This window comes from Nocardia aurantiaca (assembly GCF_009708175.1).
Lineage (GTDB): Bacteria > Actinomycetota > Actinomycetes > Mycobacteriales > Mycobacteriaceae > Nocardia > Nocardia aurantiaca.
On record NZ_WMBB01000009.1, the window covers coordinates 285081 to 341750 of the forward strand.

The following is a 56670-nucleotide window of genomic DNA, read 5'->3' on the forward strand; positions in this document are numbered from 1 at the left end:
CGTCGAGTTGGTAGAACAGCTCCCCGAGGCGGGTGCCGTCCGGGCGATACGGGGGGAATCGCCGCACGATCTCGTGGACCGCCGGTGGTGCGTGCTCGATGGCCCAGCGGACCTCGGCGTCGCCGATGTGAGAGTCGTTGCCCGCTGCCAGTTCGCGGGCCTGGGCTTGATGAACCGCTGGACCGAGCAAGTGCCCGGACTGGTGCGTTGTGCCTACAGCGTGGGTGAAGGGGGCCGCGGCGGCGAGGTTCGCCGCACGTGCGGCGGCGCTGGCGACCTGATCGTCGACTTCGTGGGCTGCTGCGAAGGCGGCCCAGGCGAGGGAGCGCAGGCGGGCCGTGCGCGTGCCCTTCAGTGCGAATACCCGGGCCGCCTCGATGGCTGCGCGTGGCCGGGTGTCGAATGGCGCTTTCGCCTCGAACAGTGATAAACCGCGTTCGGCGCATTCGGCGGCCCACTGGGTCACGAGCCGGCGATCCTCGTCACTCAGCGCTACCTCGTTCGGTTCCAGATCGTCGCGAGATGCCAAATTCTCCGCCCCCAGCCCTGAACTGTGCCGTGGTCGCGGTTCCACTTCAACGGTATCGCGCGGCGGGGTGGAGTGAGAATGGTGCGGCTTGTGCACAAGCAGACGAACACGCTCCGAGCATGATCGGCGGCAACGGTGGACCCTGGTTGATGACCGACCGCAGCTGCCCGAACCGTCGGGCTCGACCGGTTGCGACCCCATTGGCACGGCAGGCTGTCCGAGCACCGTGATATCGCCGATTCGACGCGCTCGCTGCGCGGCCCACCGCATTGTCGACGATCGGATGAGCCCGCATAAGTCATTGCAGTACTTGCGATCTCGTTGGCCGCTGGTCGGCCGTGGTCGAACGACGGGCCGTCGAGGTTTGTCCCCGGCTCCGTCGTTGGGGTGCGAACGTCACCGCATCCGATGACCTTGGGATCTGCCGCGTATCGGCCCTCGAGCGCGAGAGTGGCCTGTACGAGAGTCTGCTGTAGCAGTGGTCGCCCTGACCGGGTGTGACAGATGCGGACGCTGCGGCTGCGGGAAAGGTGCACGCTATGACGGAGCTGAGCCCGTTGGACGCGGGATTCATGGAAATAGAGAACGCGGACCGGCACATAAGCCTGGGTATCGGAGCGGTAGCGATCATCGAGGGCCCGGCGCCGACGCGTGAGAGTTTCCGGGCCGGTCTCGATCGTGGCTTGGAGGTACACGGGCGGCTTCGTCAGCGAGTGCACCGGTCCCGTTTCGACCTTGCCACTCCCCTCTGGGAGGACGACCCGAATTTCGATCTGGCGCACCACGTCCGATGGACGTCGTTACCCAAGCCCGGTGATGAGCAAGCGCTGCGTGAGTTGGTCGCCACCGAACTCGCCGAGCAATTCGATCGCGACCACCCGCTGTGGGATGTCGTCGTGGTCGAGAATCTCGGCGGTGGCCGCTGGGCGATGATCGTTCGGGCTCACCACAGCGTGGTCGATGGAATCTCCGGGCTCGCACTGTTCGAGAGTTTTTGCGACCCGGGTGCCGACGGCCAAGGTGCTAGGCACGAAATGCGTTCGCGCGCAGGGATGTTCGGTACAGCGGCCGGTGCGCTGCGGCTACTGTGGACCGTGCCCCGAATCGCCGCAGATGCGGTGCGCGTGCTGACGCCGGTGATCTACGCGGCGGTCGCGCCGGCCTCGGACTCCTCGCTGAACGGACCCATCGGGCGGCAGCGCCGCTACGCGGTGGCCCGGACCAGCCTCCCGCAAGCGCGCGAAATCGCTGCGGCCTTCGAGGTGACGGTCAACGATGTCGCGGTTGCCGCCATTGCGGCCGCTTATCGCCGGTTGCTGCAGGCGCGGGGCGAGAAACCCACGCCCGACAAGCTGCGCATGATGGTGCCCGTGTCGATGCGGGCCGACGATGCGAAATACGTTCCCGATAATCGTGTTTCGGCAATTATCGTCCAGCTGCCGATCGAGTTCGAGCATCCGGTCGAACGTCTGAACGCGGTCCATGAACGTATTGCGCGCCATCGGCTGCGGGGCGAGGCGGAGGCCGAGAAGTCGCTGCTCGAACTCGCCGAGTGGCTGCCGTACGGCGTGGTGGCGTGGGTCTTCCGCACGGCATCGCGCTTCCCGCAGCGCGGTGTCGGCGTGCTGGCCACGAATATCCCCGGGCCCCCGCACCGGTTGACGCTGGGCGGCCGGAAGGTTCTGGAGATCTGGCCCTGCATCCCCATCGCCATGCGGGTGCGCACGACTGTGGCCGTTCTCAGCTATACCGATCAGCTGACATTCGGGATCACCGGCGACTATGACACCAACCCTGACATCGACGAGATTGCGTCGGGCATCGCGACAGAGGTCGCGGTACTGCTGGCCCACGCACGCGGGCGACCGGCGTAACCGGTGCGTTCCCGCCACTGCGCTGAGGGCAGAGCGCGCCAGTTTCGAGGCCGGGAATTCACGCGTGCCTTCACCCGTCACGGATCGGCCGGATCGGTGGGCGGTGTCGGCGGGATACACCGCGACGGAGTTTTTTCGCGCTGTTGCCGAAGAATGTCCCCGACCGCCGATCCCGGTGCAGCCGTGAGGCATTGCGTAGCGCGATCGTCACCTGGATCGAGCGGAGCTACCGTCGCCGCCGGCGTCGAACCGCCGTTGTCCGTTCGACGCCCGGTCGAATACGGGACCATCACGACCCCGCCGGCCGGTCGTGCCGCATGACAAGATCCGTCACCTGATCGTGCGGCAGTCCCGGCGGCGGGACGCTTTGGTGGGTGACTCCCGGCGCTGCCCTGCCGTCACCTGACCTTGGTCGCCGACGGGGTGGTGGTCGGCACGTCGATCACATCAGGGAGCTCGCCGCCGCCGAGGACGGGCACGGAGGTCGCCGGAGCAGGCGGGGTCAAAGGGCTGCTGCGGTGGCTGCCGCAGCCTGCGACCGCGGCCGCCGCCACCGCGACCGCCACCAGAGTGATCAAGTGCTTGGGCACGTATCAAACCTTTCGAGGGGGGATCACCAATTCTGACGTATCCGCACGCCACCGCTGCCCTGAAGATCAACTTCGGCACGGGTGGTCGGCTGTCATGGCACGGCTGGTGAGTTCGAAGACCCCCGACGGCTCGCTCGGAAGGCGGCCTGTCCTGGCGCGATCCGGCAGTCCCGGCCGACTCTCGCTTGCTCGGTCCTCATTGGGTCGAATGGGATTCGATCAGGTTGGTGCCAATCGCCACCTCTAGTGAATCGATTATGCATCGATATGGGGTTACCATGGGATCATGGCTGCCACTATCGTGCTGTTCACCCGGGATCTGCGTGTTCACGACAACCCGGCGCTGACAGCGGCATGCCGAGAAGCCGACCAGGTCGTGCCGATGTTCGTGCTGGATGCGGATCTCCTGGCCCGGGTGGGACGCGCGCCCAACCGGTTGCGCTTCTTGTCGTCGGCGCTGCGTGAACTCGACGACGAGCTCGAGGGCCGAGGCGGCCGGCTGGTCGTGCGTCACGGCCGGGTTGCGGACGAGATCCAGCGAACAGTGGTCGAGGTGGGCGCGGATACGGTCCATATCGCGACCGATGTCACTCATTACGGTCGTCGGCGGGAGCGGATATTGCGCGAACGCCTTTCGGCTATCGGATGCTCCCTGCGCGGGCACGGCGGTTCGATCACCGCGGTGGAACCCGGCGCGGTACGACCGGATACCGGGCGCGGACACTACGCGGTCTTCACGCCGTACTTCCGCCGCTGGCTCGATACCCCGATGCGGCGGCCCCTGACGCCGCCGGTCACCGTGAGGGTGCCGGACGTGGCGAGTGAGCCGATTCCCGACGCGGCCGATTTCGGCTCCGGCTCGCCGCAGTTGGCCGTCGGCGGTGAGACGACCGGACGGAAACTGCTCGAATGGTGGCTGTCGGGGCCGGTGACGCAGTACGCCCAGGACAAGGACGTGCCCGCCGCCGACGGAACCTCGGGTCTATCTCCCTACCTGCATTTCGGCTGTCTGTCTGCGGCCGAGGTCGTTTCCCGCACCGATGCGAGCGATCCCGGTGGGCTGGCGTTCATCCGGCAGCTCGCCTGGCGCGACTTCTACCATCAGGTGCTGGCGGACGAGCCCCGGGCCGCATTCGCCGATTACAAGCCCGCGCTGCGGCCCTGGCGTTCGGATTCTCACGCGGTGGCGGCCTGGCGATCGGGGCTCACCGGATATCCGATGGTCGATGCCGGCATGCGGCAGCTGCTCCTGCAAGGCTGGATGCCTGGTCGTGCCCGCTTGATCGCCGCGAGCTTCCTGGTCAAGACACTCCGTGTGGACTGGCGCATCGGGGCCGAGCACTTCGAGCGGTGGCTGGTCGACGCGGATATCGCCAACAATCGGCTGAACTGGCAGTGGATGGCGGGCACCGGCACGGATACCCACTCCAGCCGGGTGCTCAACCCGCTGCGCCAAGCCGAGCGTTTCGACCCGCACGGCGAGTATGTGCGGCGCTGGCTGCCCGAACTGGCCCACGTGCCCGGCGCGGAAATCCACCGGCCCTGGCGCGCCGGTGTGCCGGCGAAGGACTATCCGCCACCGATCGTCGAATTCAACGGCATGTGAACGCGATCCGACGAGTGAGGTTCAGCTCGCCGGCCCGACCGCCATGGCGTGGCCGATGCCCGAATTCGCATCGGTGGCCTCTGCGTGGCGCCGTGTAGCGAATCCGGTGGCGGGAGTGTCCAGGACCCTGCTGCGTATCGGGAATCCGAGTCTGTCGCCGAGGACGGCGGTGCGGTCGAGCAGGTGCCGGGGAGGGGCGCATGTCGGTGCGGTCTGCGGGGTCGGTTCGAACTGGCTGGTCTGGTGGGCCCGATCACTCGTGCATCGTTTATGCATCGATTATATGGTAGCGTCGAGACCATGAGCCCGACCATCATCCGATGGGCTCGCTCGAACGCCGGAGGAGAAGATGAAGATGAATACGACTCCACGCCGGGGGTTCGCTCACGCGGTCTACGCCCTCGCGGCGGTGATCCCGGTCGCCGGGACGATCGAGGCGGCCGGAATCGACGCTTGTCCGTTCCTCACCCCGCCGGTCACCGGCGACTTAGACGGGATCGTGCCGCTGTGCGCGCGCTGACGGGTAGTGCCGCACGCCGGGTCGCGGTGATCGGCGGTGGCGTCTCCGGGCTCACCGCGGCATGGGTACTGGCTCGTGACTGCGAAGTGGTTCTGTACGAGGCGGATTCGCGGCTGGGTGGTCATGCGCACACCCATGAGGCGGCCGCCAGGGCCGACGCGGTGAGCGATCGGCTCGGAATGGATTCGGAATTCATCGTGCACAACGACCGCACGTATTCCACGTTGCTGCGGCTGTTCGGTGAGTTGGGGATTCGCACACAGGATTCCGACATGTCGATGTCCGTGCGCTGTGATGGCTGCGGGCTGGAGTACGCCGGTGCGAAAGGCATGCGCGGGTTGTTCCCGGAGCCGGGGGCGCTGCGCTGTATGGCGTATCTGCGCATGCTCAGGGAGATCACTCGCTTCCATCGGCTGGCGCGTGCTGAACTCGCCGGTGCTGGAGATGAACTGCGCACGCTGGGAGAGTTCCTGCGCGCGGCCGCGTTCTCTCCTTATTTCGAAGCGCATTTCATGGTGCCGCTGGTGGCTGCGGTGTGGTCCTGTGCCCCGCGACTGGCGCTCGAGTACCCCGCGCGCTATCTGTTCATGTTTCTCGAACACCACGGCATGCTCACCGCGTTGGGTTCGCCGACCTGGCACACGGTATGCGGGGGCTCCTCGACCTATGTGCGGGCGGTCTCGGACCGCCTGCACGAGGTTCGCTCGGGTGTGCCGGTGCGGGCGGTGTATCGGGCGTCGCGGACGGTCGCGGTGCGCGACGACGCTGATGATGTCGACTTCTTCGACGCCGCGGTCATCGCCACCCATCCCGATCAGGCGCTGCGGCTGCTGGATGCGCCCACGCTGAGGGAGTCCGCGATCCTGGGCGCACTGCCGTATTCGGAGAACCGGACTGTCCTGCACACCGACGATTCCGTGCTGCCGCGCAGCACCGGAGCGCGGGCCTCGTGGAACTATCGGCTGCCCGATTGCGCTGCCGCGCCCGACCGGGTGCTGGTCAGTTATGACCTCACCCGTCTGCAGCGGCCGGCCCGCACGGCGGAGCGTCGCTTCCTGGTCACGCTGGATGACGGCGACCGGGTGGACCGTGACGCTGTGCTGGCCACCATGACCTACGAACATCCGCAGTACACAACGGAATCCATGGCTGCGCGGCGACGGCTACCGGAGATCGGCGACCATACGGTCGCGTTCGCGGGCGCCTACCACGGATGGGGATTCCACGAAGACGGCGCGCTGTCGGGCCTGCGCGCCGCCGAACGAGTCGGCGGGCAATGGTGTACACGGCAGCCCGTATCGGCGATCGCGGAGAGGTCGCCGGCATGATCCGAGCGCGACTGGCGCACACCGTCATTCGGCATAGCCGGTTCGAATCGGTCCGCCATGTCTTCGGCTACCGTGGCTACCCCGGCTACAGTCGGCTGGTCGATGTCGACGACCTCCCCATGCCGCCTCGGTTGGTGCGTCCCTTCAGCGGCTTCGCCATGGGAGACCGTCTCGGCGATCCGGCCGCCGCGCTGCGCAGGAACGTCGATGCCTGTCTCGCCGAGGCGGGCATCGCTCTGCACGGTGGTCGGATCCTGACGCTCGGCAACGCCCGGGAGCATGCGAAAACCCTTGCGGTGACGTGTGGTTGGGGATTGCCGTGCGCGATGAGCGCCGTGAACGAAGCCCATCGCAACGACCGGCCGTGGACGCGGCGACACTACGATGCTGCGGCCTGACGAGCACGACCCGCAGGTGGTGACCGAGTACACCGTCGGGGCGGTGGCGCGGTTGCTCGGTGTTCCGGTGGCCACATTGCGCAGCTGGAATCGGCGCTACGGCATCGGTCCACGGCACCATGTACCCGGGCGGCACCGTTACTACACCCGCGGCGATCTCACCGTCGTGATCCGGATGATGGAGCTGGTGCGAGCCGGTGCGACGCCCGCCAGCGCCGCGCAGGCCGCGCGGATCGTGCTCGAACCCGCGCCCGTACTCGGGGATTTCGGGGCGGTGCTCGACGCCGCCGAACGCATGGATGTCCCCGCGCTGGTGGCGCTGGTGTCCGGGCATCTGACGCACCACGGCGTATGCGATACGTGGAATCGGGTGTGCCGACCGGCTTTCGAAGTCGTCGTCGAGCGCCAGGCCGCCGGGCAGGGATACATCGACGTCGAACATCTCTTGTCGTGGGCGGTGACCACGAGCCTGTACCGGAGCGTGCCGGTGCTGGTCGGCCCAGAGCGCGAACTTCGCGTGCTTCTGGCCTGTACCGAGGGTGAGCAGCATACGCTACCGCTGGAGGTGCTGCGTGCGGCTCTGGCCGAACGCCGGTGCCCCGCACTGCTGCTCGGCGCGAACCTGCCCGCGGGCGCGCTGGCCGATGCGCTGCAAAGACGGACCCGTCGGTGCGCGGTGGTGCTGTGGGCGCAGGCCGCGCGGACCGCGACCCTCGAGCCGATAGCCGCCGCCGAGCACCACGGGGCTGCGGTCATGCTGGCGGGCCCGGGATGGCAGCAGACCGAATATACCTGTGGGAGAAGCCATCTCGGATCGTTGGCGGAAGCGCTCACCAAGATTTCGGCGGTGGCTTCCTAGCGCGACCCGAACCGCTCGACCGCCTCGGCGAGGCTCGCGATCCGGATCGCGTGATCGGGCAGGATCAGGTTGTCCCAACCCGGTCCTCCGAGGTACACGCGGGCACCGGCCTCGGCGCAGGTTCGCACGGCGGAGGTGAGCGCGGTCGATTCCTGCTGCGACCAGAGCATCACCGTGGCGGGCGTGGGAATCCGGCCGAGCGTATCGCGCAGAGCCGTGGTCGGAACGTCGGGGCCGAGCATCTGTGCGCCGATGCCGCGTTCCGCGAGTGCGGCACGCAACGTCTCCAGCGGCAGGGAATGAGTTTCCCCGCTGGTGCAGGCCAGGACCAAGGTCGCCGGTTGGTCGGACAGGACCGGCGGGACGGTGCGGTGCAGCGCCGACACGATGCACCACGACAGCAGATGCTCGACGTCCACGCATCCCTCACCGCCGAGTTGGCGGGCGACGATATCGGCGAAAGCCGGACGGCACAGCCGATTCCAGGTCTCCGCAACACCGTAGTTCTGCAGGTGTGTTTCCAGCAGCGAATACACGGTGCGGCTGTCGAGTGCGAACGCCGCCGACAGCAGCGTGTCGATATCGCCGAGCGCGACCGCTGGCCCGCGTGCCGCGGCTGACGCCGCGGCGGGCGTCGCTCCGCCTCGAATGAGTTCGAGCATCCGGTCGAGCAGTGCCAGGTCGGCCTCGGTGTAGAGCCGGTGGCGGCCCGGACGATCCTGTCGGGGGCCGATGCCGTAGCGGCGGTTCCAACTGCGCAGCGTCGCGGTCGGAATGCCGAGTCGTTCGGCCGCTGTGCGGACGGTGTAACCAGCCTCGTCGGTGGCGGCAGTCGAACGGTGCGGCATGAGGTCATTGTGCCCGGATCAGAGTCGCAGTGGCACATGCCCGACCCGGCGAGTGGCACGCGCCACTGTGAGCGAACTCCGAAGCTTCGCTCACCCGAGAGCTCAGGGCCGGTCCAGAGGGTGGCGAATTCACATGTGTGCCGGTGTTGTGCTCGCAACGTGGCGTGTCGGAACCACGCACCGGATCGCGGTGAGCGAATCCGAGTGACCGAATGGTCCGGCGGCCGGCTCGCCGCGCCGATCAGTCGTGTACGTGGAGGGACAGCGTTCGGCCGAGCACGTGCCGCAACGCGAAATCCAGGTCGGGCGTGCGGAATCGGTGTCCCGCCGCGGTGAGCCGGTCCGGGTGCACGCGCTGATTGGCAGCCGCCAGTTCCTGGAAACCCTCGGCACCCAGCAGCAATCGCGGCGCGAACTCGGGGATGGGCAAGATCGCCGGTCGACGCACCACCCGGGCCAGGGTCGCGGTGTAGTCGGCGTTTCGCACCGGTGTCGGCGCCACGGCGTTGACGGGACCGGTGAGCGTCTCGTCCCACAGCGCCCGGCGGTAAATGTCGAGCAGATCGTCGATGCCGATCCAGGACAGCCATTGCCGTCCGTCACCGATCCGGCCGCCCAGGCCTGCCGAGAACAGCGGCCGGAGCAGGCGCAGCGTGCCGCCTCGGGGCGATTGCACGATGCCGGTGCGGATGGTGGCCACCCGGATCCGGTCCGCCGCGGTCAGCGCGGCAGCCTCCCAGTCCGACACCACGTCGGCCAGGAAACCGCTTCCGCGCGAGCTGTTTTCGGTCAGTATCTCCTCGCCCCGGTCTCCGCCGTAGTAGCCGATCGCGGAGGCGCTGACGAAAACTCGCGCACCTGATCGAGCCGCCAGTTCGGCCAGCCGGCGCGTCGGCTCTATTCGGCTGTCGAGGACGTCTCTCTTGTGGGCGGCGGTGAATCGTCCCGCGATCGACGCACCCGCGAGATGAACGACACCATCGACGCCTGCCAGCAGGTCTTCCGCGGGCGCGGCCGGATCCCATTGCCGCTCATCGGGTGCGGAAGGCGGACGCCTGACCAATCGGATGACCGTCATGCCGCCGGTGCTCAGAAACGCGCTCAGCGCGGACCCGATCAGACCGGAGGCTCCGGTCACCGCCACGGTCGACGGACCACGCCCGTGGGCCTCCTGATGCGCGGCGAGGTCACCCGCCAACTGTCGTGACCGATACGCGAACATCGAACGCAAGGCCGCAGCGGGTACCGGCGTGTCGACCCGGTCCAGCACCTGGGTGATCCGTTCGCCGACGGCCTGGAATTCGTGAGCATGGGTCCACGGCAACAGCTTCGATGGCGCGGCGGACATGCTGTCGCCCACGGCCTCATCGACGAATCTCCGTGGCGGATCGTATTCAGCGGCCAGGTGCTGCGCGATCCATCGCAGCCCGGCCGGCAGGGCGAGTTCCGCCCGGCCGTGCGACAACGAGGTGGCTTCGGAGACAAGCCGGACGGGCGACCACGGGGGACTCAGGCGTGTGAACGCGCCGGGTCGCTGGAACCAGGCGAAGACCTCGTCTCGCGGTGCGGTGATGACACTCGACCACTCGATGCCCACCCCAAGCACTGTAGTCCAGGGCACTGGAGGGCGCGGCGTACCCGTCCAGTGGCCTCGCCACTTGTCGACGGCCGCTGCGGCGGCGCGACATCGATATCCGGGTGCCACAGCGGTCAAGTTCTTCCGTGGCCACGCGACCGCCGGTCGCTGAGCGCGACGCGCCGCCGCGGCCGGGCAACCTCGCCGTATGGTGAGCACCGGCGAATTGCGCCGGGAGCAGCCCGATGGAACCGGTGCCAGACGTGGACGGCTCGCCGCTCGTGTGGTCCGATCGCCACGGGAAGAGTCCATCCGGACTCACGCCGCCACCGTGAGGTGGGGGCTGGCGGAGTCGGTGCTCATCGACGAGTGCTGAGAGGTAACGGCGGTACGTGCAGTGATGGGTGTGAGTGGTGGTGCCCTGGTGAGGTGGCTGCCGGGCCTCGGGCAGTTCCGGGGTTACCGGGGTGGTTGGTTGCGGGCCGACACGATCGCCGGTGTGACGGTGGCCGCCTATCTGGTTCCGCAGGTGATGGCGTATGCGACCGTGGCCGGGCTGGCCCCGATCGTGGGGTTGTGGGCGGCGCTCGGCCCACTGGCGGTGTATGTGGTGCTGGGGACGTCTCGGCAGCTGTCGGTGGGCCCGGAATCGACGACCGCGCTCATGACCGCGGTGACGCTGGCGCCCTTGGCGTCCGGCGATCCGGCACGGTATGCAGCGCTCGCTGCGGCATTGGCGCTCCTGGTCGGGGTGTGCTGCACGGTCGGCGCGGTGGCGCGGTTGGGTGTGCTGGGCGATCTGCTGTCGAAGCCGGTGCTGGTCGGCTACCTGGCCGGGACGGCGGGGATCATGATCGTGGGGCAACTCGGCCGGATCAGCAGGGTGAGTGTGGAGGGCGAGGGCATATTCGATCAGCTGTGCTCGTTCGCAGCGCATCTCGGCGAATGGCACTGGCCGACAGCGTTCTTGGCCGCGGGCACCCTGACATTGTTGTTGTTCTCGGCGTGGAAGACGCCGCGGCTGCCGGGGCCGCTGATGGCGGTGCTGGGAGCCGCGGCGGTGGTGACGGTGTTCTCGCTGCGGGAGCACGGGATTCGAGTGGTCGGCGAGATCCCGTCCGGTCTGTCGGTCCTCCGGGTGCCACACGTCGCGGCATCGGATCTGGGCAGGCTGCTGCTGCCCGCGGTCGGCATCGCCCTGGTGGGATTCTCCGACATGGTGCTGGTCGCGCGGGCCTTCGCGGCGCGGCACGGCACCACGGTGGACGCGAACCGAGAGCTGCTGGCGATGGGCGCGACGAATCTGGCCGCCGGTGTCTCACAAGGCTTTCCGGTCAGCTGCAGTGGTAGCCGGACGACCATCGCCGACACGGCCGGCGCGCGTACCCAGTTGTACGCGGTGGCGGCATTGGCGACCGTGCTGGCTGTATTGTTGTGGGCTCGACGTGTGTTGGCCGCGTTTCCGGACGCCGCCCTGGGGGCGTTGGTGGTCTACGCGGCGCTGCGACTGATCGACCTCGCGGAATTCCGCCGACTGTCACGATTCCGCCGCAGCGAGCTGGTGCTGGCGCTGAGCACGGCGGCGGCGGTGCTCGCCGCCGGCGTGCTCTACGGCATCCTGATCGCCATCGGCCTGTCGATCCTGGATCTGCTGCGCCGGATCGCCCGCGCCCACGACGCGATTCAGGGCTTCGTGCCCGATCTGGCAGGCATGCACGACATCGACGACTACCCGGAGGCGAAACTCGTTCCCGGACTGGTGGTGTACCGCTACGACGCGCCGCTGTGCTTCGCCAACGCCGAGGATTTCCGCCGTCGCGCGCTGGCCGCAATCGATGCCTCGGCGGCAGGGGGTCACCCGGTGCGCTGGTTCGTGCTCAATGCCGAGGCGAATGTCGAGGTCGACCTCACCGCCCTCGACGCCGTCGAACAACTTCGCACCGAATTGGATTCCCGTGGAATAGTTTTCGCGATGGCCAGGGTCAAACAGGATCTGCTGACCGCGCTGGACGCCGCCGGAATGATCGACCGAATCGGCGCCGACCGGCTGTTCCCCACCCTGCCGACGGCACTGGAAGCATACCGTCGGGAGACCCGCGATTCGGGACCGGGATAACGGTGCCCGACACCCTGAACCGGGTCGGGCACCGTGCGGCGCGTCGGCGATATGGGTCGGTGTTCGACCACCTCCTGGCGGCGCTACCCCATAGGCGAATCGAGGTGCGGCATCGGGTTGCTAGCCGTTGAGGAGTCGGCGAATCCAGTTGTCTCGGTTGGTGTTCTGGTGGCCCGGGCACCACTGATCGGCGGGTACGGTGGCCCGCACCTGGGCGACGTGGGCGCCGCAGCCGGACCAGGTGGTCTTGCCGCAGGTGCGGCATCGGGTCGGGTGACACATGGTGTGATCCTTCGGGGTGGTCAGGCCGGGGTTTCGCCGGAGGCGAGGGCGTCGGCGAATTCGCAGAACGCGTCGTAGGCACGCGCGCCGTGGATGGTGGCGGGGCCGCCGTGCATCAGGAAGGTGACGCCGATGGCCTCGGCGGCCTCCTGCTTGGTCGCCCCGGCCCGCGCCGCGGCCTGGCCGTGCGAGGCGATGCACCCGTCGCAGCCCTCGACGACGCCGATGGCGAGCGCGATCAGCTCCTTGGTCTTGCGGTCCAGCGCGCCCGGCGCGAACGCGGCCTTGCTGAGCTCGCCGAACCCCTTGTACACATCGGGGATCGCATGCCGCAGCTCTCGGTGCAGCGGGGACAACTCGTGCAGAACGGCCTTGCCGTGCGGCGAGGCGTGCGTGACATCCGTCGGTGCGGACATGGCTACTCCTTCGGGTTGCTACGACGAAGCGCGGTACTGCCGAACATGAGCTCGACACGATCGCCTCGCGGATACCCCACGGGGTATCTGCGTAATACCGTAGCATACCCCCGGGGGTATGTATAGGGACGTTGACCACCCACCTGATGTGGTGCGCTCAGTTCAGTCCGAGGACGACTGCATCCCATCGTGTGATCGATGTCGCGGGTGTTACTCGACGTCACCGTCCCGAAGTCCGCGCCACCCCGGGTGAGCACGGCAGTCCGCCCCATGTCATGAGCCTGAAGGACAGGTACTCGTGCGAGCTCACCTCGCACCTCTCCCGGCCGAACGCGGCCGGTGAGTTTCGGCGTCGGCATTGGCGGCGAAGGGCATAGTGCCTCTCGGCGGGGCCGTTACCCGGTGACAGGTGGGGATCCTCGGTTGATAATCCTTGTGTGGGGGCGGATTTGGTTGGTCTTGCGGTGGCCGGCGTCGGCGTGGTGGGCACGCTCGGAGCGTCCGTGGCGGCCCAGTGGGCGGTGCTGCGAGGCAAACGATTGGATGCCGAGATTCACCGGGAGCAGCATGCCGAGCAGCGGGACGAGGCAGTGAGGCAGCAGGAGCGTGAGCGGAAGCAGGCCGTGTATTCGGAGTTCAATTCCGCCGCTCGCAACTATCGGATGCAGTTGCATCACTGTGTGATGGCGCTGGAACGTGGCGGACCGGCCGAGGTCGATCAGCTGGAGAACGACCGCCGGGTCTATCGCGAGGTGTACGCCCAGGCCCAGATGATCCTGCCTGATGATGTGCTGGTGGTTGCCTCGGAAATCGATCTGTCCCTTGGGAATTCCTATCGCGCTGTCCTCTGCCTGGTCGAATACGCGGACCCGGACGCTGTGGCCCGGTTGCATCGCTGGCTGGACGGCCCGGTTTCGGAGGCTGTGTGGCTGTTGCGGCAGGTGCTTCGCGAGGATCTCGGAGTGACGACTTCGCTCACGGATCCGAGTGTGCGAACGGCGGCTCTCGCGTCGGCTCGGATCGCGCAGTTCGAGGCCGGAGCGGGCGCCTTGAATTGCAGGCTCGGGGGAGATGTCGGGGCGCAATCAATGTAGCGGTGCCGACCAGCGCAGGCGGGTGCCGGTGTCGTCGGGGTTGGGGTGGATGGTGAAGGTGCCGCAGAGGTCTCGAGCGCGGCGGGACAGGTTGGAGAGACCGCTGGGGGTGATGTTGTCGGGGATGCCGGTGCCGTCGTCGCAGACCGTAATGGTGAGGTCGTCGGCTACGTCGACCGAGACGGAGAGCGTGCGGGCGTTGGCGTGGCGGACGGCGTTGCTGACGGCCTCGCGGACAACGGCTTCGGCGTGGTCGGCCAGGATGGGGGTGACGACAGACAGGGGCCCGGAGGCGCGCAGAGATGTGCGCAGGTCGATGTCGGCGGTGTGCTGGGCGATGACCTGTTCGAGGCGTTGACGCAGGCCGGGGGATTGGGCATTGCTGCCGTGCAGGTCGAAGATCGAGGTGCGGATTTCCTGGACCACGTCCTGGAGGTCGTTGACCACGTCGGTCAGGCGTTGGCGGACCTCGGGGGTGCGGGTGCGGGCGATCGTGCCCTGCAGGCTCAGTCCCGCGGCGAACAGCCGCTGGATGACGTGGTCGTGCAGGTCGCGGGCGATGCGGTCGCGGTCGGTGAGGACATCCAGTTCGCGCACACGCTGCTGGGCCTCCGACAGCTGGATGGCGAGGGCGGCCTGTTCGGTGAAAGCCGCTGCCAATTCCAGGATTTCGATGGAGAACGGGGAAGCGGAGATCGGGCGGACGATGACCAGTACGCCGAAGGTGGAGCCCTGGGCATGCAACGGGAGGATCAGGGTGGGGCCGGGTCGGTCGATCGGCTTGCCCAGGTCGATATCGGCGGCGTCGTCGAAGCTGAGTGGCGTGCCCTCGGTGAGCACCTGGCCGATGGCGGTGCCGCTGACGCGGGCGACCGGACTGCTGGGCCCCGCTCCGGGCCCGGACCACCGTGCGATCCGCAGTTCCCGCCGGTTCGCCGCCGAAATACCCGGATCGTCGTCGATGGCCAGGAACGCGCGTTCGGCCTGCGTCAGCGTCCGTGCGTGCTCGACCACGTGGGCCAGCACCGCGTCCGCGGCGGTCCCTGCAAGAAAAGCCGTCGCGGTGTCGCGGGTCGCCTCGATCCACGCCTGGCGGGTACGCGCCGACTCGTACAACCGCGCATTGTCGATGGCGATGCCGGCCGCCGCGGCCAGCGCCTGCACGATCACCTCGTCGTCCTCGGTGAAGGGCAGGCCGTTCCTCTTCTCGGTCAGATACAGGTTGCCGAAGATCTCGTCGCGAATGCGCACCGGCACACCGAGAAACGTGTGCATGGGTGGGTGATTGACCGGGAAGCCAACGGACGCGGCATGACTGGCGAGGTTATCGAGCCGGATCGTCTCGGGCTGGTGGAACAGCAGCCCCAGCACACCGTGCCCGGCGGGAAGATCGCCGATGGACGCCGCGGTGGCCGCGTCGATGCCCTCGTGGACGAATTGGGTGAGATATCCGTCCGCGCCACGCACGCCCAGTGCGCCGTAGCGGGCTTCGACCAGGCTGTTGGCGGTGCGCACGATGGTGCGCAGCGTCTGATCGAGGTCGAGTCCAGCGGTGACCGACAGCATGGCCTCGACGAGACCGTCCATTCGGTCGCGCGCGTCGATGATCTGATCGACCCGGTCCTTGACCTCGGTCAGCAGTTCCCGCAGTCGCAACTGCGACAACGTGCTTCGCACCGAGTACGAATCGCCGGAGGGGGCAGTCATCTGGAGGCATCCTGGGTGTGATGAGGGTGGAGCTGGGGTCGAGCTCGCCCAGTGTATTTGGCAGGTCGGCCGATCTGCCTCCCCGGCGCCGCGCATGCCGTGACCTCGTCCCCGTTATCCTGCGGCCGTCTCCGGGTGGTGCAGCGCGTCCAGGGCCGCGGCGAGCAGCAGGCGCGCTTCGGCGGCAACGGTGTTGAGGGCGGGCTCCGCGAGCGCGGAGACCTGCACCTCGGGATCGGCCGCCTCGATCACGATGCCCGTGTCGTCGCCGCGCAGCACGACTCGGTACGGAACCAGCAGACCGGCCTGGCGATCGGTTGCCAGGGCTTGCGCCGCCAACCGCGGATGGCATACATCGAGGATCAGGTACTCCTCGATGTCCTCGCCGGTCTTCTCGCGCAGCACCTCTCGCAAATCGATTTCGGCGAGGATTCCGAAGCCCTGGCGGCGCAACGACTCTCGCGTTCGCTCGACCGCGTCGGCGAAGGTCGATTCCATATGGGTGGCGATGGCCGGCGCGGGCGCGACCGGCATCCGGATCTCGGTGATCAACTGCCGTGGGTCGCTGACCTCGTCGGGCCCGACGAGATAGGCCTCGGTGGGCGGACCGATCGGTTTGCATCCGGCTTCCCGCACCCACTCGGCGAGGGCGCGGTAGGCCGCATCCAGTTCGTCGTAGCCGCCGCGATGGCAGGTGCGCGCTACCAGCGTAGGCGGTACGACCATCAACTGCGCCCCGGAGGCGGGCCCGAGATTGGGCGCCGGCTCGATCGGCAACCCGAGGTCGACCCGGATGGTGTCTTCGACGGGAAGCTCGTGAGGGAAAGTGATGGTCGGCACTCCCGAAGCGGTCAGTCCGGCGCGCTCGGCCACCTCGGTCATGCGCTCGAGCCCGGCGACGATGGCGTCCCGAAGTCGGTCGGGCTGGATCTCGAGGGGGATCTGCATCACGGTCTGCGGCGCCGTTTCGCACAGACCGATTCGGTATCTCATGACATGCCTCCTAATCGTGGTCGTCTCTTCAGGATCCGGCCGCGGCGGGTTCGGCCACAGAGTCGAACGTCCCGGTGACAGGGGCAGAATCGCAGCGCCGCAAGAGGACCGGGGAGTGGCGGCGGCGGCGACGGATTCGGTTCGCGGGAGCCGAAGTCGGGTGATCGACCGTCGAAGCGGTGTGTCGTCGAGGACCTTAGGCCCTGTCGGATGCGAGCGTTCGATGGTCACATGGAGATTTGCAACACCTAGCGAACCGATGACGGGAGATGACGGCATGAGCGGTTTCCGGGCCGACGAGGCAGCTCGGAGCGTGGTGAACCTGTCTCGGGACGAGTCGATGCGTCTGCTGGCCGGTGTCCCGTTCGGTCGCGTGGTTTTCACTCGCGACGCTCTGCCGGCGATCCGTCCGGTGAACCACATCATCGACTCGGGCGCCGTCATCATCCGCACGCGGCTGACCTCCCGCCTCACCTCGGCGGTCCGCGCCGACACCGACGTGGTGGTCGCGTACGAGGCTGACGACATCGACCCGCACACCCGTATCGGGTGGTCGGTCGTGGTCACGGGCATCGCGCGCACGGTCACCGATCCGGAGCGGCTATCCCGCTACGACGCGCTGGTCCGGCCGTGGATCGACGGGGTCATGGACACCGTCGTGGCCATCGAGCCGACGCTGGTAACCGGAGTTCGCCTGGTCGAGTGCGCATCGATCGGCGTCGACTCGCTATGCTGACCCGGCGTCGACGGGACGGGAAACTGGCTGACAGGCCGGAGGGTGCGGTGCGCTCGCGCTGGTGATCCCGCGGGCCCGCGGCAGCCGTGATCGCAACCGCCCGGCTACCATCCACGCTGCCGTGTGTCGGATGGAGTGCCGATCCGCGACGCCGCCGACACCCGACCGTTCCGGAGAGGACCACCACCATGTGTCAACCGACCCCCTGCGACTGCGGCAAGATCACCTGGGCCGGCTGTGGCGAGCACATCGACCAGGTCAAGGCCGCCGTTCCCGCCGAGCAGTGGTGCGACGGCGAGCACGAGACCGCCGACAACTAGCCGATACCCAGCTCCCGCGACCGTGTTCCCATCGCCTGCGGTCTTTGGGCCTCGAGTCCCATGACCATCGGCCGCAGTGGGGCAGTCCCGCCGATTCCTACCGTGAGGGTGGGCGGTGATCGCCGCCCGGGATCGACACCGCCGGGAGATGGCAATGACTGAGCTGGAATACGAGGACCCGCACCGACTGGTGACCGCGGCGGTAGTCGTGGGCGTGGACGGATCGCCGGGATCGGACATCGCGCTGCGCTGGGCGGCCGACCTGGCGGCGCGCCGCGGTCGGGAATTGCAGATCATCCACGGTCTGGATCTGGTGGGCACCAGCGCCGTATTGGGACCGTACGCGGTGGTGACGCCCGAGGTGATCGACACCGCGCGGGCCCACGGGCAGACGGTGCTTCGAAATGCCCTCGGGTCCGTGCGCGCCGTGCACCCGGGGCTGCGGGCTACGGCGCACCTGTACAACGACTCCGCCGCGGGGCTGCTGATCGACTACAGCGCGCGGGCATACGTCGTGGTGCTCGGTGCGACCGGAAACTCCGGAACGCTGGCGCATCTGGGTTCGACGCTGTTGTCGGTGACCGCGCACGCCAAGGGCAATGTGATCGTGGTGCGCCCGGATCCCGACGCGGACAACACCGTTCGCGACTCGGGTCCCGTCGTGGTCGGCATCGATTGCGGTCCGGTCAGCGAGCCCGCGATAGCCGCCGCGTTCGCCGAGGCCTCGGAGCGCGGCGCGGATCTGGTGGCCGTGCACGTCTGGAGTGATTGGAGCGCGGGCATGTTCGCCGGCGACCATCCGACGCCGGTGCTCGACGATGTCGAGGCCGTCGAGGAGTCGGTGCTGGCCGAGCGGCTCGCCGGGTGGCAGGAGAAGTATCCGGATGTGGCCGTGTCCCGCCGCGTCTACTTCTCCGCCCCCGCGGCGCAGCTGCAGGAATGGTCGAAGCACGCGCAACTGATCGTGGTCGGCAACCGTGGCCGTGGCGGATTCGTGGGCCTGCTGCTCGGCTCGACCGCGCATTCGCTGGTGCAGCATGCGCACAGCCCGGTCATGGTCGTCCACCCCGCCGAGTGACCTTGCGCCCGAACGGCGTTCACCGCGGGGCGGTCCGCCCCGCCGTGATCGGGTAGGCGGCCGGTCCGATCGGCCTTGCCGCGAAGTGTCCGATGGCGGTGGGTGAGATGCAGCCGGAGCGGAAGACCGTAAACCACGAGTATTCCGCCGAGGTGCACCCACCGCCCGGGTGCGCGATGTGACAGGTCAGGTATTTCGACGACACCTGCGGCAGCCTGATCCAGATGGTCACCCGGCCTGGCCCGGGCGTCAGACGCGGGCGCGCTCGCGGGCCAGGGCGCGGTCACGCTGTTCTTCGAAACGTGGGATCTGTATCTTCTCGAGGTTCTCGAGGTAACCGGACAACCGTTCCCGGGCCTGCTCACCCTGCGGGCCGAAGTCGGTGCGGCCGAAGACATCCCACTGCCGTATCACGGGCATCAGCACGTCTTCGTAGTGCTGGCGGAGATCGTAGATCCCGTGCTTGGCCATGAGGACCCCGTGGCGGCGGAAGTTGGGCATGCCGGTGCCGGGCATCCGGAAGTTCTCGACGATCAGATCGATGGCCGTCATGGCCTGGTCGGGAACGAGGTCGAGCGCCGCGCCGCACAGGGTGCGGTAGAAGATCATGTGCAGGTTCTCGTCGAGGGCCAGTCGCTGCATGATGCGGTCGGCGACGGGATCATCGCAGAACTTGGCGGTATTGCGGTGACTGATCCGGGTGGCCAGCTCCTGGAAGCTGACATAGGCCACCGAGTACAGGAAACCGGCGTGCGCGGCCGCGGTGGCCGAATCGACCGGGGCGGCGAAACCGTTGGTCATGTGGGTCATTCGGTCGTTCTCCAGCGCGACCGGATCGACGCCGCGGGTAACGACCAGATAGTCGCGCAGAACCACGCTGTGCCGGTTCTCCTCGGCGGTCCACCGGCCGACCCAGGTTCCCCACGCGCCGTCGCGGGAGAAGTTCTCGGCGATCTCGCGGTGGTAGGACGGCAGATTGTCCTCGGTGAGCAGATTGGTGATCAGCGCGGCCTTCGCCACCTCCGAGAGCCTGGATTGTTCCGGGTCCCAATCGATTCCGCCGAGTTGTGCGAAGTTGCGGCCGTCATCCCAGGGCACGTAGTCGTGGGGGTGCCAATCCTTGAACACCGATAGATGCCGATCCAGCGCCTGCCCGGCGATCGGCTCGAGTTCGACCAGAATCTCACGCTGCGTAAGCTCACGCGCCACGGGTACGGTCCGCCTTTCCCTGTTCGATGAGTGGAGGCCTTGAGGCCACCGCCCACCGTTCCGCTCCGCGCTCGGCGGCGACAGGGCCGAAGGTCCCGACAGGACAGGGACTTCGATCTCGGGATCAGCGAATGGTGAAGAAATCCGCGAGCGGGCGTCGCGGCGTGGAGGTCCACGCCTCGTCATCGGGCGCCTTGCCGATCCGAATCATGATCTGCGGCTTGTACGCCGGATGTGTGAAGTCGGTCAGCAGGTTGCGTCCGTCGGGCAATTCGGTGATGTGAGTGAGAGCACAGGTGGACAGACCGAGTACGGTGCATTCGAGCAGTGCGGCCGACAGCGCCTCCCCGGTGTGCAGCCAGTCGGTGAGAGTGTCGTACTCGGTGCTGAGCACGACCAGCCGGGCATGGTCCTCGGTCGTCTCGGTGCGACGCGCGGAATGCCGGGCGGAGGGGAAGGTCCGTCCGACCGTGACCCGAGCCGCCTCCGCGGCAGAGGGCAACGCGTCGGGCGGGACGCCTTCGGCTGTCCCGGAATGCCCTGCCCACCAGCCGATTTCGGCCTGGTACATCATGTCGTGACGACGCAGGGCGGTAGCCTGCTCGGTGGCGGCGGTGAGCCGTGGGCGCATGCTCTCATCGAGTGCGTTCAGTTCCACGTAGTGCGGGGAACTGAGCATACGCAGACGCGGCAGTACCTGATTCCAGTTCTCGGGCGGTCGCATGGGCAGCCGGTCGGTGTGCCGTGTCTCCATCACGGCGGCACGGGAATAGAGTCCTGGAGGTGGGGAATCCCAACGGCGAAAGCGGACTTCGGCGAGATGGCGCGGTTGCGTCGGATCCGGGGTGCGCACCGTGTCGGTGTGCCAGCCGCGCGCGCCGAAGGCGGTGCGTACATGGTGGAGCATGGCGCCGCAGCTGATGGTCAGCTGCCGGCCGTGCGGGTCGGCCACACCGAGCAGGCGATCGGGGTCGCTGTAGAGATGGAGCACCTCGCCGTCGAGGACCCAGCGCCAGGGCTGGGTATTGTGCACCGACGGGGCGCGTGAGGCTCGCCGCATCGCCTCCAGCAGAGTATGGCGGTCCGGGATCGCGACCGAGGGTGTGTTCATGGCGGTCATGGCTCCAGTGTTCGCGTCGCGAAGAGCAGCTGATACGGGCTTTGCGCCTGCTCGGCAGGGGATTTGGTCCCGGTGCACCGGGCAGGGGATCGGTTCCCCGTGCACCGGGTTCGATCGGTGATCGAAAAGGGCGTTGTGCGCGGCGAGGACCTTCGGCCCTGTTAGCGCCGCGGTGGCCGGTGATGACATGGAGCGTCAACGAACCAGGTCGAACTCGATCACCATCAGGAGGTCGTGCAGCGTGTACGCGAACGAGGTCGCCACCATGCCGGAACCGATCGTCGCGGTGATCGCGGAGGACGCGATCGCTGTGGAAGAGGAGCGGCGAGTTCGCCGCGAGATCACCCGAGTGCTTCGCCGCCACGGCTCGGCGGACGCCGCGCGCGTGCGCCTGACACGCGGATCCCGCTCGGACGGCACCACGCTCACGCAGGTCAACACGTGCGTCGCCGGGACGCCGGTGCGCTGTCAGATCGACGGTCCGGACGGACTCGCTGTGCGCTCGGCCGCCGAACGTCTCGATGGTCAGTTGGATCGCTTGCGGACCCAGGCCGCGCCCCGCTGGGCGCCCGATGCGTCGCGGCCGCCGCTGATCACGGTCGGCGAGGAACGGCCGATCGTTCGGCGCAAGGTCTGCGTGCCGCGCCTGTGCGATCCGGCGACCGCCGTCGCCGCCATGGATGCGCTGGACTATGACGCCCATCTCTTCACCGACCTCGACACCGGCGAGGAGGCCATCGTGTATTGGGCCGGGCCCCTGGGTGTTCGGATGGCGCGCCAGCGTCGGCTGTGCCCGCCCCGCGAGTTCGAACAGCTGCCTCTGACGATCAATCCCCATCCGACGCGCATCCTCACCGAATCGGCGGCGGTCCACCGTCTGTGCGACTACGGCCTGCCGTTCCTCTTCTACACCGACGCCGAGGACGGCCGCGGTCGCCTGCTGTACCGCCGCTACGACGGCGATCTCGGCTTGGTCATCGCCACGTCGGTGCCCCCGGTCACCGACGTGGCCTGATCCCGACCGTGGGAGCGGTACTCGGCGATCTGCTGCCGCTGGCGGTCGGTATGGCCATCTCGCCGATCCCGATCACGCGGGCATCCTGAAGTTGTTGTCGGCCAACGCGGGCCGGGTCGGCCCCGGCTTCGCCCTCGGCTCTTTGATCGGCGTCGTGGTGGTCGCCGATGCGGCGGTGCCGCGGTCGGGCGCTTCAGACGGCCGCGGGAACGGGCAGCCGTCGGCGACGGTGCCCTGGCGCGCGTGTGATGACGGCCGTACCGCTGATCGTGGGCGCGACCATCACCGGCTCGGTCCAGCGGCCCGAATCCGCCGGGGCGGGAACGTATCCGACGAACCGGCCCCGGTTCGAGGTGACGCCTCACGCCCCGGACAGCGGCTGGGCGCCCGCTGCCGTGGCCGCGGGATCGGACGCGGTGGCCTCGGATCCGGAGATGAAGGCGTCGGTCCAGCTCACGGTCAGCTGCTGGAGGGCTGCGACATTCGCGGATCGTGGAAAGCCGCAGGCTAGTTCGCCGACGGCGTCGGAACTCGGCCCCTCGGCGTCGGTGTGGACGCCGGAGGGCAGCCTGACGCCCACGAACGGTCGGTGGAGCAGGGTCTGGAGCGTGTTCGTACCCCCGGCGAAGTTGTTGCACAGGCCCGGCGGTCCGGAGACGGTCAGGATCGGCAGGCCGGTGGGGTCGAGGTCGGTCAGGGCGGTGTCGGTGTTGTTGCCGAGGAAGGACTTCACGGGGTCGAGGAGTACCAGGCCGCGCAGGTCGCGCCAGGTGTCTGGATGGGCGGTACGGAGTCGGTGGGCCACGTATTCGACGGCCTCGGCTCCGGCCGAGTGGCCTATGAAGACGAGCTGTCGCGGCAACGGGGGCGCGTCGCGGCCGGCGGCGGCCGCCGCGGTGGCGAGGCTGCGCGCCAGTGCGCCGATGGGATCGACCGCGGTGGTGAACAATTCGGCCACGTTGTCGAGGAACCGGGTGTTGTCACCCAGGTTCTGCAAGGTGCAGCCCGCGAGATCGACGAAGGGCAGGCTCGGGGCGAAAACGAGATAGCCTGCGTTCGAAAGGGTTTCGGCCAGGGATGCGACGTTCGCGTTGGTGCGGGCGAATCCGTGTTGCAGCCAGACCAGTCCGCGGGGCATGCCCTCGGGCAGGTACCAGTCGGCACTCCGATGCAGGCTCGCGGTGGCGCACCGCAGATCGATCTCTCCTGGCAGCCGGGTGGCGGTAGCGGTGGCCGGGGTGATGGCGATGACCGTGGCGGCGCACAGGGCGGCGAAGGCGATCGGGGCCGAACGACGGAAGGGCATGACGACTCCAGGCTGATCCAGGCGATATCAGTGTGCGCCGCGGCCGAAGAGGACGGCTTCCATGAGCCGGATCACCCACTGCCGCGGATAGATTCGCTCGTTGTCGCCGAAGACGCGACCGTAGTCGACTACCAGCCCGAGGGCGGCGTGGACCAGAATGTGGCCCTCGGCCGGGGTGAGTTCGGTGCGCACCCGGGCCAGCAGGGTCGCCCACTCGGCGACGACGAGGCGTTGCACGACACGAAGTGTCGCGCGCTCGTGGTCGGGGACGTGGCCGAATTCGGCGAAGTAGACGAAGATCAGTTCGGGTTCGTCGAATGCCCCCGTCACGTACATGTCGATGAGCTTGGCGAGTGCCTCGGCGGGACCGGAGGATTCGGCGAGAGTGGGACCGATCACCGCTGACATGCGGTCGGCGGCACGGCGGAAGGCCGCATTGAGCAGGTCGCTCTTGCCGCGGTAGTAGCGGTACACCGTCGAGGCCGAGGGCAGGCCCGCGGCGTTGGCGATGTCCTCGACCGCGACATTCGGGTACCCGTGCTCGTAGAACAGTCGAATCGCCTGTTGCAGTAGCTGTTCGTGTGTGAGGGTCGGCGGCACCTCCACCGCGGGCGGCGCCGCGGGTGGCAGTTCGAGCGTCGGCAGGTCGCACTCCACCAGCGCCCAGCACGCCGAATTCAGCAAGCCGGTGAGGGCTTTCGCACCGAGCGTGATGCGATGGTCACCCAGGCAGCTCACCGTGCTGAGGAGCCCGACGGCGCGCACCCGCCGCTCATGGTCCGACAGCTCCGGGCGGACCTTGCCCAGCAGGCCGCCGATCACGGTGATGGCGGTGGCGAAATGCCGGTCCACCGTCTGCTTGTCGTCGGACTCGAGGTACCGGGATTCCCAGCGCGCCAGCCCGACCGTTGTCCGATTGGCGATGGTGCCCGTGATGATCCCGTCGATGGCGTGGCCGAGCCGTCGGCGGTCGGGCCAGGTCGCGGCCTCCGGTGGCAGGCTCACGGCGGCCACGGTCAGCTCGCCCAGACGCAGTAGCTCGCCAGCGAACAGCGCGTACTTGCTCGGGTAATGCCGGTAGAGCGCCGTGGAGGAGATGCCGAGCCGGGCCGCGATGTCTTCCATACTGACCCGGTGATAACCGAGCGCGGCGAACTCGGCGGCCGACACCGCGGCGATCTGGGCTCGCCGGTTCTTGGGGCGTCGGCGTACCGCCCGCGCATCCGGTTCGGGGGCGGGCATGACGGAGCTCACTGCTGCGGCTGCTGCGCCAGTGGCGAATTCACCTTGTTCACCAACCACCGGTCGCCGGAGCGCTCCAGCCGCATGACCATGGACAGCTGACCGGGCGCGGGCTTGCCCTGGGTGCCCAGGCTGGTGATGGTCTGCCCGATCACCACGATGGCCTCGGCGGAGTCCCGGTCGGCATTGCGGATCGCGCACTGCACATCGGTGGCCTTGGAGACCACTTGGCCCTGGGTGAGGACATCGCGCAGATCCTTGCTGGTGGAGTCGAATTGCTTGCGCCAATCACCGGTCGCGCCGTCGAGCACGGCGGTGAAGTAGGCATCGAGGTTCTTGGCGTCGTAGGAGGCCAGCGCCGGCGCGTACTTGCAGGCCGCGGTCTGGGCCTGTTCCCGGGCGGTGAGCAGCTCCTTGTCGCGAGCGTCGTGCTGGGAAAAGACGATGCTCGACCCGATCGACGCCGCGAGCGCGAGCGCCACCGCGGCCCGCGCCGCGATCCGGCCGCGTTTGCCCAGATCGGGAATCGATACCTGTGAGAGACGCGACTTCATTGCGCGCGCAGTGACTTTCGTACGCTCGGCGGTCGGTGAGGTGGCGCTGGTCCGGTCGTCGGCTGCCGCAGCATCGGCGTTGGCCGCCGTGTCCACCTCGGCGTCGATGAACTCGGTTCCGATCGTCCCGGTCGTCGCGGCGTTCGTCTCTTCGAGGGCCTCGGCCGCGTCCTGCTGGATCATGCTGTCGCTCATGGGAAGTCTTCCTATCGGGGGATGGGCTGGGACATTTCGTTGCCGGAGACCCCCGGCGGTTCGGTCGCCCCGTTGTCGGGCACGTCGGGCCTGGGCGCATCGGCCGAGCCGCGGATCTGCAGTGCTGGATTGGCGGTGACGCAGTAGTTGTAGAGCCGCACCCGGGTATCGGTCTGGATGTCGGTAGGCACCACCGGGATGGTCTCGTAGTCGCAGCTGGGCCGCGGCCACGGATCGACGAGCGTGTTGTATGCCCCGTCGTGGGCCGGCACTCCGAGCGCCTCCGTACCCACCCGCAGGGCGGGGAAGAGCGCGGCAATGGCCGGGGCGCGCAGTGTGGCGGCCTTGGTGATGGATACGAAGTTCGTCACCAGATTGGTGATGGGGTCCTGGGTTTCGGAGATGAACCCGTTGAGGGTGGCCAGTTGGCCGGGTCCCTGCTGGAGCAGTGTGCGCAGTTCTTGGTCGGCCGAGGCGAACTGGTCGAACAGCACGCTGCCCGCCTTGGTCAGGGTGCCCAGATCGGGCTGGGCGTGCTGGGTGGTGCCGGCGATGACCTCGAGGTTCTCGATGAGCCGGCGGGTCTGCGGAAGCAGATCGTCGAGGCCCGACATGGCCCGGCTGATGCCGGAGATCATGTTGCGCAGCCGATCCGGGCCGCCCGCCAGGGCCTTGTCCAGCTCATCGATGATCGTGGTGAGTCGGTCCGGGTTCATGCCGCCGATAAGATCGCTCAGGTTGCTGAACACCGACTGGATCGGTACCGGCACGCTGGTGCGCGCCCGCTCGACCAGCGATCCGTCACGCAGGTAGGGCCCGGTGTCGGAGTCGGGCCGGAAGTCCAGATACTGCTCCCCGGCGGCCGACAGCCGCCCCACCGCGACGACGCCGCCGACGGGAATCCGTGCGCTGTTGTCGATTTCGGCGACCGCGGCCACTCCGTCTCCGGCCACACGCACATCGGTGACCTTGCCGACCCGGCTGCCTCGGAAGGTGACGTCATTGCCGGGCAGCAGCCCGCCCGAGGTCGCCAGCTCGACCGTCACCGAGTAGGTGTGCGGAATCGGGTTGAACCGCAGCACATACCCGCCGATGTAGCCCGACCCGAGGACCAGCACCACGATCAACCCGATATTGGCGATGGCGATGCGATGCCGCACCACCCAGTGCCACAGTGGCGGATTCATCGATCGCCTCCCTGCTGCGATTGCTCGGGCTGCGGGTCCGGTTGCCGCGGCGGGCTGGTGAGTCGGCCGAACACCTTCTCCAGCACCTGCGTCAGGCTGCCGATGAACTGCCCGGCATCGCCGAGTTCCGGCCATCGGCTACCGCTGGGGTCGGTGAGCGCGCCCACACTCAGATACGACACGGTCGCCGCCACGGCCAGCGCGGGCCCACGCAGGCTGGCCATGAGTGACGGAGAGATGTTGTGCAGTCCGTCCAGTGCCTCGGTCAGCTGATCACTGTGCGCGAAGCCGGACATGAGCGCCTGAATGCTGTCGAACAGGCTCACGAAATCCCCGCCGGTGGTGTCGGCGAAGTCGCCGAGCGCGTCGGTGGTGGTGGCCACCTTGGCCAGCAGGTCCACGATCCGCTGATTGTTCTCGGTGAGCAGGGCGATGAGCGCGGGAAAAGTATCGGCCGCCGCGCCGAGTTGCGCCTTGCGCCGGGCCAATTCGTCCGAGAGGGAATTCATCCCGCCCAGCAGCTGGTCGATGTCGCCGGTGCGGGCATTGAGCGCGCCGATGGCGGCGGTCATCTCGGTGATCAGATGCGACAGTTCCGGGGCCCGGCCCGCGAACATGGAGTTCATCTCGCCGGTGATCGTGGCGGCCTGATTGATGCCGCCGCCGTTGAGCAGCAGTGAGATCGACATCATGAGCTGCTCCACCGGCGCGCCTGCCGCGGTGTGGTCGGGACCGATGGTGTCGCCGTCCCGCAGCGGCTCCCCGCCCTCCTGTGCCGAGGGCAGGGTCATGGCCACGAACATGTCGCCGAGCGGAGTCGCCTGGCGCAGTTCGACAGTGGTGCCCTTGGGCAGCCGGATGTCGTCGCGAATGAGCATCTGCACGTCCGCGAGGAAATTGGTGGTCTTGATCTTGGTGACCACGCCGATATCGGTGCCGCCGATCTTGACGTGCGCGTGGTCGGGCAGATTCAGCGCGTCGGCGAAGTCCCCGTGCACGGTGTAGCCGGGCGCGCCCAAACCAGGTTTGGGCATGGGCATGGTATCCACCGTGACCGCGCACCCGGTGGTGGCGAGCAGGGCGGTGGCGGTCAGCAGCCCACCGAAAGCCGTTGTGCGTAGTCTCATTTCAGGTTCGCGATTCCCAGGAGTGCGGCGGTGATACCGAAGTCGGGGCCGAAGTCCTGCACCTTGCCGGTGCGGCAGCCGTCCATCCGCATCTGGATGCGCTCGCAGAAGGTCGACAGGATTTCGCCGTCGAGGATCGACTTGTCCAGCAGGCCGTGCAGGCGCAGCGCCTGATGCTCTTCGCTGGTGGCATTGGCGATGTTCTGGAACAGCAGCGGGCCGACGTCGACGATCTCGGTCAGCCCCCGGGCATTGGCGCGCATCTGATCGGTGATCGACACGAAGCGGGTGAGCGCGCCTGCCAGCTGATCCTTGTTCTGCCCCACCAGGGTCGAGGTATTGGTGACGAAGTCGTCGAGCTGCCGCAGCACCGCGTCGATGCCCGGCGCCTGCTCGCCCATCAGGTTCACCAGCTCGGTGAGCCGCCCGCTGAAATCCCGCACCGTCTGGTCATTGGAGGCGATGACCTGGGTGATGTCATTGAGCTTGATGATCGTGTTGGAGATCTGATCCTTGTTGGCGAGCGTCACCTCGAAGGCCGAGGACAGCTGGTCGAGGGTCTCGCGCAGCCTGTCGCCATTGCCGTTGAGGAGTGGGAACAGCACCCGGCTGGCCATCGGCCCGGTGGTGTCGTCGCCTTTGAGTGCATCGCCGAGCTGGGAGAAGGTGGCGAGGATGCGGTCCAGCTCGACCGGAACCCTGGTGCGCTGCACCGGAATGTACGCGCCGTCGGTGAGGGTCGGGCCGGCTCCGGTGTAGGCCGGAGCCAGCTCCACGTGACGATTCGTGATCAGCTGCGGATTCACCAGCGCCGCAATGGCGTCGGCGGGGATCTTCACGTCCTTGTCCACTGACATGGTGACCTGGACGTAACTGCCCTTGGGCGTGACGGTTTCGACCGTCCCGATCGGAACCCCCAGCACCGCGACGTCATTGCCCGCGTAGAGGCCCGCGACGTTCTCGAAGTCCGCGGTGATCTTCATCCGCCCGCCGAGATACTCCTTCGACAGCGAGGACACCGAATCGGGCAGCATTCCGCACGCCGAGATGAGCAGGACCGCGCCGCACGCCGCGGCCAGCTTCAATCGTCTCCGAAGTGTCATCACTTGCACCCCTGCACGGCCCGCGCGAAACACAGCCAGTTGTCCGGGAACAGCCACGGCGCGTACACATTTCCGTACGGTCCGTCGCCGAGCACATTGTTGAACTGCCGTAAGGCGACCGGCATGATCTGGTAGAGCCGGTCGAGGTTGCCCTTGTTCTTCTCCAAGCCCTCGGACATGGTGTTCAGATCGGTGATGAGCGGGCCGAGCTGGTTGTCGTTCTCCAACCCCATCTGCTGCAACAGTTTCGACAGCGAGGCGACGTTGTCCAGCAGCTGCTTCAGCAGGGTCTGCCGCTGCTGCACCGCGCTGCCTATCGCCTCTCCGCGAGTGAGGAGCAGCAGCACGCTGTTCTGGTTGTCGGAGGCCAGCTGGGAAACGGTGTCCATGCTTTTGAGCAGTGTGTCCACCTCGTCGCGGCGGTCATTGATCACCCTCGCCAGTGCGCCCACGCTGTCGAGGGCCTGCACGGTCAGCTCGGGCGAGGCGCCCATCTGCTGATCCACCAGATCCAGCGCCTGCCGCAGCTTCTGCGGATCCAGCTTCTCGATCCGCTCGAAGCTGTTCTTGTACTGCGGATCCTGAATGACCTTGCCCAGGTTGTAGGGCACCGAGGTATGGTCCAGCTTGATCCGGTCCCCGGGCAGGGCCCTGCCATCGCCAGGCGTCAGGTCCACGTGCAGCCGGCCGAGGATGGTGGACATCTTGATGGCCGCGCGCGCCTCGTCGCCGAGCTTGATGTCGCGGTGCACCTTCATGTCCACCAGCACCTTGCCGTTGTCCAGCCTCACCGCGCTGACCTGCCCGACCTCGATGCCCGACACGTCCACGGTCGCGCCCGGCCGCAATCCGGCGGCCTGGGCGAACTCGGCGTGAATCGTCTTGTCGCCCAGCTGTGCCTGCTCGATCAGCGTGGACCCCACCAGCAGCAGCACCACGAACGCGGACGCGTAGAGGCCCAGCCGCAGATATCTGTTGCGCAGGAAGCCGGGGTAGCGGATCGGGTGCGGGGTCCGAACGCGTGGTCGCCTCATCGGCACACCTCCGAATGGGATTGGCCGCCGATCTGGTTGAACAGACCGGGCGGGAGCAGCACGCCCCACAGTGAGACATCCAGGCTGCACAGATAGGCATTGCCGTACGCGCCGTAGCTGCTGAAACGCGCGACGCCATTGAGCATGTCGGGCAATTCGACGGCGGCCTTGTCGAGCGAGGCGCCATTGAGCAGCAGCAGAGCCACACCGGCGGTGGCGTCGGTCTGCGCCCGGGCCGCCCCGGGCTTCACCTGGGCGAGCACGGTCACCAGCGAATTCGTGGCCGCCGCAACGCGTTCCACCGACGACTCGAGCGCGGTGCCCTGCGTGTACAGCGCCTCGGTGAGCGCGCGCGCCTGGGTGATCAGAGTTTCCAGCTCGTTGCTGCGATCGGCCAGGCCGGAGATCACGCTGCTCAGATTGCTGACCACCTGGCCGAGGATCTCGTCACGCTGCCCGAAGGTGGTCGCCAGCTGCGCGGCCTGCGTGACGAGCGCGCTGAGCGACACGCCATTGCCCTGCAGGGCCTGGATCAGCGTCTCCGACAGCGAGTTCACCTGATCGGGCTGCAATACGCTGAACAGCGGCTCGAAGCCCGACAGCAGCGAGGAGACGTCGAAGGATGGTTCGGTCCGCTCGATCGGGATCTGCCCGCCCGGCGACATCGGCGCACCGGCGTCCTTGCCGGGCATCAGTGCGATATAGCGCTGGCCGATGAGGTTCTGGTACCGCACCAGCGCCTTGGTCGAGGTGGTCGGGTGCTGATCTTCCTCGATGCGGAAGTCCACCCGGGCGCGGTAGCCGTCGGTGAAATCGATCTTGTCCACGCGTCCGACCCGCACCCCCGCCATGCGGATGTCGTCGCCGACTCGCAATCCGAGCACATCGGAGAACACGGCGGAGTAGTCGTGCGTGCGGCCGGGCACCGAACGCTGGAGCGTCGACCACATGGTGTAGGTCAGCACGATCGCCACCACGGCGAAAAGACTGAAGCCCGCCAGGGCTTTTCCCGATTTCACGATGCGCCTCCCGTGTCGGCGGGAACCAGGGAACCGCCCGCGAGGATGGGGCTGAGCAGCAGCACCTGCGCCGCGTTCGGCTTGCCGCCGACCAGGGCGGCGATGGCGTCGGCGCCACGCAAACCGGCGGGTTGGGCCTCGGCCGGAGTGGTCTCGGTCGCTGAGGCCGGCGCGGTGAGTCCCGGAATCGCCGGCAGGCCGGGAATGGCGGGCAGACCCGGGAGGGTGGACACGTTCGGCAGCCCGGGTACGGCCGGCTGGGTGGTCGCGGCGGGCGCGGGCCCGGCGGCATCGAGCCTCTTGGGCATGAGCTGCAGCGGAAACTCCTGCGCCGGTGCGCCTTCCGGCACCGTGGAGCCGCCGCAGCGCGGCCCGGACAGATCGCCGTAGCGCGGGCAGTCCGCCGCCGTGTACTGCTGGAACGGCGTGAAGGACACATCCATTCGCCAGACCATCTGCTTTTTGGGTCCGAAGGTGAAGGTGGACTGCAGCCGCTGCAAGGCGGTATTGAGGTTCGCGATGGCGAAAGGAATGGCTTGCGGGTCCTGGGCCAGGCTGCCGAAGAGCTGGTTCAGGCCCGATACCAGGAACTTGCCGGAATCGGGATTGCGGGCGAAGAGCCCGTTCACCGTGTCCACCGCCGTGCCGCCGCTGGTCAGCAGGCTCATCAGCGCAGCACGCTGCTCGGTGAGGGTGCGTGCCGTGGTCACCGACTTCGCCAGTGTTCCCACCAGATCGGGAGCCGACTGGCTCAACGCCGTCGCGGCACGACCCAGATTGCCGAGCAGATCGCCGATGCCGTCGATACCGCGGACCTCGGTGATCCAGTGGTCCAGCCGCTCGACGGTCGAGCCGGGTACCCGTGACGACGGATCCAGGGCCGCCGACAGCGTGGAAAGCACCCGGCCCAGCTTCTCCGGCTGAATGTTGTTCAGCACCGTACGCAGGACGTTGAGTGTGGTCTGCAACTGGATGGTCGCGGCGCTGGTGTCCTCCGGAATGGTCGCGCCCGACCGCAGCGTGTCCTTGGTGGGCGTGGTGTCGACCAGTTCGACCGCGGTCACGCCGAACAGATTGTTGGGAATCACCCGCGCCGTCACCGTCGCCGGAATCGTTTCCGCCACTCGTGGTTTCAGCGCCAGCGCGGCCCGCTGCCGCTCACCCTTGGCCACCACCGACACATCCTCGACGCGGCCGACGACCATGCCGCGGAACTTCACGTCGGCGTGGTCGGGCAGCCCGTCACCGGTGCTGGTGAGCTCCGCGGTGACCGCCACCTTGTCCTCGAAGCGGCCGGTGTAGCGCAGCGCCAGCAGATACAGCAGCAGCGACACGGTGGCGATCAGGGCGAGTCCGGCCAGCGTGAGCTGCCGGGCCGTGGGGCCCCGCCCGCTAAGATCGAGAATCATCGAAACACCTATCCCGAGATGCGGAAGCCAGGGTCGATGCCCCAGATCGCAAGGGTCAGAAAGAGATTGACGAAGACCATGACGACGATGACCATCTTGATGGCCTGCCCGGCCGCCACCCCGACACCTTCGGGTCCGCCGGTGGCGACGTAGCCGTAGTAGCACTGGATGAATGTCGAGATCATCACGAACACCATGACCTTGAGCAGCGACCAGAACACGTCCGGTCCCAGCAGGAACTGGAAGAAGTAGTGGTCGTATGTGCCGGCGGTGGTGCCGCCCAGGATCAGCACCGACAGCTTGGTCGCCAGGTACGCCGTGGCCAGGCCCACGCTGTAGAGCGGGATGATGGTCAGCGTGGACGCGATCATGCGGGTGCTGATCAGATACGGAAGCGGCCGGATGGCAAGGGATTCCAGCGCGTCGATCTCCTCGGAGATGCGCATGGCGCCCAGCTGTGCGGTGAACCGGCACCCGGCCTGAATGGCGAACGCCAGCGTTGCGATGACCGGCGCGAGCTCGCGGGTGGTGGCGAAACCGGAGATGGCGCCGGTCAACGGCGTCATCGTGAGCAGGTTCAACGCGGTGAACGACTCCATGCCGACCGTGATGCCGCCGAAGCCGCACAGCGCCGCCACCACGCCGATGGTGCCGCCGCCCACCACCAGTGAGCCGTTGCCCCAGCCGATGTCGGCGGTCAGGCGCAGCACCTCCTGGCGATAGTTTCCGAGCGCGAACGGAATAGCGAGCATCGCTTGGAAGAAGGTGATGACCTGGTGACCGATGCGCTGATTCGCCCGCACCGGCGCCGTGACCACGGCCGCCGCCATCCGCACCGGCTTCAGCGCCGGGGGAGTGTAGGTACTGCCCATCTCAGACCACCTTCGTCGGCAGCAGCGTGTTGTAGAGCTGGGTGAGCACGATATTGGTGGCGAAGAGCATGAGCGCGGAGCTCACCACCGCCGAGTTCACCGCATTGGCGACCCCGCCCGGACCGCCGTGCGCGTGCAGGCCGATATCACAGGCGATCACCGCGGTCAGCAATCCGAAGACGGCGGCTTTCAACACCGCGATCACCAGGTCGTTGGCCACGGCGAAGGACGCGAACGAGCCGATGAACGAACCCGGCGTGCCCGACTGGGCGTAGACGTTGAACATGTACGCCGTTGCGAAGCCCACGAAGACGATGAACCCGCACAGCAGCATGCTCACCAGTACCGCGGCGGCCAGACGCGGGGCGACCAGCCGCCGGACCGGATCGACACCCATGACCTTCATGGCGTCGATTTCCTCGCGGATGGTCCGGGAGCCGAGGTCGGCGCAGATGGCCGACCCGACCGCGCCCGCGATCATGAGCGAGGTGACCAGCGGTGCGCCCTGGCGGATGATGCCGAGCCCGGCTACCGCGCCGATGAAGGTGGTCGCGCCGACCTGATTGACCAGTGCGCCCAGCTGAATCGACACCACCACCGAGATCGGAATGGCGACCAGCACCGTCGGCGCGGCCGAGACGCTGGTCATGAACGCGCACTGCTTGACGAACTCTCGATACGGGAACCGCCTCCGCAGGATCGATACGACCAGCTGAATAAGCGCGTCGCGACCCAGATCCACCTGTCGCCCTAGGGTTTCCAGCGAGCGCTGCGGATGGCGCCGCCATAGCCCGCGGACGCTGTCGCCGATCCGCTCGAGCTCGGTCGGTTCCGCATCCGCTGTGGCGGAGGACTTTTCGAGTGTCGTCATCAGGCCGTGCCCTCGAGATGGCGCTGCAGCAGGACCAGGAGGTAGCCGATCACGGAGACACTCGCGGCCATGGTGCACAGCACGGCCACCCACAGCCCGAAGCGCAGGACGGGGTTGACTTTCATACGCCCACCGAGAATCTTGATCCCGATCACCAGGATGTCGATGAGCCAGACCAGGGCCATCATCTACGTCATGCACACATTCGAGAAGGTGAGCACGGGCCAGCACACGATGGATCCCAGGAACGAGATGATCACGTCGATGCCGTGCATGCGCTTCAGATGCGAGGTGTGCGTGAGGGTCCAGATGACCCCGACCAGCCCGTAGGGGATAGCGAGAATGATGAGCGTGCCGAGGAACTCGGACACCTTCATCTCGTAGCTGAGTATGCGATCCAAGCGTTTCAGCATGGTGGCGAACGTCCTTTCACGTTGCCCGCGCCTGAAGTGCGCGAGCGGTCGCAGCGACGTATGTTACTCATCATTCTCATGAATGGAAGTAGTTCTGGTGATCTTCTCTGTTCCATACCCGTTGCAGTAACGTCGATCGCGCAAGGTTACTTGGGACTTGGGCGGTCGCAAGTTAGTGGTCATTCATGGAAGTAGCTGCCTTCGTGGGGTGGGCGTGACGGAGATCCGGCCGATCGGCGAGCAGCTGCGCCGCCGACTGGGCGATCGGCGCTTCCTGTTGGCGCTGCCGCGGGCGTTGGGGTTGCGGAACCCGCACCCCGTGATCGCGGTCGGGTCGGTGCGGCGCGTGCCGATCCGCCTGTGGGAGTACGAGAAACGCACCGTTTCGCGGATGATCTACATGGCGCACTCGGATCGGGACATGCGCCCGGTGATCCGAATGCGCACGAGCCTGTGAAGGGCGTCGACGGGACGTACGCCGCTGTCGCGCCCAGCGGCCCGATGTCTTCGCCTTCCAGTGCACGGCAGATGCGGGACACGCTGATGGCCGCCGCTGAGGTCTTCGGCCCCGGGCTGACCCCGAAGGATTGGGACCGATACACATCTGAAGAATAGACGGCAACATTATGCATGCTCTGAGTGCCGCTTAGTTGAAAGACGTCACTGATCCGCTTCCATCCAGAAAGAATGATGGGTAACATCATCGCGGTGTCGGCCTAACTCGGCACAGGTTGGACGAGGGCGAGGGAGTGTCCGATGCAGGCAGGGGTCGGGTACGTCGGCCGGCCGCGACGAGTGCTGGACGGGTTGCGAATCGATCCCGGGACCGGTCGGGGAGTGCCGGGCCGATCGCCATCCATCGGACCATCGGCCGCGGTCGGCCGGGTGCGCGGCGGGGACGGCGATCCTCGAATTCCTGGTGCTGCTCGGCACATTCGATGTTCTGTATATCTGTGCGCGGTTGGCCCGAGAGGTCTCGGCCCGCACGCTGCGCCTGATCCTGACGGAGAGAGGTAACCCATGACGACAGCGGCAGCGCAGCCGTCCGGCTGGAACGACGGACAGGAGCAGTCGAATCCGGATCCGACCGCGGATCCGGGCAGGGCTCGGGTGCGGCGGATCTCGGCCGCGCCCACAGGGGCGGCCGGGGGTGCGGCGACCCTGACCCTGGAACAAACCCGCATCCACATTCCCGGCACACACCGCCCGGACGCCAAGCGGCCACCGAAGCTCGAAGACGCGATGGACTTCTGGCAGTTCTCGGGGGCCGCCGCGAATGTCGCCATGCAGATGGCGCGGCCCGGCGTCGGCCACGGCGTGGCCGACAGCAAGGTGGAATCCGGGGCGCTCATGGTGCATCCGTGGAAGCGGTTGCGCACCACGGCCTCCTATTTGGCGGTGGCGATCCTGGGCTCGCCCGAGGAGAAGACCGCCTTCCGGGAGGCGGTCGATGTGGCGCATCGGCAGGTGAAGTCGGAGCCGGGCGCGGCGGTGAAATACAACGCCTTCGACCGCGATCTGCAGATGTGGGTGGCGGCCTGCCTCTACATCGGATTCGAGGACTCCTACCAGCTGCTCAATGGCAAAATGAGTCCCGAACAGGCCGAGGCGTTCTACTCCACCTCCGCGCCGCTGGGCACCACGCTGCAGGTCACCGAGGAGATGTGGCCCACGACCCGCGCCGAGTTCGACGAGTACTGGGTCGAGGCCTGTCGGCAGGTGGCCGCCGACGAGAAGATCCGCAGCTTCATCGACGACCTGCTGCACCTGCGCATGATCCACTGGTATCTACGGGTCATCTTCGGGGGCCTGCTGCGCTTCCTGACCGTCGGATATCTGCCGCCCTACTTCCGTGAGCAGATGGGAGTGGAGTGGACGGCCGTGGACCAGCGCCGCTTCGAGCATCTGTTCCTGTTCGTCGGGTTCGTGAATCGCTTCATTCCCAGGTTCATCCGAACCATGGGTACCCGCACGATGATGGCCGACGTGCGCCGCCGCATACACCGGCGCAAGGCGCTGATCTGAATTCACGGCGTATCGGTGCGTCCAGGCCGAGGAAATCGCGCGGGAGGGTGCGGTCGCACAGTGGGTGAGTTATTCGGGGATATCCGATGTCCCCGCGCTGATGCGCGAGTGCGCGTCCGGGCGGGAGCTGACCTCGATCGATGGCCGGGCCAGCCTCCCTCATCGAAAGGCTGTGAATCGCAAGGCTTTCGCGCGGTCATCCGGCCGGGGCCGGACCGCCGTTCCGTTCGACGGCGGGCGCAGGCGGCAGCGCAGGCAGATCCGATCGGATCGGCGCTGCGTGTCGATCGTCCAGCGCGAGCATCGGCCGCAGCGGGTCGACACCGGCCAGCTCGGCAGGTCGACCAATCCGATCGTCAGCATGACGACGACCACGGCGAGATTCATTGCGGCCAAAGAGAAAGCCACGACATCCAGGGTCATGGGTCTCAGCCCCCTCGGGTGCGAATGTGCTGATGGACCGCCCCGAGCCCTCGGTGAGGTCGTCGTGCCCGGCGGCTGCACCCCTGAGGCGTATCTTCCACGCTAGCAAAAACTGGCACTGAGCAACAGTTGCTCTATGCCACGATTTTGGCTCGGGGGAACGCCGAGTCAGAGCTGGTAGCTGTCGACATCGAGGTCTGCGGGCGGCTCGCCGCCCGCGCGGGTGAAGGCCGTGAGAGCGCGAATCAGGCCGGAGCGGTCGGCTTTCGGCATCTTCTCCACCACGGCGGCGAGTTCGCGCCTCCGGTGCGCGGTCACGGCGTCGACGACCTCCCTTCCGCGCCCGGTCAATTCGATGATGAGCTCACGACGGGAGTCCGGATTCGGTTTGCGGTCCACAAGTCCCGCACCGACCAGTCGGTCGACCATGCGGGCCGCGGTCGAGGGCTGCACATCCAGTGCGGTGGCCAGTGTGACGACCTTGGACGGTCCGCGCGTTGACAGGATCACCAATGTCCGGAACTGGGGGATGGTGATCGAATCGTCAACCAGGGTGAGCGAGCGCGCGGACAGGGCGACGAGCAATCGGGAAGCGCCCAGCAGGGCGTCGGTGATCTCGTCCACCGACTCCGCGGCCACCGCATCCTTCGCCGCCACCACTACCTCCGCACGTTCGACCGCTGTCTGATTGCTCCTATCCTGCCGGGTCCATCCGGGGTGTGTGTGCACCGGCATCGCCTTCGTGATGAAATCGAACTGGGGTATATGGCAACTGTTGCATACTGCTTGAATCAGGTAGGGTCTCCGACTCGTGGGAGATCGTGCAGCACTCCGTCTTCGAACCGACGGGTGTCGGTGGGGAATGGTCACCGTGGTCGGCGTGGTCGCAGGATGCATGTCGGTCCTGCTGGCCAATCCCCGCCATTTCTATACCGATGACACCGAATCGCAGTACGCCCCCATGTGGGTGATGCTGGGCCGGCACCTGCACGAGGGGCGCTTCCCGGCGCTGGTGCCGTGGGAGTGGATGTCGGGCAACTACTCCATGGAGGAGGCCGGGCTCTACAACCCGCCGCAACTGCTCGTGGACTGGTTCGCGCCGGCCTTCGATAATCTGGCGCTCTACGTGACGGTCGTGAAACTGATCTTCTCGGTCATCGCCGCGCTCGGCGTCTTCCGGGTGTGCCTGGCCTACGGTGCGCGCGGGTCGTGGGCGGCGGTGGCGGCCACCGCGTTTCCGCTGTCGGGCTGGTTCCTGTTCTTCGACGAAGCCAGCTGGGCGACCTCGCTCACCGGCACGGCGTGGATGCTGCACGCGTGGGCCTCGGCCGTCCGCTACACACGCACCCCGGCCGACCAGCGGCGATGGACCAATGGGCCGATACCGGTGTTCGTATTCCTGTACCTCGCCATCTCGGTCCAATACGTCTTCCCCGCAGTCGAATCCGCGTTGATGGTCGGCGCGGTCGCGGTGGGCGAGGTGGTGCGGCAGCGCAGCTGGCGGCCGTCGCTGCGATTGCTGGCGGTGGCGGCGTGCGCCGGGCTGGCCGGTCTCGAGACGTATCTGCCGGGCATGCTGTCCTCGCCGGTGACCTGGCGCGGCAATGAGCGCATCCTGTCCGAGGACTTCCTGACCGTACCGTGGTCGGAGTCGTTGAATGCCAGTCTGCCCAGTACCGTTCCGGCGTTCACCGGCTGGTGGGGCTATGTGCAGCCGCTGCCGATGGTCTACATCGGCTGGTTCCTGATTCCCTTGCTGGCCTTCATCGATTGGGCCGCGGTGCGCCGATCCGCGCGCGAACACACCGGTCCGGCGCTGTTCGCGCTCATCTTCCTGATGTGGACTGCCGGGCCCGGCCGGATCGGGCCGCTGCGCTGGCCGGCGCGGGTGCTGCCCATGCTGGCGGTCGGGCTACTGGTGCTGGTGTGCCTGTGGCTCAGCCGCCACGGCACTTTCGGCGTCCGGCGGCGGGGGATCGCGGCGGCGGTGTTGCTCGGACTGCTGTTCGTCCGATCCTTCTGTGCCGCACCTCATCTGGTGGTGCGGCACCTGATCGCGGTCGCCGTGGTGGCCGCGCTGACCGCGGCCTTCGTGTGGCTGGCCCGCACTCGCGGTCCGGCGGCGGCCTGTGCGCTGGCGATCGTGGCCATGTTCCCGATTGCCTACGACCAGGTGCGCGCGCAGTCACCGACGCCCATGTCGTACCACTTTCCGGAGCGGCGTTCGGAGATGACAGCGGCCTTCCCGCATTTCGACGGCGTCACCCTCCAGCTCGCGGACCGCGCACTGGTGCCCCCGGCCGAGCAGAGCGCCGCCGGCGCCTGGGGTTCGCTGGCTTTCGGCAACTACGCCAAGAATCTGCGCCTGAACTATGTGAACGCATACACGCCGATCGGATACCGGGAGTTCAGCAGGCTGCTGTGCATGGGCTGGGACGGCAGTACCTGCCCGGCCGCATTCGGCGCGGCCTTCTCGGTCGAACCCGCCACGGGGCGCACATATGTGGATCTGATGAAGGTGGATCGCATTGTGCTGCAACGCGCCCAGTATCCGGATGCGGGCAACCAGCCCGCGCCACCCGGCTGGAAGTGGGTGGACTATCCCGGGCATGAGCGCTATATCTGGGTGCTCGAACGCGAGAACGGCCCGGTCTCCACGACGCCCGGTCCGTCCGACGCCCATGGTGTGACCGCCACGCAGCTCGGACGCGACAGTGTCAGCAGTCACCTGCGGGTCACCTCCCCCGATGGCGGCCGCCTGGTCTTCGCCCGACTGGCCTGGCCGGGCTACCGTGTCACGCTCGACGGGGCGGACATCGGATTCCACACGGTCGCGGATACCTTTGTCGCGGTCGATATTCCGCCGGGCACCCGGGATGCCGACCTGGTTGTGGCGTGGCGCCCGCCCGGGTGGACGGTCGGCATCGCCACCGCGCTGGCCGGGCTGCTGGGCCTCGCGGCGTTGCAGTGGCGGTACCGCCGGGACCGCCGCGACGACGATGAGGCCGAGACCGGTCTGCCCGCAGTGGATTTCGATCCGCTCACCGAACCGCGCAAGCCCGTCCTCGTCTGACGGGCGCGGCGGGATTCTGAGCTCGCCCAATCCGTCAGGCGGTGGCGCGGCGTGTCCGGCGTCCGGGTGTGGCGGATCGGGCTCGGCGTCCTCGGGGTTCGGGCGCGCTGCTCGCCGACCCCCGCGGCGCGATGGTCGTGGCCGTGGTCACACCTGTGTGGTGTTCGCTCAGCGCGAAGCCGTTCGACGAGCCGCGCTCGGTAGGCTCGAATGGTTTCCGAGCAATAGTTATGGTCTATCGCCGCGGGATGGCTGCGTTTCTCGTCCGGGCGGCGATCGGGGGACGGCGATAGGCTGGACGGCGAGTGGAGGGAATGATCGTGGACGAGAATCCCGGCACCGCCCTGTCTTCGGTCACCGCGCCCGACGCGGATCGGACGATGCTGGGCGCGGCCTCGGAACGACTGGCGCAGGAGTTCGCCGCGGTGGCGAACGCCGCCACCGTCGAGCGCATCCTCGCCGGCTCCTACACGCACCTCGCCGCGATCGGCATCGCCGGTGACCGGTTGCCGGGATTCGCTGAGCGGTTCGCTCGGGAACGGTTGACGGCCTTGGCCAGAGCCGAGGGGCGGGCCGTTCACACCGGGCCGACCGTGCTGTTCGTGTGCACGCACAACGCGGGGCGCTCGCAGATGGCGCTCGGGTTCTTCAATCGGCTGGCGGGGAACCGGGCGTCGGCGTGGTCGTGCGGTTCGGCGCCGGACGTGGCGGTGAATCCGCTGGTGGTGGCGGTCATGGCCGAGCGTGGGGTGGACATCGCCGACGAGTTCCCGAAACCGTGGGCCGATGAGCTCATGCGTGCCGCCGACGTGATCATCGACATGGGATGCGGCGACACCGACCCGATCATCGCCGGGCATCGATTCGAGCAGTGGCCGTTGCCGGACCCCGTCGGCGAGGACATCGAGGAGATTCGCGGCATTCGCGACGAGATCGAGGTCCGGGTGCGCCGCCTGGTGGCCAACCTCGGGCTGGCGGCCTCCCCGGTCTCCTGACCCGCTCACGCGTGTTCCACTGCCAGGGGGACCTCCCGGGCCCCGGAGGGTATCCGATCAGGCTTGGCGAGCGAGGCGGCCCATGTGGTGTGCGATCGAGTGGCGGTTCGGGATTTGTGGTGGCTATGTTCCTGCGCCGCAGGGACTTTCGGCCGTAACGCAGAGCGGGGCATCGGGGCATGCTCTACAGCACCGATAAGGGCATGCGGAAGGCCCGGAAGGGAGGTGGTTCATCGACCGGATTCGACACAGCGGTGACCCGTGCCCCCGTTGATGCATCCCCGGTGTTATCACAGACGTCCGCTCAACGGGGGCACTCGCGTGCACGGTGGTCAGGGGAGTGGCGCGCGCAGGTCGTGGATGTGCACGACCGCATGGACCGGCTGATCGACGCCATGCTCGTCATCACCTCCGGCCTGGACCTGGACGAGACGGTCTTGGACCTCCGCGAGGAGTTCACGAAGCCGCCATTCGGACAGCGCCTCCACCATCGGAGTTCTGTCGCTGGAACGGGGCACTGGACCGCCCGACATGCGGGCGATTCTTCCACCTCGGGGAATCGGCGCGCGACCAAAGTGCAAACATCCCAAGTGGTTCGGAGCGCACGCCCCGCATTTGCCGGAGCGTCAGGGGGTGAGGGGTTTGCGGCGCGGGACGACACGGCGGTGGCTGATGCGCCACCCGGCGGCGGTGCGTACGACGGTGTCCTCATAGGTGACGCTGCCGGTGGTGCCGTCGGCATTGACCGCCAAACCCTTGGCGAGCGTTTCGACAGTGTCCGCGGTGGCGGGGGAGACGATGATATTGCTGACGTGATGGCCCAGCGGGTTGGCGTCGCCGAGCTGAAGTGCCATATCGCGCAGAGCGTCTCGGCCCGTCACCACGCCTGCGCCGTAAGCCGTCAGGTCGTAGACGGCATCGTCGGTGAAGACCTCACCGAAGCGTTCGAACGCCCCGATATCGCTGAGATGTCCGTGCAGGGCGAGCAGTTCGTGAATGGCCAGACGATCGGCCGTCGAGATCGACATGGGTGGCAGTGTGGACCCGAACAGTTCGGGGGGCCAGTTATTTTCAGCAGAGGTGCGGCAATGTCGCAGTGAGTTGTCGCCGAAGTCATTCGGCGGCAACATCTGCGGCACCAGCCGATTACGCGGTCGCGGTGCGCGGGCACCGGGACGCCCTGAACGTGCTGCGCATCTCGAACCGCCGCTGGACCTACTTCAGCCCGGCCGAACTGATCGCGCCGGGCGAGCGCACCGGCCGCTTCCGTATCGGCGAGGACGAGCGCATAGTCGACGCCGAGGGCCACAGCCGCATCTCCATCGAAGACGCCGCGGTGGCCCTACTCGACGAAGCCGAGCTTCCCCGTCTCGTGCAACGCCGCTTCACGATCGGCTACTAGCGTTGGCGAGTGTGTCGTGGCCGACAGTCCCCGAACTAACCGTTGCGGCGACGGCGGGTCCCGCCATCGGTGCGGGCGAATCCGGTTCGGCCGCCGCTATCGCGCGTGCGAGCGCCGGCTCGCTCATGCTGCCGGGGGCCCGGGTCGCTGTGGTCGGCGCGGTTGCGGTTGGGCGACTTATCACCCGTTGACGCCGTGCGCGGGTCGTGGCCGCCCGAGGAGGGGCTGCCGGAGGCCGCGCGAGGTTTTCCGGCTGCTCGGGTGCCGGAGCGGCGGCCGGGCCGACCTTCGGCGGGGATCTCCGCCTTCCGGGGCGCGGGACGGTCGGGGATTCGAGCCTCGTCGGCGGCGCGGGGGCCGGACTTGCGGCGGCCTCGGGCTGATGCCGGGTTGGCGTCGGTGGCTGCCGCGTGGGTGCGCTGCTGGGGCCGGCGAGGACCGCGCGCCCGCGAAGGGCCGGTGTTTGCGCGGCGAGGCGCGGCGGTATCGGCCTCGGGAAGGGCGACCAGCGAGGCCACAGCGCCGATCAGCTGGGTGACCTGCGGAGAATCGGGGGTGACGGGCTGTGGGGTCGCGGTGATCTTGGCCCTGCGTAGGAGGGCTGCCAGGTCGCTGCGCTGGTCGGGCAGGACCAGGGTGATGACGTCGCCGTGGTTGCCGGCGCGGGCGGTGCGGCCGGAGCGGTGGAGGTAGGCCTTGTGCTCGGCGGGCGGGTCCACGTGGACGACCAGCTCGACGCCGTCGACGTGCACGCCGCGGGCGGCGACGTCGGTGGCGACGAGGACCTTGGCGGCGCCGGAGGCGAAGGTGGCGAGGTTGCGGTCACGGGCGGGCTGGGTGAGATTGCCGTGCAGGTCCACGGCGGGAATGCCCGCGGCGGTGAGCTGGCGGGCCAGTTTGCGGGCCTGATGTTTGGTGCGGGTGAACAGGATTCGGCGTTCGGCGCCGGAGGCGAGGCGGTGGACCACCGCGCGCTTGGCCTCCACGGTGGGCACCTCGAAGATGTGGTGGGTCATCGCCGCGACGGGCGAATTCGCTTCGTCGACAGCGTGTTTCACCGCATTCGGGAGGAAGCGCTGGACGAGCTTGTTGACGCCGTTGTCCAGGGTGGCCGAGAACAGCAGCCGCTGACCGTCGTCGGGGGTGGCGGCCAGAATGCGCGTGACGCCGGGCAGGAAGCCCAGATCGGCCATGTGGTCTGCCTCGTCGATGATGGTGATCTCGACCGCGTCGAGGCTGATCAGGCCCTGCCGCATGAGGTCCTCGAGGCGGCCGGGACAGGCGATGACGATATCGACCCCCCGCTCGAGCGCGCGCACCTGCCGATGCTGGGAGACGCCGCCGAAGATCGTGGTCACCGACATGCGGTAGGCGGCCACGAGGGGCTCGAGGGTGGCCGCGATCTGGGTCGCCAACTCCCTGGTCGGCGCGAGCACCAGCCCGGCCGGGTGATTCGGGGCACAGCGCACCGACCGCGCGCCCAGGCGATCCACCATCGGAATCGAGAAGGCCAGGGTCTTCCCGCTGCCGGTCTTCCCGCGTCCGAGCACATCCCGCCCGGCCAGCGAATCGGGCAGGGTGTCGGCCTGGATCGGGAACGGCTCGGTGATATCGGCGGCGGTCAGCGCGCGCACGAGCGGTTCACGCACGCCGAGCGCGGCGAAGGAGGACGAATTCATCGGTGTGGCAGTGCCTTCGGAGAGGTCCTGGTCGCGCAGCGGAAACACTGCTAGCGAGGAGTTAGCGAAGTAGGGCACTCGATGTGGCCCGGCCACATCCATGATCAACTTCAGGGTTCGCCGAAAGTCTACCCGGTGGGCGTTTCCGCCTCGTATGCGGGGAGGGGCGGCAGCGCGGGCAGCGGCCGGGCGTAGAGCCAGGCGTCCCAGAGGGGCCGCAGCGAGCCCGTGCTGTAATGCCCGGCCAGATCGGTGAATTCATCGGTGGTGATCGAGGTGTGCCGATGCCGCGTCGTCCACGTGCGCAGCAGATCGAAGAACGCGGCGTCGCCGAGGATCAGACGCAGCGTGTGCAGGGTGAGCGCCCCCCGCTTGTAGACCCGGTCGTCGAACATCAGCGCCGGTCCGGGATCGGCGAGTGTGAGGTCCTGCGGCAGCCGCGCCAGATTCCGGTGCGCGGTGCGGGCCAGTTGGTCGGCACTGGGCCCGCCCGAGGCCTCCGACCAGATCCATTCGGCGTAACAGGCGAAACCCTCGTGCAGCCAGATATCGCGCCACTGCCGGATGGTGAGGCTGTTGCCGAACCACTGGTGCGCCAATTCGTGCGCGACCAGCCGCTCGGACCCGCGCCGCCCGTCGCAGTGATTCGCGCCGAATACCGAAATCCCCTGGGCCTCAATGGGAATCTCGAGATCGTCGTCGGTGACCACCACCGTGTACGCCTCGAACGGGTAGGGTCCGAACTTCTCGGTGAAGACCTCCATCATCCGGGGCTGGCGCGCGAAGTCGTGTTCGAAGGCGACCCGCAGCCGCGGCGGCAGCACCGCATGCATCGGCACCGACCCGCGCGGAGCGTCGACCCGCTGTTTGCGGTACCGTCCGATCTGGATGGTGGCCAGGTACGTCGACATCGGCTCGGGCTGCTCGTACACCCAGGTGGTCTGGCTGGCCTTGGTGTGCTTGCGCACCAGGGCGCCGTTGGCCTGCGTGTAATACGGCGAATCGGTGGTGATCGAAATCCGGTAGCTGGCTTTGGAACTGGGGTGATCGTCACACGGGAACCACGAGGCCGCGCCATTGGGCTGACTGGCGACCAGCGCGCCGTCGGTGAGTTCCTCCCACCCGACCTCGCCCCACGGTCCGCGCACCGGTGTGGGCGGGCCCGCGTAATGGACGCTCAGCGCCAGTGCCCCGCCCGCGGGGATTCGATGCCGGGGCGTGATCACCAATTTGCCGCGCTGATGGGTGAACTTGGCGGGCTTGGCCCCGTTCACGAATACCTTGGACACCGCGAGCGCCTGGGACAGGTCCAGCGCGAACCGATCTCGCGCACCCGTGGTCACCGCGGTGATGTGGGCCCGCCCGGCGAGCCGGTTGCCGGCGACCTTGTAGACGAGGTCCAGCTCGTACCGCGACACCCGGTAGCCGCGGTTCCCGTTCTGCGGCAGATAATCATCGATGGGCTCGTCGACCTGGTCCACCATCAGCGACCTCCCTCCGGCCAGGGCGCGATCGGGTTGCCCCACCAGCGGGTGGACGGCGGCACGCTGTCGCCGCGCATGACCAGCGAGGCCGGTCCGATGGTCGCGCCGGCCCCGATCACGCTGGCGGGCAGGGCGACACAGTGCGGCCCCAGGGTGGCGCCCGGGCCCAGGGTGACGGTGTCCATGGCCATGATGCGGTCGTGGAAAAGATGGGTCTGCACCACGCAGCCCCGCTCGACGGTCGCACCGTCACCGAGTGTCACCAGGTCAGCCTCCGGAAGCCAATAGGATTCGCACCATACTCCGCGGCCGATGGTCGCGCCGAGTCCGCGCAACCAGACATTCAGGACGGGTGTTCCGGTCGCGGCGCGTGCGAACCACGGCGCGGCGACGTGCTCGACGAAGGTGTCGGCGACCTCGTTGCGCCACACGAACGAACTCCACAGCGGATGCTCCTCGGTGCGAATCCGGCCCACCAGCAGCCATTTCGCGATCACCGAGGCGATACCCGCCAGCGCGCCCGCCGCCAGCAGCACCACACCGCTGAGCAGTGCGGCCGGCAGGTGGCCGAGGGTGTGGGCCAGCCACGCGAGGGCGAACAGGACCCCGAGCCCGATGGCGAAGGTCACGAACACCGGGATCAATCGGCAGGTCTCCACCACCGCGCGGGCGACGCGCAATCGCAACGGCGGATCGAAGGTGCGTGCGGTGTCACCGGATTCGGCGGCGCGGCGCAGGCGGATCGGCGGGCTGCCCAGCCATGAGGAACCGGCCTTCGCCTTCGACGGCGCCGCCGACAGAACGGCGACCAGGCCGTTCTTGGGCACCCGTCGCCCGGGTGCGGTCATGCCGGAGTTGCCGAGAAACGCGCGCTTGCCGACCTTGGCCTCGCCGATGCGCAGCCAGCCGCCGCCCAACTCGTAACTGGCGACCATGGTGTCATCGGCCAGGAACGCGCCGTCGGCGACCACGGTGAACTTCGGCAGCAGCAGGACCGTCGAAATCTCCACGCGCTTGCCGACCTTCGCGCCCAGCAGGCGCAACCACACCGGCGTCAGCAGGCTGGCGTAGAGGGGGAACAGGAAGGTGCGGGCGGAATCCAGAAGCCGTTCGGTGGCCCACGCCTGCCAGCCCTGACGGCTGCGCACGGGGTGATGGCCCTCGGTCAATCCGATGCTCAGCAGCCGCACGGCCACGATCGTGACGACCGCGTACACGCCCAGTACCAGCAGCATGGCCACCGGGAGAATGGCGAAGGCGCGCCCGAATCCGGCTGTCAGCGTCCGAGTATCGCGAATCCACCAGGCGATCAGCAGTCCGCCCATGCCCAGCGCGAAAATCGGCACCGAGGCCAGCGCCATGGAGGTGATACCGAAGACCGCCACCCAGTGCGAAGCCCGTGCCGGCGTCTCATCGGGCCAGCGGTGCCGCGCCCGGCCGACTTTCACCGCGGGAGAGCCCGCCCATTCCTGCTCGGCCTTCACCTTGCCCGCGACCGACGATCCGGGCGCGATCTCGGCATTGCGGCCGATCTTGGTGCCGGGCAGCAGAATCGAGCGCGCACCCACCACCGCCCCCGGACCGATCTCGATGGGACCGAGGTGGACCAGGTCGCCGTCGATCCAGTAACCCGACAGGTCGACCTCTGGTTCCACACTGCATCCGTCGCCGAGTTCGAGCATGCCGGTGACCGGCGGCAGCGTGTGCAGGTCGACACCGTCGCCCACCGTCGCCCCCAGTGCCCGCGCGAACGGCACCATCCACGGTGCGCCCGAGAGGTTTTCGGCACCGCTGGCCTCGGACAGTCGCACGGCCATCCAGAGGCGCAGGTGAACCCGCCCGCCGCGCGGGTAGCTGCCCGCCTTCACACCGCGCAGTAGCAGCCGAGAACCGGCCACACACAGCGCCATCCGGCCGGGCGGCGAGATGAACAGGAAAAAGGCCACCAGCATCCACCACCACGACAGGTGCGGCAGCCACGGCAGCGAACCAGACCAGGCGGCCACATTGCCGACGATCGCCAGCCAGGTCAGCCATTGCAGGCCGGTCAGGGTGGTCAACGGGACCGTGGCCAGGACCTGGAACAGCTGGGCCGACCGTGGCACCGGCCGGACCAGCCGCTCCTCCACCGCGGCGGTCGGCGCGAAACTGTCCAGCAGGGCGGCGAGCGCGCCCAGCCGCGGACGGTCATAGACGTCCGCGACGGCGATGCGCGGATGCCGTTCCCGCAGCGCCGCCACCAGTTGGGCCGCCGCGAGCGAGCCGCCGCCCAGATCGAAGAAGTCGGCGTTCGGGTCGTTGACCTCCGCGCCGAGAATCGAATCCCACAGTCCCGCAACCCACCGCTCGGTCTCGGACAGGACGCTCTCGGGGGTGGCGGCGGCGGACTTGGGCAGCGGCCAGGGCAGCGCGTCGCGGTCGACCTTGCCGGAGGTGCGGGTGGGCAGCTCGCCGACCACGGCCAGGCGCGGCACCAGCGGCGCCGGAAGCTGTTCGGCGAGCGTGGTTCTCGCGGCGGTCAGGTCGTAGTCGGCACCGGGGCCGGTGAGATAGCCGACCAGGACCTTGTTGCCCGCCTTGGTGGTCCGGATGGCGGCCGCCGCGCCCGTCACCCCCGGCAGGTGCTGGAGCGCACTGTCGATCTCACCGAGCTCGATCCGGCGTCCACCCAGTTTGATCTGATCGTCGGCGCGGCCCAGGAAGACCAGTCCCTCGCGATCATTGCGCACCAGATCGCCACTGCGGTAGGCGCGCTCCCAGCCGACCGACGGCAGCGGCGCGTACTTCTCGGCATCCTTGGCCGGGTCCAGATAGCGCGCCAGCCCGACACCGCCGATGACGAGCTCACCGGACTCGCCCTCGCCCACGGGATTTCCGGCCGCGTCGACGACAGTCAAATCCCAGCCGTCCAGCGGCAGCCCGATCCGGATGGGGAAGCCGCCGTCCAGCGGCGCGGCGCAGGCCACCACGGTGGCCTCGGTGGGGCCGTAGGTGTTCCACACCTCACGCTCGGAATCCTGGTTGCCCGCGAGCCGTTCGGCCAGTTCGGGCGGCACCGCCTCACCGCCGAAGATGAGCAGCCGCACCGGTTCGAGAGCTTCGGCGGGCCAGGTGGCGGCCAGCGTCGGCACCGTCGAGACGATGCTGATCTCCCGGCGCACCAGCCACGGCCCCAGATCGGCCCCGGTCCGCACCAGCGCGCGCGGCGCGGGCACCAGGCAGGCGCCGTGCCGCCACGCCAGCCACATCTCCTCACAGGAGGCGTCGAAGGCCACCGACAGTCCGGCCAACACCCGGTCCCCGGGCCCGATCGGGGCGTCCCGAAGGAACAGGCGCGCCTCCGCATCCACGAACGCGGCGGCATTGCGATGGGTCACCGCAACACCTTTCGGTGTTCCGGTGGAGCCGGAGGTGAAGATGATCCAGGCATCGTCGGCGGGCGTGGGCGCGGCCGCCGCAACCCCGTCACCCGATTCGGTTGCGACTGCGGTGGACTCGATCCCGTCGGCGGTCACGATGGCCGAGACCCCGGCCTCCCCGAACACCAATCGTGCGCGTTCATCCGGGTCATCGGCGTCCACCGGCACGTACGCCGCTCCGGCGTGCAGTACCGCCAGGATCGTGATGTACAGCCCGCGCGTCCCCGACGGCATTCGCACCCCGACCCGGTCACCGGACCGCACCCCGGCCGCGACCAAGCGCTCGGTTTCGATCGCGATCTCCGCGAGCAGTTCCGCGTACCCGAGTTCCACCTCGCCGTCATCGATGGCGGGTGCGTCGGGGTGTGCCGCCGCGGTGGCGGCGAGAATATCGACCAGGGTGCGGGCCGGTGGCGCGAGGGCGGCCCGCAGCATCGGATTCGCGTCTATCTCGGTTTCGGCCTGCTGTTGCGGCATTAGGTCCTGCCCACCTCTCGTGGCACCATCCGGCGCTTCCGCGTTGGTTGTTTCATACGAGAGTTACCGAGAGGCAAACTGTGATGCGGCCATTGGCCCACGGTACCGGTACGCCCTGGTCGTCCGGATTTCACCCGGCGGCTAGGCGTGGAACTGTGCGAAGAATCGCCAGATCACCTCGGTGGCATCGAATTGGTGCGTGACCTTGCCGACCAGGGCCTGGGGCAGGTATTGCGGGCCGCCCGGCCAGGTGTGACCGCCATTGGCTACCGAATAGAGCTGAACCTTGGACCCGTTCGCGCAGTCGGAGGACTGCAGGGTCACCGTGGTGCCGTCATCGGTGCGCTGGGCGAGCTGGGTCGTGGTGGCCGCGTCGCAGGCGTTCTTCTCCCGCCACAACTGCTGGGTGGCGTCGACCGAGAGGACCGGGCTCGAGCCCGGTCCGTGGTGGCCGGACGTGACGCGCACCACGCCGCCGTCATAGGGGACGATCGGGTCCGAGGTGCCGTGGATCTCCAGCACCGGCAGGGAATGAGTTGGGGCGCAAGCGGATTGGTCGACCTGCGGGAGGGGTCCCGCTACCGGTGCGATGGCGGCGAGCTTGCCGGACAGGCGGCAGCCGAGGTCCTCGGTGAACATGCCGCCATTGGACATTCCGGTGGCGTAGACGCGGGCGGGATCGACGGAGTCGTCGGCGATGATCCGGTCGATCACGGCCCCAACGAAACCCACGTCGTCGATATCGGCGGCGCTGGCGTTGGTGTCATCGCCGCGGCCGTCGTTCCAGGACTTCTCGTACCCGTTCGGATAGACGGCGATGAACCCCTCCGCGTCCGACACTTTGTCGAAGCCGAAGGAACCGGCCATGTTCTGGGCATTGCCCCCGCCACCGTGGAACGCGAGCACGGCGGGAAGTAGGCCCTGAGGCCGGTTGGCGGGGTAATGGATGATGTATTGCCGCTGCAGGCCACCGTATTCGAGGGTGACGGTGGTGTCGCCGGCGGCGCGAGCCTGCGGGTGCCCGCACCCGGCGGCCATGAAAGCAGTGGACAGCAGGATCGCTGCGGCGATTCTCGGTGCGTACACGCCAGTGATCGTAGAGAGGCAGCCTGAAGCTGAGCTGAAGCCTGATGTCAGCTGTGAGCCCTGATGGCGGCCAGCGCCGCGGCAGCGATTTCGTATGGTGGGGGGCCGATTTCGATGCTGACGAGGCGCTCGCCAGGAACCGGTCCCGCCGCCGAATCCGCCATGCGGCCGGCGAATGCGCCACCGCGGTCGCCTGTTGCCACGGCGATGGCGTGGGCTAGGGCACGATCAGATACCACTCCGCCCACGGGCCCTGGAGCGGCCAGCTGTTCGCGAAGAGCTTGGCGAGGCCCATACCGAGCCACAGGTCGACCGTCTGGGTCTCACCGGCCGTCGCCCCGGTATGGACGTACACATCCCGCGATCCGCCGCCCGCGGACCCCAGCCACCCCAGCACGATGTGATTCCCGCACGGCCCGCTCAGATATCCCAGCGGCGTGATGTGCGCGGTCACGTGCCCGGGCATACCGTGCGCCGCCTCCACACCCACCGCGATCGATCCCGCGCAAAAGTTGGCGTCCCCGAACGTGAACACGGTGGTTCCGAACGGCGCCCACTGTGGCAGCCAATCCGCCTGCGCCGGGGCGGCACCCACCCCGCCGACACTTACCGCGACCCCGATGGCCGCGACCACCCCCGCTAGCATCCGCACAATCCTCATCATCGGATGTCCTTCCGGCCGACCGAATTCCGCGACCGCACAGCCCGGCTCCCGCCATCCGGTCCGACACGACCCCCGACGACCTCGCCCCGTTGCGCCACGGAAGCCGTTCTTCTTCAGCGTATCCAATCCCCGCGCTCGGTTGACCCCCGTTTGCGCATGTTGCCGAGTCGCGGAGCGGGTTGGGGCAGGAGGCGGCCTCGCCCAGGGGTGCCCGGTATTCTCTGCGGTGCAGGTGGATCGGGAGGATTTGGTTGGCTGAGCAGCTCCGGCCGGGCGTGGTCTTCGCCGGGTATCGGGTCGAGCGACTACTGGGTGCCGGCGGGATGGGCGAGGTGTACCTGGCCCATGACCGGGACCTACCCAGGTTCGTCGCATTGAAGCTGCTCAACCGTGTGGCCAGCGACGATGACGAGACCCGTCAGCGCTTCCTGCGGGAGGCGAACATCATTGCCCGGCTGTCGCATCCGAATATCGTCACCATCTACGCGCGCGGCGAGGAGCAGGGCCGGCTGTGGCTGGCCATGGCCTACGTCGACGGCTCGGATCTGGCCGCCGAACTGCTCGAGGGGCCCCTGGACCCCGAGCGCGCCGCCGCCATCACCGCCGATCTGGCGCGAGCCCTGGACTACGCTCACGACGCGGGCGTGCTGCACCGCGACGTCAAACCCGCCAATATCCTGCTGACCGCGCAGCCGCGAGAATGGGCGCTGCTCACCGACTTCGGCATCGCCGAGTCCCGGCACGAGGTCCGGGGCATCACCGAGAACGGTGAGGTGGTGGCCAGTTTCCAGTACACCGCCCCGGAACGATTCCACGGTGAGGCGCGCGTCGACCGCCGGGCCGATATCTACTCCCTCGGCTGCACGCTGTTCGAAATGCTCACCGGCGCACCGCCGTTTGCCGACTCGGATCTGCCGCGTCTGATCTACCGGCACGTCCGGGCGCCGGTGCCGTCGGTGCGGGAGGGAAATCCGGCGCTGCCCGCCGCACTGGATCCGGTGCTGGCCAAGGCGATGGCGAAGAACCCCCGGGCCCGATTCGCCACCTGCACGGAGCTGTCCGTCGCCGTGAGCGAGGCGATCGCCGCATCGCGGCCCCGGACACCGGCCCCGCCGCCGCGGGAAACGCACGGTCACAAGACGATTTCACCGTCCCGCCACCAGGCCACGCCACCGTCCCGTCCGTGGACGCGCTCGCGCTCGATGCTGGTGTTGCTCGCCGTCGCGCTGCTGGCCGGAGCCGCGGCCGCCGCCGTCGGAATCCTGACGACGCTCACCGATTCCGGTCCGCACGGTACGGCCGCGACCAGTTCCTCCGCCGCGGTGCCCAGCCGCCGCAGTGCGAGCGCGACCCCCACCACGATCAGCGCCTCCGCGGGCGCGGGACTGGCGGCCGACGGCTGCCAGTCCCGGCGCACGCCGGACGGGGTGACCGGCACCGATCCGGGCGGCATCGCCAGCGGTCCCGACGCCATCCTCGCCTTCGAGTACGCGTACTACGTGCTGCGCTCCGGCATCGTCGCACGGGAATTCGTCGCCGGGGATGCGGCGAACGTCGCCGATTCGGCGAAGATCCAGAGCGGCATCGACTCTCTGCCCATCGGCACTCGCTACTGCGTGCAGGTCAGCCGGATCGCGGCCGCCGACGACGACCACTGGGCGGTGAAGGTCGCCCAGCAGCGTCCCGGCGAACTTCAGGACGTCTTCACCCAGACTGTCACCACCCGCACCGTCGGCAGCCGGACGCTGATCACCTCCATTGTCGAGGAGTAGCGGCGGCCATACGTGTTTCACAAAAAGGGTGGGTGTGTTCAACGGCTGCTAGGGTGCGAAGCGTTGACTCGATCGAGGTGACTCGGTGAGTTCGGTGAAAGTCGTTCGTCGGTAGGGAGTTTCGGTCTTGGAGACAGCAGGGGCACGGGGCGGGTTCTCGGGGACCGGGGGGTGTCCGGTGCGCGGAGGGTCGCCGGTTGGCATCGAGGAGCCCCGGATCCTGTTGGGCACACCGGAATTCGCGGCGGATCCACACCACGCCTACCGTGAGATGCGGCGGCAGCACGGGTCCATGGTGCCCATCGAGCTATCGCCCGGGGTGCCCGCGACGCTGGTGGTGAGCTACCGGACCGCGCTGCGAATCCTCAATGATCCCGAGCACTTTCCGGCCGACCCGCGGACCTGGCAGGAGACGATCCCCGAGGATTCACCGATCCGGCCGATGATGCAGTGGTACCCGAACGCGCTGCGCAACGCGGGCGCGGCGCACACCCGGTACCGGCAGGCCTACACCGCGAGTATCGACGGGATCGACCTGCACGCCGTGCATTCCACCGTCGAGCAGATCGCGGGCCCGCTCATCGCGGGCCTCGCCGCCGAGGGCGGCGCCGACCTGGTATCGCAGTACGCGCTGCCGTTGGTATTCGATGTGCTCAACCAATTGGTGGGCTGCTCGGCCGAACTCGGGCAGCGGGTCGCCACCGGTATGGCCGCGCTGTTCGACACCGTCAATGCCGCGTGGGGCATGCAGACCCTCGCCGAGGCACTCATGGAACTCATCGCCATGCGCCGTGCCGAGCCGGGCGACGATGTCACCTCGCGCATGGCCCACCACCCGGCCGCGCTCGATGACGAGGAGATGCTGTACCAGCTGGTCAGCTTCTACGGAGCGGGCATCGAGCCCATGCAGAACCTGATCAGTAACACCCTGCTGCTCATGCTCACCGACGACCGCTTCGGTGGAGATGTGCTGGGCGGCAGCCTGTCCACCCGCGACGCGCTCGACGAGGTGCTCTTCAACGACCCGCCGATGGCGAATTTCGCCATCAGCTATCCGCGCCAGCCCATCCTCATCGACACCACCTGGCTGCCCGCCCACCAGCCGGTTCTGATCAGCTTCGCCGCCTGCAACAACGATCCCGAGATCGCCGGCGGCGACCGCATCGGCAACCGATCGCACCTGGCCTGGAGCGCGGGCCCGCACGCCTGCCCCGCTCGATCGGTGGCCTATCTGGTCGCGCAGACCGCGATCGACCAGCTGCTGGACGCGCTGCCCGATCTCGCGCTGGCCGTTCCGAAACATGAAATCTCCTGGCGTCCCGGCCCGTTCCACCGCGCCATGGTGGCACTGCCGGTCGAATTCCCGATTAGCCCCGCGCTGCGCGCGGTGTAAGGAGCGCTCCATGTCCCAGAGCCCGATCGTGCTGGATGTCACCGGCACCGACATCCAAGGCGAATCCGCCCGGATTCGCGAGCAGGGCCCCGTCACGAAGGTCGAGTTGCCCGGCGGCGTGCCGGCGTGGTCGGTCACCGATCAGGCCGTGCTGAAAAGCCTGCTGGCCGACCCCCGTGTCTCCAAGGATCCCCGTCAACACTGGTCGGCGTTCATCAATGGGGAGATCACCGAGGCTTGGCCGCTGCTGCCGTGGGTGGCCGTGGAGAACATGTTCACCGCCTACGGTTCCGATCACCGACGGCTGCGAAAGCTGGTGTCCCCGGCCTTCACTCATCGCCGCACCACCGGCATGCGCGTGCGCATCGAGGCCATCGTCGCCGAACTGCTCGATGAACTGGCCGCGCTGCCCGCGGGCTCGCAGGTCGACCTGCGCTCGCTCTACGCCTATCCGGTTCCGATCCGCGTGATCAGCGGACTGGTGGGCGTGCCCGAACACCTCGACGCCGCCATTCACAAGTGTGTCGACGGGTTCTTCGACGGCTCGCTCACCGCCGAGGAGTCCATGGCCAACTTCCTCGACATGTACGAGCGGGTGGGCGAACTCGTGGCCTACCGCCGGGAGCACCCCGGCGACGACATCACCAGCGCCATGATCGCCGAGCGCGACGAGGACGGCTCGCAGCTGACCGAGAAGGAACTCGTCGAAACCCTCATGCTCGTGATCAATGCCGGGCACGAGACCACCGTGAACCTGCTCGACCAGGCCATCGTCGCCCTGCTCACGCACCCCGAGCAGCTGGCCGCCGTCCTTGCCGACGAGGCGTCGTGGGCCGATGTGATCGAGGAGACCCTGCGGTTCCAGTCCCCCGTCGCGCACCTGCCGCTGCGCTATGCGGTGGAAGACATCGAGGGCGACGGCTTCACCATCCCCAAGGGCGAGGCCATCCTGGCCTCCTACGCGGGCGCCAGCCGCGACCCGCAGATCCATGGTGCGACCACCGACCAGTTCGACATTCACCGCGACACCAAGGAACAGCACGTCGCCTTCGGGCACGGCGCGCACCACTGCCTGGGCGCCCCGCTGGCCCGCCTCGAGGCGACCATCGCGCTGCCCGCCCTGTTCGAGCGCTTCCCGAAGCTCCGGTTGGCCACGGACGCAAAGGATTTGACCCCGCTCGGCAGTTTCATCTCCAACGGCCACACCAGCCTGCCGGTCTTCCTGGGCGAGTGACACCGCGCCGCGGGCTGAGCGAGCGCCGCTCAGCCCGCGGCACTGGTTGGAATTCCCGCCGTGTCGTGGGTGTCTTTGTGCGCCACGGGAATTCCGTGCAACGGACCGGGCTCGTTGCCAGCGGCGAACCCGGTCCGCTGCACGGGCAGCGTCGAGCCCCTGCTCGCCCACCAGCGTGACAATGGCATTCACCTTGGGATTGACCCGCTCGATCCGGTCCAGATGGGCGCGCACCATCTCGACGGCCGAGCGGTGGCGGGCGCGCAGCCGGTCGGCCAGCCCCCGTGCGGAGGCTCAACAGATGTCGGAGTCCACCGGCGCTCCCCCTGGGGAGGATGCGATTGTGTATCGCGGCGGCCCGTCAGGATTCGTGCCTCGCCGGGTGGTGCGGTGCTCCGTGTGATGGGTTCGGGCCCGGACCATCGACGTCGGCTGCGATACTGGCCGTGCGTCTTTCCGAGTGTGTTCAGCGATTCAGGTCCGTCACACAGGAGGAACGAACCATGGTCACCATCCGGAATCGGCATCGATCCGCCACCACTGCCGCCGTGCTCGCGGCCCTCGGCGCGAGCGCTCTGCTCGCCGCGGCGCCCGCACAGGCCGCCAACACCATAAGCGTGAACGCGGCCGGGGCGTCGGCCGTGGATATCGACTACACCTGCGAGGCGTCCGCGGGCGTCGCCAGCATTCAGGCCATGGTCGGCGACCCCAACGCGGAACGACCGGCCGCTACCGGCACGCAAACCGCCGTCATCTGCGACGGCTCCCCGCACACCACGACCATCCCGCTCATCGCGGCGGCGGGGGAGCCGCGCTTGGCAACCGGCGCTGCGGTGCAGGTCCGGGCCGCGCTGGTCGATCAGAACCAGACCGTCGTATCCGGCACCGCGAAGCTGGTCATGCTCGTCTGAACCTTCGGTGTGCAAGCTGTACTCTGCACGAGAGCATTCGGTGTGCAAGCTGTACTCTGCACGACAGCATTAAGAAACCTGCCGTTA

53 protein-coding genes (1 of these 53 cut by a window edge) are annotated in these 56670 nt (G+C 68.0%); 21 read left to right on the forward strand and 32 right to left on the reverse strand.

The annotated features are described in order from the left end of the window. Positions 1-799 carry the 5' portion of a putative immunity protein gene (locus GLP40_RS34885; RefSeq protein WP_328290463.1) on the reverse strand. Its footprint begins 17 nt before the window's first position, so 799 of the gene's 816 nt are visible here — the first part of the coding sequence; its start codon is at positions 797-799; its stop codon lies beyond the left edge, outside the window. A 269-nt stretch (positions 800-1068) separates the two neighbouring features. On the opposite strand from GLP40_RS34885, the gene GLP40_RS20875 reads away from it, so the two are divergent. Then, complete coding sequence (locus GLP40_RS20875; protein WP_154789624.1) at positions 1069-2403, forward strand: wax ester/triacylglycerol synthase family O-acyltransferase; 1335 nt, start codon at positions 1069-1071, stop codon at positions 2401-2403. A gap of 398 nt (positions 2404-2801) precedes the next feature. On the opposite strand, the gene GLP40_RS20880 is transcribed toward GLP40_RS20875, so the two are convergent. Further along, complete coding sequence (locus GLP40_RS20880) at positions 2802-2993, reverse strand: hypothetical protein (protein WP_154789625.1); 192 nt, start codon at positions 2991-2993, stop codon at positions 2802-2804. A 286-nt stretch (positions 2994-3279) separates the two neighbouring features. On the opposite strand from GLP40_RS20880, the gene GLP40_RS20885 reads away from it, so the two are divergent. The 5 genes from GLP40_RS20885 to GLP40_RS20900 all read left to right on the forward strand — a co-directional run bounded on the left by GLP40_RS20885 (position 3280) and on the right by GLP40_RS20900 (position 7704). Further along, positions 3280-4599 carry a cryptochrome/photolyase family protein gene (locus tag GLP40_RS20885; protein ID WP_154789626.1) on the forward strand — a complete coding sequence of 440 codons (1320 nt, stop codon included), beginning with the start codon at positions 3280-3282 and terminating at the stop codon, positions 4597-4599. 355 nt (positions 4600-4954) lie between these two features. Beyond that, positions 4955-5119 (forward strand): hypothetical protein, encoded by a 165-nt coding sequence (locus GLP40_RS33940; RefSeq protein ID WP_230329752.1) that lies wholly within the window; start codon positions 4955-4957, stop codon positions 5117-5119. Continuing rightward, positions 5107-6447: an NAD(P)/FAD-dependent oxidoreductase gene (locus tag GLP40_RS20890; RefSeq protein ID WP_328290464.1), complete on the forward strand. Its 1341-nt coding sequence runs from the start codon at positions 5107-5109 to the stop codon at positions 6445-6447. Before GLP40_RS33940 ends, GLP40_RS20890 begins: the two co-directional genes overlap by 13 nt. Then, positions 6444-6845 carry a DUF1365 domain-containing protein gene (locus GLP40_RS20895; protein WP_154789628.1) on the forward strand — a complete coding sequence of 134 codons (402 nt, stop codon included), beginning with the start codon at positions 6444-6446 and terminating at the stop codon, positions 6843-6845. The genes GLP40_RS20890 and GLP40_RS20895 overlap by 4 nt, the downstream gene beginning before the upstream one ends. Further along, positions 6832-7704: a MerR family transcriptional regulator gene (locus GLP40_RS20900; protein ID WP_154789629.1), complete on the forward strand. Its 873-nt coding sequence runs from the start codon at positions 6832-6834 to the stop codon at positions 7702-7704. Before GLP40_RS20895 ends, GLP40_RS20900 begins: the two co-directional genes overlap by 14 nt. Here the strand turns inward: GLP40_RS20900 and GLP40_RS20905 are convergent. Both GLP40_RS20905 and GLP40_RS20910 read right to left on the reverse strand, forming a co-directional pair. Continuing rightward, the gene (locus GLP40_RS20905; protein ID WP_154789630.1) at positions 7701-8552 is read right to left on the reverse strand and encodes a MerR family transcriptional regulator; all 852 of its coding nucleotides are present in this window, start codon (positions 8550-8552) and stop codon (positions 7701-7703) included. The two genes, GLP40_RS20900 and GLP40_RS20905, sit on opposite strands and share 4 nt — an antisense overlap. Before the next feature lie 241 nt (positions 8553-8793). Then, positions 8794-10149: a TIGR01777 family oxidoreductase gene (locus tag GLP40_RS20910; RefSeq protein ID WP_328290465.1), complete on the reverse strand. Its 1356-nt coding sequence runs from the start codon at positions 10147-10149 to the stop codon at positions 8794-8796. A gap of 379 nt (positions 10150-10528) precedes the next feature. Between GLP40_RS20910 and GLP40_RS20915 the strand changes: the two genes are divergently transcribed. After that, a complete protein-coding gene (locus GLP40_RS20915) occupies positions 10529-12244 on the forward strand; it encodes a SulP family inorganic anion transporter (protein WP_154789632.1) in 1716 nt (571 codons plus the stop codon). Positions 12245-12364: 120 nt separating this feature from the next. Here the strand turns inward: GLP40_RS20915 and GLP40_RS33305 are convergent, their stop codons facing one another. Then, positions 12365-12526: a hypothetical protein gene (locus tag GLP40_RS33305; RefSeq protein WP_196054734.1), complete on the reverse strand. Its 162-nt coding sequence runs from the start codon at positions 12524-12526 to the stop codon at positions 12365-12367. A 20-nt stretch (positions 12527-12546) separates the two neighbouring features. Next, complete coding sequence (locus GLP40_RS20920) at positions 12547-12942, reverse strand: carboxymuconolactone decarboxylase family protein (RefSeq protein WP_154789633.1); 396 nt, start codon at positions 12940-12942, stop codon at positions 12547-12549. 437 nt (positions 12943-13379) lie between these two features. Here GLP40_RS20920 and GLP40_RS20925 point away from each other — a divergent pair, with 437 nt between their 5' ends. After that, positions 13380-14036: a hypothetical protein gene (locus GLP40_RS20925; RefSeq protein ID WP_154789634.1), complete on the forward strand. Its 657-nt coding sequence runs from the start codon at positions 13380-13382 to the stop codon at positions 14034-14036. On the opposite strand, the gene GLP40_RS20930 is transcribed toward GLP40_RS20925, so the two are convergent. Both GLP40_RS20930 and GLP40_RS33310 read right to left on the reverse strand, forming a co-directional pair. Further along, positions 14028-15743 carry a sensor histidine kinase gene (locus GLP40_RS20930; protein WP_154789635.1) on the reverse strand — a complete coding sequence of 572 codons (1716 nt, stop codon included), beginning with the start codon at positions 15741-15743 and terminating at the stop codon, positions 14028-14030. The two genes, GLP40_RS20925 and GLP40_RS20930, sit on opposite strands and share 9 nt — an antisense overlap. A gap of 114 nt (positions 15744-15857) precedes the next feature. Then, on the reverse strand, positions 15858-16736 hold the full coding sequence (locus GLP40_RS33310) for a DUF302 domain-containing protein (RefSeq protein ID WP_196054735.1): 879 nt from the start codon (positions 16734-16736) through the stop codon (positions 15858-15860). A 277-nt stretch (positions 16737-17013) separates the two neighbouring features. Between GLP40_RS33310 and GLP40_RS20940 the strand changes: the two genes are divergently transcribed. From GLP40_RS20940 to GLP40_RS20945, 3 genes are all read left to right on the forward strand, one after another. Continuing rightward, positions 17014-17472 (forward strand): pyridoxamine 5'-phosphate oxidase family protein, encoded by a 459-nt coding sequence (locus tag GLP40_RS20940; RefSeq protein WP_154789636.1) that lies wholly within the window; start codon positions 17014-17016, stop codon positions 17470-17472. A gap of 188 nt (positions 17473-17660) precedes the next feature. After that, on the forward strand, positions 17661-17792 hold the full coding sequence (locus GLP40_RS34515; protein WP_268867143.1) for a hypothetical protein: 132 nt from the start codon (positions 17661-17663) through the stop codon (positions 17790-17792). Between the two features lie 154 nt (positions 17793-17946). Next, positions 17947-18870 carry a universal stress protein gene (locus tag GLP40_RS20945; RefSeq protein ID WP_154789637.1) on the forward strand — a complete coding sequence of 308 codons (924 nt, stop codon included), beginning with the start codon at positions 17947-17949 and terminating at the stop codon, positions 18868-18870. Between the two features lie 249 nt (positions 18871-19119). Here the strand turns inward: GLP40_RS20945 and GLP40_RS20950 are convergent, their stop codons facing one another. Together GLP40_RS20950 and GLP40_RS20955 are read right to left on the reverse strand one after the other, a co-directional pair. Then, positions 19120-20079: an acyl-ACP desaturase gene (locus tag GLP40_RS20950; protein WP_328290466.1), complete on the reverse strand. Its 960-nt coding sequence runs from the start codon at positions 20077-20079 to the stop codon at positions 19120-19122. A 124-nt stretch (positions 20080-20203) separates the two neighbouring features. Next, a complete protein-coding gene (locus GLP40_RS20955; protein ID WP_154789639.1) occupies positions 20204-21199 on the reverse strand; it encodes an Acg family FMN-binding oxidoreductase in 996 nt (331 codons plus the stop codon). A 133-nt stretch (positions 21200-21332) separates the two neighbouring features. On the opposite strand from GLP40_RS20955, the gene GLP40_RS20960 reads away from it, so the two are divergent. Continuing rightward, entirely contained in the window at positions 21333-22214 is an 882-nt protein-coding gene (locus GLP40_RS20960) for a sigma 54 modulation/S30EA ribosomal C-terminal domain-containing protein (RefSeq protein WP_154789640.1), read from the forward strand. Positions 22215-22575: 361 nt separating this feature from the next. On the opposite strand, the gene GLP40_RS20965 is transcribed toward GLP40_RS20960, so the two are convergent. Genes GLP40_RS20965 through GLP40_RS21025 form a run of 13 tightly spaced genes read right to left on the reverse strand, consistent with a single transcriptional unit; the run spans position 22576 to position 34546 of the window. Next, positions 22576-23520, reverse strand: coding sequence for an alpha/beta fold hydrolase (locus tag GLP40_RS20965; RefSeq protein WP_154789641.1), 945 nt, complete (start codon positions 23518-23520; stop codon positions 22576-22578). Positions 23521-23547: 27 nt separating this feature from the next. After that, entirely contained in the window at positions 23548-24762 is a 1215-nt protein-coding gene (locus GLP40_RS20970; protein WP_154789642.1) for a TetR/AcrR family transcriptional regulator, read from the reverse strand. Positions 24763-24770: 8 nt separating this feature from the next. Continuing rightward, positions 24771-25511, reverse strand: coding sequence for a hypothetical protein (locus GLP40_RS20975; RefSeq protein ID WP_230329753.1), 741 nt, complete (start codon positions 25509-25511; stop codon positions 24771-24773). Positions 25512-25522: 11 nt separating this feature from the next. Continuing rightward, on the reverse strand, positions 25523-26698 hold the full coding sequence (locus GLP40_RS20980) for an MCE family protein (protein WP_154789643.1): 1176 nt from the start codon (positions 26696-26698) through the stop codon (positions 25523-25525). Next, positions 26695-27825, reverse strand: coding sequence for an MCE family protein (locus GLP40_RS20985; protein ID WP_154789644.1), 1131 nt, complete (start codon positions 27823-27825; stop codon positions 26695-26697). The genes GLP40_RS20980 and GLP40_RS20985 overlap by 4 nt, the downstream gene beginning before the upstream one ends. Next, positions 27822-28928, reverse strand: coding sequence for an MCE family protein (locus GLP40_RS20990; protein ID WP_154789645.1), 1107 nt, complete (start codon positions 28926-28928; stop codon positions 27822-27824). The genes GLP40_RS20985 and GLP40_RS20990 overlap by 4 nt, the downstream gene beginning before the upstream one ends. Further along, a complete protein-coding gene (locus GLP40_RS20995; protein WP_154789646.1) occupies positions 28928-29962 on the reverse strand; it encodes an MlaD family protein in 1035 nt (344 codons plus the stop codon). The genes GLP40_RS20990 and GLP40_RS20995 overlap by 1 nt, the downstream gene beginning before the upstream one ends. Further along, entirely contained in the window at positions 29959-30981 is a 1023-nt protein-coding gene (locus GLP40_RS21000; RefSeq protein WP_328290467.1) for an MlaD family protein, read from the reverse strand. The genes GLP40_RS20995 and GLP40_RS21000 overlap by 4 nt, the downstream gene beginning before the upstream one ends. Then, on the reverse strand, positions 30978-32390 hold the full coding sequence (locus GLP40_RS21005; protein WP_154789647.1) for an MlaD family protein: 1413 nt from the start codon (positions 32388-32390) through the stop codon (positions 30978-30980). Before GLP40_RS21005 ends, GLP40_RS21000 begins: the two co-directional genes overlap by 4 nt. 8 nt (positions 32391-32398) lie before the next feature. Continuing rightward, positions 32399-33262, reverse strand: coding sequence for an ABC transporter permease (locus GLP40_RS21010; RefSeq protein WP_154789648.1), 864 nt, complete (start codon positions 33260-33262; stop codon positions 32399-32401). Between the two features lies 1 nt (position 33263). Continuing rightward, on the reverse strand, positions 33264-34133 hold the full coding sequence (locus tag GLP40_RS21015) for an MlaE family ABC transporter permease (RefSeq protein ID WP_154789649.1): 870 nt from the start codon (positions 34131-34133) through the stop codon (positions 33264-33266). Beyond that, positions 34133-34321 carry a hypothetical protein gene (locus GLP40_RS21020; RefSeq protein WP_154789650.1) on the reverse strand — a complete coding sequence of 63 codons (189 nt, stop codon included), beginning with the start codon at positions 34319-34321 and terminating at the stop codon, positions 34133-34135. The genes GLP40_RS21015 and GLP40_RS21020 overlap by 1 nt, the downstream gene beginning before the upstream one ends. Beyond that, a complete protein-coding gene (locus GLP40_RS21025) occupies positions 34322-34546 on the reverse strand; it encodes a hypothetical protein (RefSeq protein ID WP_154789651.1) in 225 nt (74 codons plus the stop codon). A gap of 214 nt (positions 34547-34760) precedes the next feature. On the opposite strand from GLP40_RS21025, the gene GLP40_RS21030 reads away from it, so the two are divergent. Both GLP40_RS21030 and GLP40_RS21035 read left to right on the forward strand, forming a co-directional pair. Continuing rightward, positions 34761-35003 carry a hypothetical protein gene (locus GLP40_RS21030; protein ID WP_154789652.1) on the forward strand — a complete coding sequence of 81 codons (243 nt, stop codon included), beginning with the start codon at positions 34761-34763 and terminating at the stop codon, positions 35001-35003. A gap of 563 nt (positions 35004-35566) precedes the next feature. After that, a complete protein-coding gene (locus GLP40_RS21035; protein ID WP_154789653.1) occupies positions 35567-36571 on the forward strand; it encodes an oxygenase MpaB family protein in 1005 nt (334 codons plus the stop codon). A gap of 159 nt (positions 36572-36730) precedes the next feature. On the opposite strand, the gene GLP40_RS21040 is transcribed toward GLP40_RS21035, so the two are convergent. Continuing rightward, positions 36731-36994, reverse strand: coding sequence for a hypothetical protein (locus GLP40_RS21040; protein ID WP_154789654.1), 264 nt, complete (start codon positions 36992-36994; stop codon positions 36731-36733). A 168-nt stretch (positions 36995-37162) separates the two neighbouring features. Beyond that, the gene (locus GLP40_RS21045; protein WP_328290468.1) at positions 37163-37651 is read right to left on the reverse strand and encodes a MarR family winged helix-turn-helix transcriptional regulator; all 489 of its coding nucleotides are present in this window, start codon (positions 37649-37651) and stop codon (positions 37163-37165) included. Between the two features lie 205 nt (positions 37652-37856). Here GLP40_RS21045 and GLP40_RS21050 point away from each other — a divergent pair, with 205 nt between their 5' ends. After that, positions 37857-40067: a hypothetical protein gene (locus GLP40_RS21050; RefSeq protein WP_230329754.1), complete on the forward strand. Its 2211-nt coding sequence runs from the start codon at positions 37857-37859 to the stop codon at positions 40065-40067. Positions 40068-40381: 314 nt separating this feature from the next. Continuing rightward, positions 40382-41062 (forward strand): arsenate reductase ArsC, encoded by a 681-nt coding sequence (locus tag GLP40_RS21055; RefSeq protein WP_407671641.1) that lies wholly within the window; start codon positions 40382-40384, stop codon positions 41060-41062. 332 nt (positions 41063-41394) lie between these two features. On the opposite strand, the gene GLP40_RS21060 is transcribed toward GLP40_RS21055, so the two are convergent. Further along, positions 41395-41595 (reverse strand): hypothetical protein, encoded by a 201-nt coding sequence (locus tag GLP40_RS21060; RefSeq protein WP_154789656.1) that lies wholly within the window; start codon positions 41593-41595, stop codon positions 41395-41397. Positions 41596-41688: 93 nt separating this feature from the next. Next, complete coding sequence (locus GLP40_RS21065; protein WP_154789657.1) at positions 41689-42090, reverse strand: nuclear transport factor 2 family protein; 402 nt, start codon at positions 42088-42090, stop codon at positions 41689-41691. Between the two features lie 131 nt (positions 42091-42221). Between GLP40_RS21065 and GLP40_RS21070 the strand changes: the two genes are divergently transcribed. Next, positions 42222-42464: an NAD(P)-dependent oxidoreductase gene (locus GLP40_RS21070; protein ID WP_230329755.1), complete on the forward strand. Its 243-nt coding sequence runs from the start codon at positions 42222-42224 to the stop codon at positions 42462-42464. Positions 42465-42499: 35 nt separating this feature from the next. On the opposite strand, the gene GLP40_RS21075 is transcribed toward GLP40_RS21070, so the two are convergent. From GLP40_RS21075 to GLP40_RS21095, 5 genes are all read right to left on the reverse strand, one after another. Next, positions 42500-44143, reverse strand: a complete 1644-nt coding sequence (locus GLP40_RS21075) for a DEAD/DEAH box helicase (RefSeq protein WP_154789658.1) — start codon at positions 44141-44143, stop codon at positions 42500-42502. 128 nt (positions 44144-44271) lie between these two features. Beyond that, the gene (locus tag GLP40_RS21080; protein WP_154789659.1) at positions 44272-45627 is read right to left on the reverse strand and encodes a M1 family metallopeptidase; all 1356 of its coding nucleotides are present in this window, start codon (positions 45625-45627) and stop codon (positions 44272-44274) included. After that, positions 45627-49523: a Pls/PosA family non-ribosomal peptide synthetase gene (locus GLP40_RS21085; protein WP_154789660.1), complete on the reverse strand. Its 3897-nt coding sequence runs from the start codon at positions 49521-49523 to the stop codon at positions 45627-45629. The genes GLP40_RS21080 and GLP40_RS21085 overlap by 1 nt, the downstream gene beginning before the upstream one ends. Before the next feature lie 141 nt (positions 49524-49664). After that, positions 49665-50609 (reverse strand): extracellular catalytic domain type 1 short-chain-length polyhydroxyalkanoate depolymerase, encoded by a 945-nt coding sequence (locus GLP40_RS21090; protein WP_328290470.1) that lies wholly within the window; start codon positions 50607-50609, stop codon positions 49665-49667. 217 nt (positions 50610-50826) lie between these two features. After that, a complete protein-coding gene (locus GLP40_RS21095) occupies positions 50827-51255 on the reverse strand; it encodes a hypothetical protein (protein ID WP_154789661.1) in 429 nt (142 codons plus the stop codon). A 269-nt stretch (positions 51256-51524) separates the two neighbouring features. Between GLP40_RS21095 and GLP40_RS21100 the strand changes: the two genes are divergently transcribed. From GLP40_RS21100 to GLP40_RS21120, 4 genes are all read left to right on the forward strand, one after another. Continuing rightward, positions 51525-53045: a serine/threonine-protein kinase gene (locus GLP40_RS21100; protein WP_154789662.1), complete on the forward strand. Its 1521-nt coding sequence runs from the start codon at positions 51525-51527 to the stop codon at positions 53043-53045. Positions 53046-53268: 223 nt separating this feature from the next. After that, positions 53269-54438 carry a cytochrome P450 gene (locus GLP40_RS21105; RefSeq protein ID WP_230329756.1) on the forward strand — a complete coding sequence of 390 codons (1170 nt, stop codon included), beginning with the start codon at positions 53269-53271 and terminating at the stop codon, positions 54436-54438. A gap of 10 nt (positions 54439-54448) precedes the next feature. Then, positions 54449-55672, forward strand: a complete 1224-nt coding sequence (locus tag GLP40_RS21110; RefSeq protein ID WP_154789664.1) for a cytochrome P450 family protein — start codon at positions 54449-54451, stop codon at positions 55670-55672. 503 nt (positions 55673-56175) lie between these two features. Next, a complete protein-coding gene (locus GLP40_RS21120) occupies positions 56176-56583 on the forward strand; it encodes a hypothetical protein (protein ID WP_154789665.1) in 408 nt (135 codons plus the stop codon). The last annotated feature ends 87 nt before the right edge of the window (positions 56584-56670 follow it).

What these genes read in the sequence shown, in the direction of transcription:
- GLP40_RS20875 (WP_154789624.1), top strand. Translation starts at nt 1,069, where the DNA reads ATGACGGAGCTGAGCCCGTTGGACGCGGGATTCATGGAAATAGAGAAC.
- GLP40_RS20885 (WP_154789626.1), top strand. Translation starts at nt 3,280, where the DNA reads ATGGCTGCCACTATCGTGCTGTTCACCCGGGATCTGCGTGTTCACGAC.
- GLP40_RS33940 (WP_230329752.1), top strand. Translation starts at nt 4,955, where the DNA reads ATGAATACGACTCCACGCCGGGGGTTCGCTCACGCGGTCTACGCCCTC.
- GLP40_RS20895 (WP_154789628.1), top strand. Translation starts at nt 6,444, where the DNA reads ATGATCCGAGCGCGACTGGCGCACACCGTCATTCGGCATAGCCGGTTC.
- GLP40_RS20900 (WP_154789629.1), top strand. Translation starts at nt 6,832, where the DNA reads ATGCTGCGGCCTGACGAGCACGACCCGCAGGTGGTGACCGAGTACACC.
- GLP40_RS20905 (WP_154789630.1), bottom strand. Translation starts at nt 8,552, where the DNA reads ATGCCGCACCGTTCGACTGCCGCCACCGACGAGGCTGGTTACACCGTC.
- GLP40_RS20915 (WP_154789632.1), top strand. Translation starts at nt 10,529, where the DNA reads ATGGGTGTGAGTGGTGGTGCCCTGGTGAGGTGGCTGCCGGGCCTCGGG.
- GLP40_RS33305 (WP_196054734.1), bottom strand. Translation starts at nt 12,526, where the DNA reads ATGTGTCACCCGACCCGATGCCGCACCTGCGGCAAGACCACCTGGTCC.
- GLP40_RS20920 (WP_154789633.1), bottom strand. Translation starts at nt 12,942, where the DNA reads ATGTCCGCACCGACGGATGTCACGCACGCCTCGCCGCACGGCAAGGCC.
- GLP40_RS20930 (WP_154789635.1), bottom strand. Translation starts at nt 15,743, where the DNA reads ATGACTGCCCCCTCCGGCGATTCGTACTCGGTGCGAAGCACGTTGTCG.
- GLP40_RS33310 (WP_196054735.1), bottom strand. Translation starts at nt 16,736, where the DNA reads ATGAGATACCGAATCGGTCTGTGCGAAACGGCGCCGCAGACCGTGATG.
- GLP40_RS20940 (WP_154789636.1), top strand. Translation starts at nt 17,014, where the DNA reads ATGAGCGGTTTCCGGGCCGACGAGGCAGCTCGGAGCGTGGTGAACCTG.
- GLP40_RS34515 (WP_268867143.1), top strand. Translation starts at nt 17,661, where the DNA reads ATGTGTCAACCGACCCCCTGCGACTGCGGCAAGATCACCTGGGCCGGC.
- GLP40_RS20945 (WP_154789637.1), top strand. Translation starts at nt 17,947, where the DNA reads ATGACTGAGCTGGAATACGAGGACCCGCACCGACTGGTGACCGCGGCG.
- GLP40_RS20955 (WP_154789639.1), bottom strand. Translation starts at nt 21,199, where the DNA reads ATGACCGCCATGAACACACCCTCGGTCGCGATCCCGGACCGCCATACT.
- GLP40_RS20965 (WP_154789641.1), bottom strand. Translation starts at nt 23,520, where the DNA reads ATGCCCTTCCGTCGTTCGGCCCCGATCGCCTTCGCCGCCCTGTGCGCC.
- GLP40_RS20970 (WP_154789642.1), bottom strand. Translation starts at nt 24,762, where the DNA reads ATGCCCGCCCCCGAACCGGATGCGCGGGCGGTACGCCGACGCCCCAAG.
- GLP40_RS20975 (WP_230329753.1), bottom strand. Translation starts at nt 25,511, where the DNA reads ATGAGCGACAGCATGATCCAGCAGGACGCGGCCGAGGCCCTCGAAGAG.
- GLP40_RS20980 (WP_154789643.1), bottom strand. Translation starts at nt 26,698, where the DNA reads ATGAATCCGCCACTGTGGCACTGGGTGGTGCGGCATCGCATCGCCATC.
- GLP40_RS20985 (WP_154789644.1), bottom strand. Translation starts at nt 27,825, where the DNA reads ATGAGACTACGCACAACGGCTTTCGGTGGGCTGCTGACCGCCACCGCC.
- GLP40_RS20990 (WP_154789645.1), bottom strand. Translation starts at nt 28,928, where the DNA reads ATGACACTTCGGAGACGATTGAAGCTGGCCGCGGCGTGCGGCGCGGTC.
- GLP40_RS20995 (WP_154789646.1), bottom strand. Translation starts at nt 29,962, where the DNA reads ATGAGGCGACCACGCGTTCGGACCCCGCACCCGATCCGCTACCCCGGC.
- GLP40_RS21005 (WP_154789647.1), bottom strand. Translation starts at nt 32,390, where the DNA reads ATGATTCTCGATCTTAGCGGGCGGGGCCCCACGGCCCGGCAGCTCACG.
- GLP40_RS21010 (WP_154789648.1), bottom strand. Translation starts at nt 33,262, where the DNA reads ATGGGCAGTACCTACACTCCCCCGGCGCTGAAGCCGGTGCGGATGGCG.
- GLP40_RS21015 (WP_154789649.1), bottom strand. Translation starts at nt 34,133, where the DNA reads ATGACGACACTCGAAAAGTCCTCCGCCACAGCGGATGCGGAACCGACC.
- GLP40_RS21020 (WP_154789650.1), bottom strand. Translation starts at nt 34,321, where the DNA reads ATGATGGCCCTGGTCTGGCTCATCGACATCCTGGTGATCGGGATCAAG.
- GLP40_RS21025 (WP_154789651.1), bottom strand. Translation starts at nt 34,546, where the DNA reads ATGCTGAAACGCTTGGATCGCATACTCAGCTACGAGATGAAGGTGTCC.
- GLP40_RS21035 (WP_154789653.1), top strand. Translation starts at nt 35,567, where the DNA reads ATGACGACAGCGGCAGCGCAGCCGTCCGGCTGGAACGACGGACAGGAG.
- GLP40_RS21040 (WP_154789654.1), bottom strand. Translation starts at nt 36,994, where the DNA reads ATGACCCTGGATGTCGTGGCTTTCTCTTTGGCCGCAATGAATCTCGCC.
- GLP40_RS21050 (WP_230329754.1), top strand. Translation starts at nt 37,857, where the DNA reads ATGGTCACCGTGGTCGGCGTGGTCGCAGGATGCATGTCGGTCCTGCTG.
- GLP40_RS21055 (WP_407671641.1), top strand. Translation starts at nt 40,382, where the DNA reads ATGATCGTGGACGAGAATCCCGGCACCGCCCTGTCTTCGGTCACCGCG.
- GLP40_RS21060 (WP_154789656.1), bottom strand. Translation starts at nt 41,595, where the DNA reads ATGTCGGGCGGTCCAGTGCCCCGTTCCAGCGACAGAACTCCGATGGTG.
- GLP40_RS21065 (WP_154789657.1), bottom strand. Translation starts at nt 42,090, where the DNA reads ATGTCGATCTCGACGGCCGATCGTCTGGCCATTCACGAACTGCTCGCC.
- GLP40_RS21075 (WP_154789658.1), bottom strand. Translation starts at nt 44,143, where the DNA reads ATGAATTCGTCCTCCTTCGCCGCGCTCGGCGTGCGTGAACCGCTCGTG.
- GLP40_RS21080 (WP_154789659.1), bottom strand. Translation starts at nt 45,627, where the DNA reads ATGGTGGACCAGGTCGACGAGCCCATCGATGATTATCTGCCGCAGAAC.
- GLP40_RS21085 (WP_154789660.1), bottom strand. Translation starts at nt 49,523, where the DNA reads ATGCCGCAACAGCAGGCCGAAACCGAGATAGACGCGAATCCGATGCTG.
- GLP40_RS21095 (WP_154789661.1), bottom strand. Translation starts at nt 51,255, where the DNA reads ATGCTAGCGGGGGTGGTCGCGGCCATCGGGGTCGCGGTAAGTGTCGGC.
- GLP40_RS21110 (WP_154789664.1), top strand. Translation starts at nt 54,449, where the DNA reads ATGTCCCAGAGCCCGATCGTGCTGGATGTCACCGGCACCGACATCCAA.
- GLP40_RS21120 (WP_154789665.1), top strand. Translation starts at nt 56,176, where the DNA reads ATGGTCACCATCCGGAATCGGCATCGATCCGCCACCACTGCCGCCGTG.